Source organism: Streptomyces sp. NPDC043952, from assembly GCF_056435325.1.
In genome coordinates this window covers 5111-61564 of sequence record NZ_JBWKES010000025.1, presented here as the reverse complement: position 1 = coordinate 61564, position 56454 = coordinate 5111, and the positions used below count along the sequence as shown (strand labels likewise).

The following is a 56454-nucleotide window of genomic DNA, read 5'->3' as shown; positions in this document are numbered from 1 at the left end:
CGCCGCGACGGCCGAGCCGATCACGTCCACGTCGCTCGATCGGACGTAGGCGATCCGGTGGTCGAACTGGATCTGGTAGTAGGTCTCGTCGCCCTTGACCACCGGCTCGGGCGTGTCGACGAAGGCCGAACGCGGCACGAAGGAGCTGTCGATGGTGCCCTCGGTGACGTACCGCTGGCCCGCCCGGAAGTGGTAGGGGAGCGGCGCCTCGGGCTCCTCGTCCACGCCCTCCGGGTAGGCGTCCTCCTCGGGCAGGGCGCGGCCGAAGACGGGGATCTCGTCCAGGCCCTCCTTGGGCGTCACCATCTTGCCGGCCGCGCCGACCGCCGTCGCCTGCTTCCTCGGGTTCTTGAACCAGGCCTTGCGGCCCTGGTACCAGACCGCCGTCCAGTCGCCGCGGCGTTCGGCGACGGCGAAGGTCTGGCCGGCCGAGGCGCGCGCCCCGAGGTCGTCGACGTCCAGCGTGGAGACCCCGCCGTCCGGATGGCGGCCCGGATCCTGGATCAGCGGTGCCTTCTCGTCCGGGCGGGTGTACATGCGCACGGCGCTGGAGCCGTGCTTCGGGCACGGCGCGCCGGGCTTGAGGCAGCCCGTGAACTTGGGCGAGTGGGTGGCGTAGTCCGGCAGGATCGTCACCATGTCGCTGTTCGGCCCGGCGGTGGCCTTCAGGGGCGCGCCGAGCAGGTCGAAGTAGTGGCGCCAGTCCCAGAAGGGGCCCGGATCGTCGTGCATGTCGGGGATGGAGTCGCCGGTCGGCGAGGGCACGTTGTCGTGGCCGAAGATGTGCTGCCGGTCGAGCGGGATGTCGTACTTCTTGGCCAGATAGCGGACCAGGCGTGCCGAGGTCCTGTACATCTGTTCGGTGAACCAGGTGCCCGGCTGCCGCAGGAAGCCCTCGTGTTCGATGCCGATGGAGCGGGCGTTGACGTACTGGTTGCCGGAGTGCCAGGCCTCGTCCTTGGTCTGCACGTGCTGGGTGACGTGGCCGTCGCTGGAGCGGATCGAGTAGTGCCAGGACGCCTCGGTGGGGTCCTGCACCGTCTGGAACATGCTCGACAGCTTGGCCTCGGTGTCGTGGATGACGATGTACTCGATCTTCTGGTCGCGCGGCCGGTCGGCGAGGTCGTGGTTGCCGTAGTCGCCGTCGTCGTCGATCTCCTCGTAGGGCGCCGCGAGCCAGTCGCAGGACACCTCGGCCGGGCACTCCGTCCCCTTGGCGTGCCGGGCCTTCGCCGTGCGGACGGTGTGGGGGCGCACGGAGGGGCTCGCGGGCAGGGAGACCTCCTGGCCCTCGGCGGTGGTGCGGTGGGCGCCCTTGCGGATCACCGCGAAGACGTCGTTCGCGTACGTCGCCGCCGAGGTGACGTCAGGAGTGCCGGGGAAACGTTCCACCGCCTCCCACCAGTCCGCGGGATCGTCGCTCAGCGGCTTGCCCAGCTGCTGCTGAGTGGCCGCGAGCAGGGCGGCGCCGCCGCGCACATTGGCGGTGGCATCGGTGCGCAGGCGCCCGGCGGGGGCGTCGGTCAGCCGGGCGGCGCGCTGGAGGTCCGCCGGCTTCACGGACCGGCCGGCCGGCACACCGTCCGGCCGCGCGGCGGGCGCGCCTGCCGCCCCCGCGCTCGGCTGGAGCGCGCCACCGCCCTGGCCCGGAGAGGGCGACGCGGCCGGGAACTGGCTGGTGTCCACCAGATGCATCGGCCCGTAGCCGCCCGCGACGCTCGGGGAGCCCGGATGGGCGTCCCAGCGGGTCTGCACATACGACACGCTCATCAGCACACTGCGCGGCACATGGAAGTCGTGGGCGGCATCGGTGAAGGCGACCTGGAGGCGCTGCTCCGGCGCGTCGTCGTCGGTCATCGGGGTGAGCAGCAGCGGCGCCAGCAGGGCCGCCGATCCGATGGCACACGCGGTCAGGCGGCACACGCGACCATGGGGGACACGTGGGGAGGTGGGTCTTTTCATGGCACGGGTCTCCAAACATGTTCATCGCGCGCTTCGCAGCCAGGACAAAGGAGTTGCCCCTGACAACCACCCCTTGTACGTTTCCGTGCCCCGCGTGTCCCGTCGCGCCAACCGTCACCGGGGTGGACCAGCGGCCCGGCAGAGGCCACCCGGTCGGCGGCAGCGGCACCGCTCCGACGGCCCGTCAGCGCGGGCGCTCCGGCGGGCCGGTGACGGAGGGCATCCGGCTCAGTCCTCGACCGGGTCGACCTGCCAGTCGGGGTGGCCCGGCATGGGCGGGGTGTGCGTCCCGTAGAGCCAGGCGGTCAGAAAGGTTTTCAGGTCCTGTTTCGCGACCCGTGAGGCGAGGTCGACGAAGTCCCGTGTGCCCGCCGCGCGGCCCCGGTAGGTGCTCACCCAGGACTTCTCGATCCGCTCGAAGACCGCGGGGCCGACCTTCTCCCGCAGGGCGTACAGCACCAGGGCGGATCCGTCGTAGCGCATCACCTTGAACAGCGTGCCGGCGCCGGGTTCGGCGGGCGCGCCGTCGTCGTGGCGCCACTGGTCGTGCTGTGCGTAGGCGTCGCGCATCGCGTCGTCCAGGCTGACGCCGCCGTGCGATGCGGAGTACAGCCGTTCGTAGAACCGGGCGTGACCCTCGCTCAGCCACAGGTCGGACCAGCGCCGGATGGCGACGCTGTCCCCGGTCCAATGGTGTGTCAGCTCGTGCACGAGATTGCGTTCGGCGTCGACCCGGTCACCGAGCAGATCGTCCTTCGGTACGACGGACAGCGACTGGGTCTCCAGCGCCACCGGTAGCTCGGTGTCCCCGACCAGCACGCCGTAGCGGCGGAACGGATACGGCCCGAGCCGCTGTTCCAGCCAGGCCAGGTGCTCCGGGGTGAGCGAGCGGTACTCCTCGGTGTCGCCGACCAGATCGTCCGGGACCACGTCGCGGACCGGCAGCCCGCGCGGGCCGCTGCTGTTGACGACGCGGAACCTGCCGATCGCCAGCTGGACCAGCTGAGCCGCGATCGGCTGCTCGGAGTCGTAGGTCCGTTCGACGCGGCCACCGGGCCGTGCGGCCGTGCTGACGAGGCGTCCGTTGGCCACCGCGCCGATGTCCGCCGGGGTGGTGACGTGGAAGGTGATCGGTGCGCGCAGGCTCGGGTGGTCGTCCGCCGGGAAGATCATCTTGGCGCCGTCCGGCTGGGCGCAGACCACGGTGCCGTCGGGCGTGGGCACCCAGCCGTAGTCCCGGATCGCGTCGTCGCGGTGGCGCTGCTGGGTGGGGTCGGCGGTGTAGGCGACATGGACGGTGAAGGCGTGGCCGCGGGGGATCGGCCGGGCGGGGGTGACGACGAGTTCGTCGCCGTCGCGTACGGCCCCGGCCGGTGCGCCGTCGACCGTGACCCGGTGCAGCGTGTTGCCCGCGAAGTCGAGGTCGAAGCGGGACAGCGCCTGGGTGGCGGCGGCGCTGATGGTGGCGCCCGCCTCGAACGGCGTCAGGGGCGCCTGCCAGTCGAAGTCCAGGGTGTAACGGCGGACCGTGTACCCGCCGTTTCCGGCGAGCGGCATCAGCGGATCGCCGATGCCGGGAGCGCCGGGGGACGGGGGCGCGCCTCCACCCCGCCCCGAGGCGGCGGTACGCCCCGGTGCGGCGGCCGGGCCGGGCGAGGGTGAGCCGTGGTTCTCGCGCGGGAACAGGTCGATGCAGAGGGCGGCGCCGGTGAGGGTGAGGGCACTGGCGAGGACGAGGGCCGTGCGGCGGGGACGCCGCGTTCTCCGCCCCTCCCCGGCCTCCTCGCTCGGGGGCCCCGCCGGGCTGTCCGCGGGCATGATCTCCATGGACGCACTATGCCAGTGCGATCCGTTAATAGCACCAAATGTCTGTCAGGGTGACGATGCGCCAGACGTGCGCCGTGGTGCCGCTTCTCTCCTCGACGCCTCATTGCGGCCTCGCCCAAACACCCCGTAGAACACCGCCCATGAGACAACGGATAGTCATGTCCATGCTTGCGATCGCGGCCCTCCTGACCGGCGCCCTGTTCGCCGCCGGGACCGCGAGCGCGCGGGCGGCCGACGTCCCCGCCGAGTTCGGCACCGACTGGCACGACCCGGTGACCGCCGCCCCGCCGGTCGCCCGGCCGCACACCAAGTCCTGCCAGGTCACCCTGGCCGACGGGCAGTTCCGCGACTTCACCCCCTACCGGGGCGCGTACACCCCGCCCAAAGGCTGCGGCGGCCGCTGGAGCAAGGTCGTGCTCCGCCTGGACGGCACGGTGAAGGGCCGTCAGTACGACCGGCTCGGCTATCTGCACGTCGGCGGGGTCGAGATCCTGCGCACCTCCACCCCCGAACCCTCGCCGGACGGCATCGCCTGGCACGTCGAGAAGGACGTCACCCGCTACAGCGACACCTTCCGCAGCCCGCGGGACGTCGAGATGCTGATCGGCAACGTGGTCGACGACACCTACACCGGCGTCATCGACGTCCACGTCACCCTGACGTTCTACGCGGGCAGCCCCGCCGAACGGACCCCGGACCGCGTGCTCACCCTCGGCGACACGCCCGGCGGCACGACGCTCACCACACCGCGCAACAGCGAGCGGATCGTCGCCGAGGTCTACGCGACCGGATCCGGCGGCGGGTGCGAGGAGTTCTGGTACCTGACGGTGGCCGACCCGGCGTCGTACTCCTGCAAGGCCGATCACGGCCCCTACCGCGAGGTGCAGATCAAGGTCGACGGGCGCACGGCGGGCATCGCCGCGCCCTATCCGAACGTGTGGACCGGCGGCTGGTCCGATCCGTTCCTCTGGTACGTCATCCCGGCGCCGGGCGCCTTCGACGTGCGGCCCATCGAGTACGACCTCACACCCTTCGCCGGGCTGCTGGACGACGGCCGCCCGCACCGCGTCGAGGTCTCCGTCCTGGGCGTGCCTGCGGGCCAGGCCGGCTGGAGCACCCCGGTGAACGTGCTGGTCTGGCAGGACGCGCACCGCGACCACCTCACCGGCGCGGTCACCCAAGATATGGCGACCGATCTGGTCAACTCCTCGACCTACACACCGGGTTCAGAGAACCGGGTGGACACGAAGGCCGGGCACCGGCTCACCGTCAGCGGATACCTCGACACCTCCCACGGACGAGTGACCACCACCGTCACCCGGACCCTCGGCGACACGTCCGTCCACCGCTGGACCGACGGCGAGAACACCGACGGACTGGACGCGACCTGGACCGACGACCAGACCGTCACCACCGCCGGGGCCGGCCCCGCGCGGTCCGCGCACACGCTGCGGACGTACACCCTCGACGGCGTCACCACCATCGGCTCCGACAACCGGCTGCGCACGGTGCTGACACTCGGCGACCGCGCCTCGGTGACCGAGCTGCGCGGCGGCCGGCGCACCGCGTGGTCGCGGCTGGACGACACCTACCGCGGCGACGCCTCGTACACCCTCGACGCCCCGCGTGAGCAGCGGCACGCGGTCGGCACCTCGTCGGAGCACTACCGGTCCTACGGCTCGGACGGCTGCTACGACCGCACGCTGGCCACCGCCCAGGGGGCGCTGACACTGGACCGCAGGGGCTGCTAGCCCGGCAGGCGCCCGGTGCGACGGGGTCAGCAGGGCTTGCCGGCGTCCCCGTCGACCAGGGTGTCCAGCAGTACGCCGAGCACCTCGCGCTCCTTCTCCGTCAGCGGGGCGAGTATCTCCTCGGCCGCCGAGCGGCGCGCGCCGCGCAGTTCGCGCAGGGCCGCGCGCCCCTCGTCGGTCAGCTCGATCCGGGTCACGCGCCGGTTCGCCGGATCCGCCGCCCGGCGCACCTTGCCGCTCGCCTCAAGCCCGTCGACCAGCGTCGTCACCGCGCGCGGCACGACCTCAAGGCGCTCGGCGAGGTCGGCCATGCGCGGCGGCGAGGGGTAGTGCGCGAGGGTGCGCAGCAGCCGGGACTGGGCGGGGGTGATGCCCAGTTCGCGCCGTTCCAGATGGTGCTTCTGGATGCGGTGCACCCGGCGGGTGAGCCGCAGCAACTGCTCGGCGAGCAGTCCGTCGGGATCGGGGGTGGTCATGCGGGAACAATATCAGGATGCGGTTCATTGTGAGTATAGGTAACAATGAGCTACGATCCGTTCCGTCATCGCCGGCCGAACCCGGCCGGCGCCCGCTCACCTCCGTAGGAGCCCATGCATCCCGACCGTGAAACCTCCTGGACCCCGCCCGCCGATGCCAAGGACCGGCCCCGGCAGTGGCGGCGGATCCTCGCGCTGTTCCGCCCCTATCGCGGGCGGCTCGCGATCGTCGGCCTGCTGGTCGGCGCCTCCTCGCTGGTCTCGGTGGCCACACCGTTCCTGCTCAAGGAGATCCTCGACGTCGCCATCCCGCGCGGCCGTACCGGTCTGCTGAGCCTGCTCGCGCTCGGCATGATCCTCAGCGCGGTCCTCTCCAGCGTCTTCGGTGTGCTCCAGACGCTGATCTCGACCACCGTCGGCCAGCGCGTCATGCACGACCTGCGCACCGCCGTGTACGGCCGGCTCCAGCGCATGTCGCTCGCCTTCTTCACCCGCACCCGCACCGGCGAGGTGCAGTCCCGCATAGCCAATGACATCGGCGGCATGCAGGCGACGGTCACCTCGACCGCCACCTCCCTGGTCTCCAATGCCACCAGCGTGGTCGCCACCGTCGTCGCGATGGTCGCCCTCGACTGGCGGCTCACCATCGTCTCGCTGCTCCTGCTGCCGGCCTTCGTCTGGATCAGCCGCCGCGTCGGCAATGAGCGCAAGAGGATCACCACCGAGCGCCAGAAGCAGATGGCCGCGATGGCCGCCACGGTCACCGAGTCCCTCTCGGTCAGCGGCATCCTGCTCGGCCGCACCATGGGCCGCACCGACTCGCTGACCGGCTCCTTCGCCGGGGAGTCCGAGCGGCTGGTCGACCTGGAGGTCCGGTCGAACATGGCCGGTCGCTGGCGCATGGCCGTGATCACCATCGTCATGGCCGCCATGCCTGCCGTCATCTACTGGACGGCCGGTCTGGCCCTCCAGTTCGGCGGCCCGCGGGTCTCGCTCGGCACCATCGTCGCCTTCGTCTCGCTCCAGCAGGGCCTGTTCCGCCCGGCCGTGAGCCTGCTCGCCACCGGCGTCCAGATCCAGACCTCCCTCGCGCTTTTCCAGCGCATCTTCGAGTACCTTGACCTGCCCATCGACATCACCGAGCGCCCGCGCCCGGTCCACCTCGACCGCGTCAAGGGCGAAGTCCGCTTCGAAGACGTCGAGTTCCGCTACGACGGCAAGGGCGGCCCCGTCCTGGACGGCATCGACGTCACCGTCCCCGCCGGCGGCAGCCTCGCGGTCGTCGGCCCCACCGGCGCGGGCAAGTCCACGCTGGGCTATCTGGTGCCCCGGCTCTACGACGTCACCGGCGGCCGGGTCACCCTCGACGGGATCGACGTCCGCGACCTCGACTTCGACACCCTCGCCCGCGCGGTCGGCGTCGTCTCGCAGGAGACGTACCTCTTCCACGCCTCCGTCGCCGAGAACCTGCGCTTCGCCAAGCCGGACGCCACCGACGAGGAGTTGCACGCCGCGGCCCGTGCGGCGCAGATCCACGACCACATAGCGGCGCTGCCCGACGGCTACGACACGGTGGTGGGCGAGCGCGGCCACCGCTTCTCCGGCGGCGAGAAGCAGCGCCTCGCCATAGCCCGCACCATCCTGCGCGACCCGCCGGTCCTCATCCTGGACGAGGCGACCAGCGCCCTGGACACCCGGACCGAGGCCGCCGTGCAGGAGGCCATCGACGCCCTCTCGGCGAACCGTACGACGATCACCATCGCCCACCGGCTGTCCACCGTTCGCGGCGCCGACCAGATCGTGGTGCTGGACTCCGGGCGGGTCGCCGAGCGCGGCACGCACGAGGAACTGCTGGAGCGCGACGGGCGGTACGCGGCCCTGGTGCGCCGGGACGCACAGCTGGAGCCGGCCGGGTGAGACGGCGGCCCGAAGGCAGCGGTCCCGGACGGGTGGCCGGAGCGGCGGACCGGGACGGGCGACTGGGCCGACAAGCTGAATATATGTCGTGGTTGCGGTGATTCGCGTATTACGGTTCCCGCATGCTGACGCACATTCCGTCACGGAGCAGGATCCGACTGACACGCCGGGGCAGACTCGTCCTCGCCGCGGCCGGCGCCGTCATGGCCGGCACCGCCGTGGCGGTGCCGCTGCTGACGGCGGCCGATCACCACGAGGTGCCCAGGGCCGCCACACTCGTCGTACCGGAGGGCTGGCGCGCGAGCCAGGTCTACGACGCGATCGACAAGGCGCTGGCCCTGCCCTCGGGCAGCACCCGCACCTCGCTCGGCAAGGCCCGGCTGCCCCTGCCCAAGGACGCCGGGGGCAACCCGGAGGGCTATCTCTTCCCGGCCTCCTACCCCCTGCGCAAGGGCGCGACCCCCGAGTCCGTGCTGCGCTCCATGGTGGACACCGCCCACCAGAAGTTCGACGGCGCACCGGTCGCGGCCGGGGCCCAGCGCAACTCGATGAACGTCTACCAGGCCCTCACCATCGCCAGCATCATCCAGGCCCAGGCGGTGAAGAAGGAGGACATGGGCAAGGTCGCCCGTGTCATCCTCAACCGGCTGGAACGCGGGATGCCGCTGCAACTGGACTCCACCCTCAGCTACGCGCTGGGCCGCGCGCGCACCACCGAGGGCGACACCAGGAGCGACAGCCCCTACAACACCTACCAGCGCATGGGCCTGCCGCCGACGCCGATCGGCAATCCCGGCGAGGACGCGATGCGCGCCGCCCTCAATCCGACGCCGGGCGACTGGCTGTACTTCGTGACGGTCAAGCCCGGCGACACGCGCTTCACCGCCGACTACGACACACACCTGCGCAATGTGGCCGAGTACAACTCCCTTCAGCAGCAGGCCGGGCAGCAGCCGGGACAGAACCGGAGCCCGTCACCGGTCCGCTCCTCCGCCCCCTCCGCGACGCGGTCCGGCAAGACCGGCTGAGCGGAACGACCGGGCCAACGAGGCGCGGCGGCCTGACGGTTCAGGGGTTCGTCACGCGGCGGCCGGCCGTTCCTCGGCCAGCAGTCGCCTGATGTCCCGCACGGCCGCGCGGCCGGCCCGGTTGGCGCCGATGGTGCTGGCCGAGGGGCCGTAGCCGACGAGATGGATCCGGGGGTCGGCCACCGCGCGCGTCCCCTCCACCCGGATTCCGCCGCCCGGCGCGCGCAGCCGCAGCGGGGCGAGATGGCCGAGCGCCGCCCGGAAGCCGGTCGCCCAGAGGATCACATCGGCGTCCACCCGGCTGCCGTCCCGCCATCGCACGCCGTCGGGGGTGATCCGGTCGAACATCGGCCGCCGGTGCAGGACCCCCTCCGCAAGTCCCCGGCGGATCGCGTCGTTCAGCGGCAGCCCGGTGACCGAGACCACGCTGCGCGGCGGCAGGCCCTCGCGCACCCGTTCCGCCACCAGCGCGACGGCGGCCCGCCCCGCCTCCGCGTCGAACGGCCCCTCGCGGAAGACGGGCGGACGCCGGGTGACCCAGGTGGTCGCGGCGGCGTAGGGGGCGAGTTCCAGCAGGTGCTGGGTGCCGGAGGCGCCACCGCCCACGACCACCACCCGCCGCCCGGCGAACTCCTCGGGCCCCGCGTACCGCGCGGTGTGCAACTGCCGCCCGCGGAAGGTCTCCTGGCCCGGATAGCGGGGCCAGAACGGATGGTCCCAGGTGCCGGTCGCGTTGATCAGCGCACGGGCCGACCAGATGCCGTCGGAGGTCTCCACGAGCAGCCGCCCGCCGTCCCCCTCGCGCACCGCCCGCACCTCCACCGGGCGCCGTACCCGCAGGTCGAAGGCGCGCTCGTAGCGGGCGAAGTACGCGCCGATCACCTCCGCCGAGGGGCGCGCCGGGTCGGCGTCCGTCAGCTCCATACCGGGCAGCGCGTGCATGCCGTGCACCTTGCCGTACGTCAGCGAGGGCCAGCGGAACTGCCAGGCGCCGCCCGGAGCGGGGGAGTGGTCGAGGACCACGAAGTCGCGGTCCGGCTCGAATCCGGCGCGGCGCAAGTGATAGGCGCCGGACAGCCCGGCCTGCCCGGCGCCCACGACGACCACCTCGACCTCACGCAATTCGTTCACGTTTCTACCAACAGCGTGCCGGACACGGATCATCCCGCGCGGTGTCGACCCCTGCGCAGGACACGGTGTCGTACCCATGCGTCAGGATGGGAGGCATGCCAGATGCCTTCACCACCCGAATCCTGAACGTCTCCACGGGCTCCCGTGAGCGCGTGGCCGACCTGACCGGGGACTGCGCGGACTTCCTGCGGGAGGTGGCGGGCGGCCGCGACGGTCTGCTGAACATCTTCGTCCCGCACGCCACCGCCGGGATCGCCGTCATCGAGACCGGCGCGGGCAGTGACGACGACCTGCTCGCCGCGCTGCACACCCTGCTCCCGGCCGACGACCGCTGGCAGCACCGCCACGGCAGCCCCGGCCACGGCCGCGACCATGTGCTCCCGGCGCTGGTCCCGCCCCACGCGACCCTGCCGGTGATCGCCGGCAGGCTGGAGCTCGGCACCTGGCAGTCGGTGTGCCTGGTGGACACCAACCGGGACAACCCCGACCGGCAGGTGCGGCTGTCGTTCCTCGGGTAGGTCCCGGCGCCGCCGCGGAGCCGTCCTGGGGCGCTCGTTTCCGTCGTGGGGCGGACAAATGCTCCATCACGTACGGTGTGGTGGACGCAGCAAGCCGGGCTCGCCGCGACAGAAGTGGTTGCGCAGTACGCGGCAGTCCCGGTCCGTCCAGGCCGGGAGAGGAAGTATGAGCATACGCGTCCGGCAGCGGCCCAGGAGCCGCCGCACAGCCCTGCGCACCGGGGTTCCACTGGCCACGCTGGCACTTGCCGTCGCCGGCTGCGGCGCATCGGTCACGCCCGGCGCGGAGACGACCTCCCTCCGGTCCTCCGCCGCCACCCAAGGCACCCGGACTCCGGGCACACCGACCCCCGACTCCGCGAGCGCGACGCCGAGCCGCACCGGCACCGATGCCGCCACGGCCACCGCGCACACCACCCCGATGGCGACCGCCACCACCTGCACCGACCGGACCCTGTCCGGCATGACCACGGCTCAGCGGGTCGGGCAGCTTTTCATGGGGGGAATCTCCGCGGCCCACCCGGACCAGGCGCAGTTGCGCATCCTGCGCGACAACCACGTGGGATCCGTCATGCTGACCGGCCGCAGCACCGCCGGTACGGCGGCGACGCGGAAGATCGTCGATGGTTTCCGGGGTCAGGCGGACCGGGTCGGCGGCCGGCAGGTCGGCCTGCTGGTCGCGACCGACCAGGAGGGCGGCCGGGTACAGGTGCTCAACGGCCCCGGCTTCTCGGCCATGCCCAGCGGTGTGACGCAGGGCGGCAAGGCGCCCACGATGCTGCGCGCCGAGGCGACCATCTGGGCCCAGCAGCTCAAGCGCGCCGGGGTCAACCTGAACCTGGCACCGGTCGCCGACGTGGTCCCCGCCTCGCTGGGCACCCGCAACATCCCCATCGGCTCCTTCCAGCGCGAGTACGGCAACACCCCGGACGCCGTGACCTCCGGCACCGGTGCCTTCGCCGCCGGCTTCAAACAGGCGGGTGTGCTGACCACGCTCAAGCACTTCCCCGGACTGGGCCAGGTGATCGGCAACACCGACACCACCGCCAATGTCGTGGACTCGGTGACGACCAGCACCAGTGCCAGCCTCGGCCCGTTCAAGTCCGGGATCCAGGCCGGGTCGCCCTTCGTGATGGTCTCGTCGGCCACCTACACCAAGATCGACGCCAAGCACATCGCGGCCTTCTCGCCCACGGTCATCGGCCAACTGCTGCGCGGCCAGCTGGGCTTCAAGGGCGTGGTCATCTCGGACGACATCGGGAACGCGGTCGCCGTGCGGTCCTTCACTCCCGCTCAGCGGGCCCTCGACTTCACCACGGCGGGCGGGGACATGATCCTCACCGTGCGGCCGGACGTCATACCCGCGATGGCGCAGGCCATCCAGACCCGGATGGGGCAGGACGCCTCGTACCGTGCCAAGGTGGACGACAGCGTGCGCCGGATACTCGACGCCAAGCAGAACGCGGGCGTGCTCGACTGCGGTTGAGGCCCTGACTGCGGATCAGATCCGGAGCCGACCACTGACAGCGCCCTCCGGCGGACGGAGGGCGCTGGGGCAAGGCCGTGGAGAAACGGGCGGTCAGCTCTGGGCGGAGCCCTTGTCCGACTCCTTCTGCTGCTTCAGGTTCTTGATCCGCGCCGCTTCCTTGCGGACCTCGACCTGGGTGGCCTGCTCCTTGAGGAGCCACTCGGGCCGCTCCTGCTTGAGCGCGTCGATCTGCTCCGTGGTCAGCGCCTCGGTGACGCCGCCGCGCGCCAGACCGGCGATGGACACGCCGAGCTTGGCGGCGACCACCGGACGCGGGTGCGGACCGTTGAGACGCAGCTCGCGCAGCCACTCGGGCGGATTGGCCTGGAGCTCGTTCAGCTCGGCACGCGAGACCACACCCTCCTGGAAGGAGGCGGGGGTGGCGGGGAGGTACACACCCAGCTTCTTCGCCGCGGTCGCGGGCTTCATCGTCTGGGTGCTCTGCTGCGACTTCATGAGGACAAGGGTATCGGCCATGCGTGCGGGAGCCGACCACGAGCCGGGCGGCGGACCGGGGGGAATCACGGCCGGTGACCATGGGGGCCGCCGCGGCCGGTAACCTGGCCTGGTGACAGGCTCGGAGGAATCACCGTCGTTCCGGCTCGCGTACGTCCCCGGAGTGACGCCCGCCAAATGGGTGAAGGTCTGGCACGAACGCCTGCCCGACATCCCGCTCACCCTCACGCAGGTCCCCGCCGCCGAGGCGCCGGAGCTGCTGCGCGCGGGTGAGGCCGACGCGGGTCTCGTACGGCTGCCCGTCGACCGTGACTTCTTCAGCGCGATCCCGCTCTACACCGAGACCAGTGTGGTCGTCGTCCCCAAGGACCACGTGATCACCGCCGCCGACGAGGTCACCCTGGCCGACCTCGCCGACGAGGTGGTCTTCCACCCCCTGGACGACGTCTTCGACTGGGACCGGCCGCCCGGCGAGGCCGCGTTCGAGCGGCCCGCGACGACCCAGGACGCGATCGAGCTGGTCGCGGCGAACGTCGGCCTCCTCGTCGTCCCGCAGTCGCTCGCCCGCCTCTACCACCGCCGCGACCTCACCTACCGACCGGTCACCGACGCGCCCCAGTCCGGCGTCGCCCTGTCCTGGCCGGAAGACGCCACCACGGACCTGGTCGAGGAGTTCATCGGCATCGTCCGGGGCCGCACGGTCAACAGCACGCGGGGCCGCGGGGCGGCGGGACGCCCGGCGGACGGCGGTGCTGCGGAAGGCCGTACGGCCAAGTCGGGAGCCAAGGCGGCGGGCAAGCCCCAGGCCGACAAGAAGTCCCGAGGCGCGGGGCAGCCGGGCGCCCGGCAGAAGTCCGGTGCCGCCAAGTCGTCGGGCGGGCGCGGGCAGCGGGCCCGCACAGGCGGGGCCAAGCCGGCGGCGAAGCGCGGGAAGCCGCGTAAGCGCTCGTAGCCGCGGAAGCGGCACGGGAACCGTACAGGTCTGCGGGAAAACCGCACGGGGCTGCGGAGAGGCGTCACAGGGGTGCGGGTAAGCGGCACGGGGCTGCGGAGAGGCGTCACGGGGGTGCGGGAAAGCGGCACGGGGCTGCGGAAGTGTCGTCCGTAGGGGTGCCGCGAAGAGCGCGCTCGTAGGGCGTCGAAGGCGGTCGGCGGCCTTGGCCCCCGGCGCCGTTTCAAACCCCTGTCGCGCTGTCGAGCCCCTGTGTCCGCGAACGCGCCCCTCTGCCCCCGCCCCCCTCTCAAACAGCCCGATCGTGTTCCTCCGGCCGTGCCGCCCCGCGCGCCGCGCCCACCGGCTCCGTCTGCCGTACCCGCAGGTCGGCCACCGCGAGGACCAGGGCGAGGGCGATGATGCCCACGGCCGTCAGCAGGCCCAGCTGGAGCGCGGTCGCCGGGCTGCCGTGGTTGGCCAGATGGGCGAAGTACACGGCGCCCACGGCCGCGATCCCGGCGGCGGAGCCGATGCGCTGGGCGGTCACCAGCACCCCGCCCGCCGCCCCCGCCCGCTGCACGGGCACGGTCGCCAGGGTGAGCGTGGTGTTGGGGGAGATGGTGACGCCCGAGCCGAGGCCCGCGATCAGCAGGGGCACGGCCGCCGCCCAGGCCACGCCCTGCCCCGGCACCAGCTGCACCGTCGCGATCACCGCGAGCAGGCCCAGCGCCACCACCGCCAGACCGGCGACCACCAGCTTGCGCCCGTGCCGTACGACGAGCCGGCCGCTCACGCTCGCGCCGATCGCCGAACCGCAGGCGAACGGCAGGGAGGAGAACCCGGCCGCGAGCGCGGTGTAGCCGACGCCGTTCTGGAGGAACAGCGTGTAGACGAAGAAAAGCGTGGTGAAACCCGCGAAGTAGACCAGATTCAGCAGCACCCCGAGCGAGAAGGACCGCTGTGCGAACAGCCGCAGGTCCAGCAGCGGCGCCTGCCCCCACCAGCTCTGCCACCGCTCCCACGCCCAGAACCCCGCCAGCAGCAGCACGGCCACCGGCAGCAGCGCCCACTTCAGCCGGCCCGTCCACTGCTGCTCCTGCACCAGGGGCAGCATCAGTGCCAGCACGCCCGTACCGAGGAGCAGCACTCCGGTCAGGTCGATGTTCTCCCGCTTGCCGGTCGCGGGCGGGGTGCGGGGCAGCAGCCGCAGTGCCGCGCAGAAGGCGGCGACGCCGATCGGCAGGTTGACGTAGAACACCCAGCGCCAGCCGTCGTCGGTGCCGAACAGATGGATCAGCAGTCCGCCGGCGGGCGGGCCGATCGCCGTGGACAGCCCGACGACGCTGCCCAGCATGCCGAATGCCCGCGCCCGCTCGGTGCCGCGGAACATCTGCTGGATCAGCCCCGTGGTCTGCGGCGCCAGGATGCCCGCGGCCACGCCCTGCGACAGCCGGAAGAACACCAGCCAGCCGGCGTCGGAGGCCAGCCCGCACGCCGCCGAGGCCAGCGTGAACAGGGCGAGCCCGTACAGGAAGACCGTCCGCCGCCCGCGCAGGTCCCCGAGCCGGCCGGCGGGCACGAGGGCGAGCCCGAAGGTGAGCGCGTAGCCCGAGACGACCCAGGACAGGGCGGCCGTGTCGGCGCCGAGGCCGCGTTCCATCGAGGGGAGGGCGACGTTCACGATCGAGCTGTCGAGCAGCGTCATGAAGCCCGCCGTCAGACAGACCCAGAGCGCCTGCCAGCGGCGCCGGTCGTCGGCCGGCCGGGCCGTGTCCATGGTCATGGGGCCACGCTAAGCAGCGGCCGGGCCCTGAGCGCGGAAGAGAGGAACATCCGGCGCGTCGGTGTTTGTCCTGGTATAAGGCGGCATAGGGCGCATCCTGTGCGCGGTGGCTCAGCTGGAGCCCGTCCCCCGGAGCCACGCGTACGCCGAGCGCGCCGTGAACTCCTGCTGCCCGCCGCGCAGCAGCAGGCTCGCCGTACGGAAGCCCGGATCGTCGGCTTGTTCGGCGACATACGGTACGGCGATACAGCGCATCCCCGCCGCGTGGGCGGCCGCCGCACCCGCCGCGGCGTCCTCCAGGACCACGCAGTCGCGCGGCTCGGCGCCCAGCCGCCGGGCGGCCTCCAGGAACGTGTCCGGCGCCGGCTTGCCGCGCGGGACGTCGGCCGACGAGACCACCACGCAGACGAGGTTCCGCAGGCCGGTGCCGGTCAGGACCGCGTCCATGGCCTCCGGGGAGGAGCCCGAGGCCACCGCGGTCGGTACGCCGTCGGCGGCCAGCAGCTCCAGCAGCGCGCGCATCTCGGGATACACGCGCGTGTGGGCGCGGGCCAGCTCCAGATAGCGCCGGTCCGTCGCGGCCAGCAGTTCCGCGGCCGGGGCGCGCAGCCCGTAGCGCTCCCGCCAGAGCAGGACCGTGTCCCGAGTGCTGACACCGACGTAGCTTGCGTGGTCCGCCCAGCTGTAGTCCGAAACGCCGTACTCGGCCAGGGCCTGGCGGCTGGCCTCGTAGTAGTTCGGCTCGCTGTCCACCAGCGTTCCGTCGAGATCGAAGACGACCGCGAGGGCGCCGAGATCGCTCATGCGCTCCAGCATGCCGGGATCAGGCGCGGGCGGCGCGGCCCACCGACTCCACCAGGGGGCCCAGCCGGTAGGCGACGCGTTCGCGCAGCGCCACCTCGGTGCGGGTGCGCACCACGCCCGGCAGGCTGATCAGCTTCTGGATGACGTCCTCCAGATGGGCGTTGTGCCGGGCCGCCACGCGGGCGAGCAGATCCCCGCCGCCCGTGATCGAGAACGCCTCCACGATCTCCGGTACCGCCGCCAGCGCGTCCCCCACGTCGTCCAGATGGCCCTGGGTGACCTCGATGTGCACGAACGCCAGCACCGGGTGGTCCAGCGCGGCGGGGGAGAGGGTCGGGCCCGTACCGGTGATCACGCCGTCCCGCTCCATGCGGTCGAGGCGGGCCTGGAGCGTGCCGCGGGCGATGCCGAGGATGCGGGCGTACTCGCGCACGCTGGTGCGCGGCTGCTCCAGGAGCAGCCGCAGGATGCGGGTGTCGAGCTCGTCCACGGCCATGATGGACGACTGTACCAATGGCCCGGTACTTGTCCGGACCCCGACCCGCTCGACCTGCGCCGTTGGTGTCGCGCGAACTCCGGTACGGGGCCTTGTGGTGGACCATTGGCCCACTGGAACCGGCATCGCTTGAGCCACTGCCGCCGGGGATGCTCTTATAGACATGTCGATGGCGCTGCGGATCCCCGCGGCGCCTTTTGTTTTCCGGTCTTCCTTGGTCTTCCAAGGTGTCCATGGGGAGGACAGCAGTGCTGAAGAAGATGTTCGTGGCTCCGGACCCGGGTCGGGCGCGACTGCGCTGGGCGTCTCGGGCCGTCCTCGGCATCGGGCTCGCCGTGGTGGTCTGCCTGCTCGTCGGACACTCCGTCGTCGGCGCGGTCACCGGCGGTCTCGCCGCGCTGCTCGCGCTGTTCACCGTCGCCGACCCCACCGTGCGCGGGCAGGCGGTCACCACCGCGCTGCTGCCGGCCGTGGGCCTGCCGGTGCTCGGCGCCGCGGCCGTGCTGCACCCGTACCCGGTGGCGCGGGACCTCGCCTTCCTCGCCGTCGTCGGCGCCGGGGTCTACGCCCGCCGCTGGGGGCCGCGCGGGCACAGCCTCGGCGTGTTCGCCTTCATGATGTTCTTCGCCGCCCAGTTCCTGCACGCCACCCCCGACCGGCTGCCCGAGCTGTCCGCCGCCGTGCTGCTGTCGGTGCTCGGCGCGGCCGCGGTCCGCTTCGGGGTGTGGTGCTACGAGCGCCGGCTGCCCCCGGCCACCGCCCCCGCACCCCTGTCCGCGGGCGCCGGGCTGGCCCGCGTGACCACGCGCCAGGCGGTCCAGGCGATGGCGGGCGGGAGCTTCGCGCTGGTCGTGGGAGAGCTGGTGTCCGGCCAGCGGTGGTACTGGGCGGTCGGCGCCACGTGGTGGGTCTTCGTCAACACCACCTCGCGCGGCGAGACCCTGGTACGGGGCTTCCGCCGGGTCCTCGGCACGCTCATCGGCGTCGGCCTGGGCTTCCTCGTGGCCGTTCCCCTGCACGGCGCGCCGGTGCCGACGGCCGTGCTGCTCGCGGTCGCCGTCTTCGGGATCTTCTACTCCGCCGCCGTGTCCTACACCTGGATGATGCTCTGGGTGACGGTCCTCGCCGAGCTCCTGTACGGCCTGCTCGGCGTCCTCACGCCCGGACTGCTGGCGCTGCGGCTCGGGGAGACCGCGGTGGGGGCGCTCGGGGCGGCGCTCGCGGTGCTGTTCCTGCTGCCGGTGACCACACACGCCACGACGGACGCGTGGATCCAGCGGGCCCTGCGGTGCGTGCACGCCTGCACGGCGGAGGCGGCGGCGCGGCTCGGGGGCTCGCCGACGGCCGATCCCGCGCCGCGCGTGGCCGAGCTGGAGCAGTTGCTCGGCCGGGTACGGCTGTCCGTGGCGCCGCTGGTGCATCCGCTGAACCCCTCGGCCGCGCGCAAGCTGCGGGCCCGTCGGGTGCTGGCGCTGCTCGACGACTGCGCGCGCGAGATCCGCGGCCTGGTCGCCGTCGCGGCGGATCCGGAGGCGTCGCACGATGCGCGGCTCGCGGCGGCGTGCGGTCGGGTGGAGAGGGCGGTCGAGGCGCTGACGGGGGGCTCCGCGGAGCCGGCGGCGGCCGCGGCGGAGGCTCCGGCGTCGCCGGCGCTGGCCCATTTGCATGGCCTTGAGCACGCGCTGGCCGCGCTCGCGGAGCCGCTGCGGGGGGCGGCGGGGTCGAGGCTGGTGGGGGCGTGACGTCTTCGGGGGCGTGAGGTGTCTTTCGAGGGCGTGTGGTGCGGGGAGGTTGGTGGGAAGGGGGAGCTGGTGAGAGAGGGACGGCTGGTGGGAGACCTGCGGGTGCGGGTACGTCGTGGCTGGTCGCGCAGTTCCTCGTGCCCCTGAGGAACTGCCGTCCCGTTGGTCGAGAAGCTGATGTGTCTCGTCCTCGTGCCCCTGGGGAACTGCCGTTCCGTCGGTCGAGAAGCCGATGTGTCTCGGCCGGTCGTCTCCGGAGGATGCCGCACCGGAGTGAAGAACTCCCGCCCCACGCCGTCCCCTTGGTCTAGACCGAAGTGGGTCGGCTGCTACCGTCGGCGCGTGACGGGCTCGACCGAGAGGGGACAGCGGTGGCGCAGGGTGATGGCAGGTCGGGCGGACGGCGGGCGTTCATCGGCTCGTTCACGGCGGCGGGCGGACCGGGGCTGGTGACCGCGGAGGTCGAGGCACAGGGCGGCGCCCTCACCCTCGTCGCCGCCGTCAACGACGTACCGGACCCCTCCTACCTGGCCCTCTCCCCGGACGGCGGCACCCTCTACGCGGTCGGCGAGACCGCCGAGGGCGTCGTCGCCGCCTTCCGTGTCGACGGCGGCCGTCCGGAACTCGCCGGACCGCCCGTGCCCGTGGACGGCAGCGGCCCCACCCACCTGAGCCTGTACGCCGGGCACGTGCTCACCGCCAACTACGGCTGCGGCAGCGTCACCGCCGTACCGCTGCGCCCGGACGGCACCCTCGCCGCGAAACCCTCCGGCCGGCTCCAGCACACCGGCTCCGGGCCGCACGACCGCCGGCAGCGCGGCCCGCACGCCCACCAGGTACAGCCGGACCCGAGCGGCCGCTGGGCGGTGAGCGTCGACCTCGGCACCGACTCGGTGCGGGTCTGCACCCTGGAGGCCGGCGCCCCGGCCCTGCACCGCGAGTGCGCCCTGCGCCCCGGCTCCGGGCCCCGCCACCTGGCCTTCCACCCCGACGGCGAGCGCGCCTACGTCGTCAACGAACTCACCCCGACGGTGACCGTGTGCCGCTGGGACGCCTCGGCCGGCTCCCTGAAACCGCTCACCGAGGTCCCGCTGCTGCCGGGCGCCCCGGTCGGCGACGCCTACCCCTCGGGCATCGTGGTCGCCCCCGACGGCCGCTTCGTGTGGACCGCGACCCGCGGCGAGGACATCCTGTCGGTGCTCGCCGTCGAGGGCGACGGCCTCAGGCCGCTCGGCACCGTGCCCTGCGGCGGCCACTGGCCCCGCGCCCTGACCGAGCGCGACGGCTTCCTGTACGTGGCCAACGAGCGCTCCGGCGACGTCAGCTGGTTCGCCGTGGACGAGGCCACGGGCATGCCGCGCTACGACGGCTCGGTGCAGGTCGCCGCGGCCTCCTGCGTCGTCTTCGGCTGAGCGGCGCGCGAGACCTGATCCGGCCGCGACGCCTCGTCAGGCAAGCCGCAGGGCCCGCCCCCCGAGGGAAGCGGGCCCTGCTCGTACGATCCGGGTGCGGTCAGCGGACCGGGGCACCCTGCGCCTGCTGCGGCGCGATCCCCAGGGCCGTCGTGTACTTGGCGAGGGCCAGTTTGCCGATCGCCGGGTAGGCGCCCAGCGGCTCGGCCATCGAGCAGCCCGCCTCCTCGGCCGCAGCCGCCAGCAGCGTCGCGTCGATCTCCGGGCCGACCAGGTACGGCGCGAGCGCCAGCTGCTGCGAGCCGGCGGAACGCAGCTGCTCGGCGATCGAGGAGATGGAACCCTCCTGGTCCAGGGCCGCCGCCATCACCGGCACGGCCAGGCGCGCGGCCAGCAGCATGCCGGTGATCCCGGCCGCCTGCACGGCCTCCTCGCCGCCCACGGAGGCCAGGACGATGCCGTCGGCGGCCGTGGCCACGGTGAACAGCCGGGCGCGGTCGGCACGGGCCAGACCCGCCTCGGACAGCCGTACGTGCAGCGCCTCGGCGAGCAGCGGGTGCGGGCCGAGGACATCGGTCAGCTCGGCCGCGACCCGGCTGTCGTTCACCGACTGGCGGATCTGCCGCAGCAGCGCGCTGTCCGGACCGGCCAGCAGCGGTACCACCACGGCGACCGGGCCGTCGGGCTCCCGCAGGCCCTCGACACCGGCGGCGAGAGCCTGCTCGTAACGGGCCGTGCGCTCCTCGGCGGTGTGCGCCAGCACCCCCCGCAGGGAGGGGAACTCGGCGTCGTCACCGTCCAGGTAGCCGATCCGGGCGTCCAGGCCGGGCAGCTCGGAACGGGCGATGCTCACGACCTCCTCGGCGAGGCCACGCGTGGCAGCGCTGGGCACACCGGGCACCGCGAGGACGAGCGCGGGCGCGCCCTCGGGAGCCACCAGCGGTTCGGGCCGGCGGTGCCGTCCGGGCTGGCGGGGTCGCGGCATTCGTACTGGGAGGCCGGACTCGGGTCCAGTGGAGGAGCTCATGGCGCCGCATGTTACTGGTTTCCCGGATGGTCCTGTTCGGGGAGGGTACAGGTGAGCGGTATCCGTCCGGTTTTGTCTGCTCGCTTACGGGTGGCGGCTGTGACGTGCAGCATCGTCGGATCACCCGGCAGCGTGAGCCGCCCGGCCGCTACCTCGGCCGCGATCCGCACCGCGCCGTGCAACGGGTCGCCCTCGGGCGGCACCTGACGGGCGTGCGGCAGCCTGCGCGCCAACTCCTCGCGCAGCGGCACGAGCAGCGGATCGCCCATCCTGGACAGGCCACCGGTGAGCGCCACTTCGGGCGCCCCGTCCGCCGGGCACACGGCCGCGGCGGAGTCGGCCAGGTGCCGTGCCGCCGCCCGCAGGATGTCCGCCGCGACGGGGTCGTCCGCGGCACAATCGGCCACGCGGGGCGCGAACGAGGCGAGTACGGCGGCCCGGTCGGTCCGCGGATAGAGCCGGCCCGGCAGTTGGCGTACCGGCCCGAACTGCTCCCGCGCGCACTTCAGCAGCGCGCCCGAGCCGCCCTCGCGGCCGTCGTGGGCCCGCAGCGCCGCCTCCAGACCCGCCCGGCCGATCCACGCGCCGCCGCCGCAGTCGCCCAGCAGATGCCCCCAGCCGTCGGCCCGCCGCCAGCCGGCGAGATCGGTGCCGATCGCGATCAGCCCGGTGCCCGCGGCGAGCACCGCGCCCGGCCGGGAACCGAGGGCCCCGGCGTACGCGGTGACGGCGTCGGCGGCGAGCGCGACCCGTCGTACGCCCAGTTCGCGGGCGAGGGCGTCCGGCAGTTCGGCGCGCAGGGCGTCGCCCAGGGTGGCGAAACCGGCGGCGCCGACGACGGCCGTGCCCAGCTCGTCCACCCCCGCCTGTGCCGTCAATTCCCTGGCCAGCGGGGTGAGTTGGGACATCAGGTGGGCCGGGTCGATGCCCTGCGCGCCGGTGCGGACCGGTTCCCGGGTCTCCCGCTGTGCCGAGGGCGCCCGCCCCGGCACGCCGACGGCGACCCGGAGGCCGGAACCGCCCGAGTCCACGGCGAGATACCCGGCGGCGGTCATGGCAGGCGCCAGTCCACGGGCTGTCCGCCCTGCTGGATCAGCAGGTCGTTGGCCCGGCTGAAGGGGCGCGAGCCGAAGAACCCGCGGTCGGCCGACATCGGCGAGGGATGCGCGGACTCCACCGCCGGCAGGCTCCCCAGCAGCGGGCGCAGATTGCGCGCGTCACGGCCCCACAGGATGGACACCAGCGGCTTGCCGCGCGCCGCGAGCGCCCGGATCGCCTGCTCGGTGACCTCCTCCCAGCCCTTGCCGCGATGGGCGCCCGGACTGCGCGGTGCGGTGGTCAGCGCCCTGTTGAGCAGCAGGACGCCCTGCTCGGTCCAGGGGGTGAGGTCGCCGTTGGACGGCTGGGGCAGCCCCAGGTCGGTGGTCAGCTCGCGGTAGATGTTGATCAGACTCGGCGGCAGCGGCCGTACCTCGGGGGCGACCGAGAACGACAGGCCCACCGCGTGCCCCGGAGTCGGATAGGGGTCCTGACCGACGATCAGGACCCTTACCTCGTCGAAGGGTTGCTGGAAGGCGCGCAGGACGTTGCTTCCGGCCGGGAGGTACGTGCGTCCCGCGGCGATCTCCGCGCGCAGGAAGTCGCCCATCTCGGCGATCCGTCCGGCCACGGGTTCCAGGGCCTTCGCCCAGCCCGCTTCGACGATTTCATGCAAGGGTCGTGGTGCCACGGACGTCACCCTACTGCCGTACGGCCGCCGGTGATCAACCGGCGGCCCGAACCCGGCCGGACGCCCCGCGCCCCCGGCCCCCCGGAACCCTGTTTTCCCTGCACTCGTCGCCCCCCTTTTTTTTCCGTTCCGTCTGTCAGCTCACGACCGCGGCACGCACGCACAGCACGTCCGGCAGATGCGCGGCCACCTGCCGCCAGCTGTCGCCGGCGTCCGCCGAGGCGAACACCTCTCCGTTGCGATTGCCGAAGTACACGCCCGCCGGGTCCGCGTCGTCGGTGCACAGGGCGTCCCGCAGCACCGTGCCGTAGTGGTCCCCGGCCGGCAGGCCACGGGACAGGGGCTCCCAGGACTTGCCCGCGTCGGCGGTGCGGAAGACCCGGCAGCGGCGGTCGGCGGGCACCCGGTCGATGTCCGCGGTGATCGGGAAGACGTACGCCGTGTCACCGCGGCGCGGGTGGGCGGCGACCGCGAAGCCGAAGGTGGACGGCAGGTCCGCGCCGATGTCGCTCCAGTGCGCGCCCGCGTCGTCGCTGCGGTACACCCCCCAGTGGTTCTGGAGGTACAGCCGGTCCGGCACGGCCGCGTCACGGGCGACCTTGTGCACGCACTGGCCGAACTCCGGGTTCGGGTCCGGCAGGAACACCGCGGCCACCCCGGAGTTGGACGGCGCCCAGCTCGCCCCGCCGTCGGTGGTGCGGAACACCCCGGCGGTGGAGACGGCCACGGTCAGCGCCGCCTTGTCACGCGCGTCCGTGAGCACCGTGTGCAGCCCCTCACCGCCGCCGCCCGGCACCCAGCGGGAGCGGGTGGGGTGCTCCCACAGCGGTCGCACCAGCTCGAAGCTCTCGCCGCGGTCCACCGAGCGGTACAGCGCGGCCGGTTCCGTGCCCGCGTACACCACGTCGGGCTCGGCGGCGGCCGGGTGCAGCTGCCAGACGCGCTCCAGGGAAGCCCCGGTGTCCTTGGGGAACCGGACGGCCGGCCGGGGCGGCTCGGTCCAGGTGCGGCCCAGGTCGTCGGAGTGGAACACCGACGGGCCCCAGTGCGCGCTGTCGCCGCCCGCGAGCAGCCGCGGCCGCGGTCCGCGGACGTCGATCGCGACCGAGTACACCGCCTGCGCGTTGAAGTGCGGGTTCTCGTCGAACTCCCACGGGCCCTGTCCCCGCCGCCGTCCGATGAACAGGCCCTTGCGGGTGCCCACCGCCAGCAGTACCTCGGTCATGCCGATCACCTCCGGGGCGCCATTGCCCAGGGTTGCCGTCAGATATCGGCCAGTGTGCACCCCACCACTGACAGTCTCCCCTGGAGCGGTCATCGCCCCAGCTCAGCGGGGGTGTCGTCGGCTTTCGGCGGGGATCGGAGGGGTGTGTTCCCCGATGCGCCTGCGCGAGGCGGCCCTCTCGTGCGAACGTCGGGGACGGCTTGTCGTGAGCAACGGAACGATCCCTCCCCGCGGGGAGGGCGGTCCGGCCGGTCTTTGCGGTCGCGAGGAGGATGCCCTTGATGGCGTTCCGGGGTCCGAAGGTGTGGCTGTGGCGGTGGCGGCGCAATCCGCTCAGGCGGCGGGCGGACGTGGTGGAGGGCTGGGTGGTGCTCGGCGTCTGGCTGCTGACGTTGCTGGCCGGGGTGCTCGCCGGGCTCATGGCCGCCCGGTCGGTGGCGCAGGGGCTGGCCCGCGAGCGCGCCGACTGGCGTCCGGTCGTCGCCCATGTCGTCGCCGGGGTCCCGGAGGCGTCGGCCGGGCACCGGCACGTACGCGGCGGCGACCGGGGCTGGGCCGAGGTGCGCTGGAGGGTGGCCGACGGTTCCGTGCACACCGGCCGGGTGCGGGCGGTGCCCGGCGGCGGCGCCGGCACCAGGGTCACCGTGTGGACCGACGCGCGGGGCCATCTCGTCGGCAGCCCCGTCACACCCGGCCAGGCAGCCTTCCGGGCCGACCTCATCGGAGCCCTGGCGGGGCTCGGCGCCGCGCTCGTCCCCTTCACCGGCGGATCACTGCTGCGCGCCCGGCTTGAGCGCCGCCGGATGGCCGCCTGGGACACGGAATGGGCCCGGCTGGGGCCGCAGTGGGGACGCATGGTGTGAGTGGCCGTTCGGCGAAGGAGAGTTGCGGAACGCGGGAGCCAAAGGGGCGTCGGGGGAGGGAAGTTGGACAACGTGGACCTGTCCGGGCGAGAACGACTCGGGCACGGTGGCCGGCGAGAGGCGAGTCACGTTGGCGCACGGAGAGGACCGGGCGGGTCCGCCGGGTTCAGCCGCGGTCGGGCAGGGCGCGGTCCAGGATGGCGGTCAGGTCCGTTCCGGAGGGCAGCGTCCCGAAGGAGTGGCCCCAGTCGCCGGCCAGGCGGGTGGCGCAGAAGGCGTCCGCGACCGGGTGCGGGGCGTGGCGGACCAGGAGGGACGCCTGGAGGGCGAGGGCCATGCGCTCGACCAGGCGCCGGGCCCCGAGCTGATCCGCGCCCGGCAGCTCGGTCTTGAGGGCGGCCACGGCGGAGTCCAGGCGGGCGTCCGCGCCTTGGGCGAGGGCGAGTTCGCCGAACAGGGCGTCGGCGGCGCCCGGTTCACGGCCGAGGGCGCGCAGCACGTCCAGCGCGTTGACGTTGCCCGAGCCCTCCCAGATGGACAGCAGCGGGGCCTCCCGGTAGTGCCGGGGCATGCCGGAGTCCTCCACGTACCCGTTGCCGCCCAGGCACTCCAGGGCCTCGGCGGTGAACGCGGGCCCCCGCTTGGTGACCCAGTACTTGCCGACGGCCGTGGCGATCCGCCGCAAGGCGTACTCCCCGGCGTCCCCGCGCACCGCGCGGTCCGCGGCCCCGGCCAGCCGCAGCGTGAGGGTGGTCGCCGCCTCCGACTCCAGCGCGAGGTCCGCCAACACGTTCCGCATCAGCGGCTGTTCGAGCAGCCGGGCACCGAACGCGCTGCGGTGGCGGGCGTGATGGCCGGCCTCGACCAGCGTCTTGCGCATCAGCGTCGCGGTGGCCATCACACAGTCCAGACGCGTGCAGTTGACCATCTCGATGATCGTCTTCACACCCCGCCCCTCGGGCCCCACCAGCCAGGCGACGGTCCGGTCGAACTCCGGCTCGGAGGAGGCGTTGGAACGGTTGCCCAGCTTGTTCTTCAGACGCTGGATGCGGAAGGTGTTGCGAGTGCCGTCCGGCAGCACCCGCGGCACCAGGAAGCAGGACAGCCCGCCGGGGGCCTGGGCCAGGACGAGGAAGACGTCGGACATGGGCGCCGACGTGAACCACTTGTGCCCGCGCAGGGTGTAGACGCCCGGCTCGCCGGTGGGCGTGGCCGTCGTGGTGTTCGTCCGCACGTCCGAGCCGCCCTGCTTCTCGGTCATGCCCATCCCGGCGATCAGTCCGGGCTTCCCGGTCGGCACCCGCAGTCCGGGCTCGTACTCCCGGCTGGTGAGCAACGGCTCGTAGACCTTGGCCAGTTCGGGCTCCGCGCGCAGGGCGGGTACGGCGGCGTACGTCATCGACGCCGGGCAGCCGTGCCCCGCCTCGGTGTGCCCCCACACCAACCCGCCGGCGGTACGGGCCACATGGGCGCCGGGCCGCTCGTCCGCCCAGGCCGAACCGGCGAGGCCCGCCTCGACCGCCGCCCGCATCAGATGGTGCCAACTGGGGTGGAACTCCACCTCGTCGACGCGGTTGCCGTAGCGGTCATGGGTGCGCAGCACCGGCTCGTGCGCGTTCGCCTGCTCGGCCCACTCCTGCGCCCGGACGCTGCCGGCGCGGACGCCGAGCCGCCGGATCTCCTCCTCGGCCCAGCCGGCGCCCTCGCGCCGCAGGCCCTCCAGGAGGGCGGTGTCGTCGGAGGAGTCGTAGGGGGCGAGGGGCGGGGGCTGGTTGGTGACGTCGTGGGTCGCGACCGGCGTCTGCGTCTCTGTCAGCGTGGAAGCCATACGCGTCATGTTGCACTTTCCCTGCGGCTGTAGCAATAGTGCAACATGGCGGCGCACGTAGAGTACGTGCCCATGCGCGTGAACGTGTCGGCCGGCCCGGAGGCCGGCCTGCGGCCCCTGTCCGCCCGGTCGGTCGTCCTGAGCATGCTCCTGGCCGTGCACCCGCCCGAGCTGCCGGTGAAGGACCTCATACGACTGGTCGAACCCTTCGGCGTCGGCGGCTCCACCCTGCGGGCCGCGCTGAGCCGGATGGTGGCCGCGGGCGACCTGTGGCGCACCGACGCGGTCTACGGGCTCAGCGACCGGCTGCTGGCACGGCAGCGCCGGCAGGACGACGCGGTCCACCCCCGCACCCGCGCCTGGGGCGGCGACTGGGAGATGGTGGTCGTCACGGCGACGGGCCGCGGCGCCGCCGAACGCGCCGGGCTGCGCGCCCGGCTGACCGCCCTGCGCCTGGCCGAACTGCGCGAGGGCGTCTGGCTGCGCCCCGCCAACCTCGACCGGCCGCTGCCGGACGGACTGCGCCAGGTGGCGGCGACGTACACCGCGCGCCCGGACGAACCCGCGCACGACCTCGTCGCCCGCCTGTGGCCCCTGGACACCTGGGCGGCCACCGCCCGCGCCCTGCTCGCCCATGCCGCCGCCGCGCCCGGCCCCGCCGACCGCCTCACCGCCTTCGCCGCCATCGTCCGCCACCTCCTCGGCGACCCCGTCCTCCCGCCGGCCCTGCTCCCCCCGGCCTGGCCGGGCTCCGAACTGCGCACGGCGTACGCCGGGTACCAGCGGGAGGTGGCGGCGACCGCGGGGTGGCGGGAGGGCTGAGGGGCCGCTGACGGGGGGGCAGGCCCGTGGTGCCGTCGCCTGGACGGCCGTACGGCGGACACCCCCGACGGGTGACGCGCGCGGCGGCTGAGGACGCGGGGCGTCCGCCGCGGTGTGCCGGGGCGGGCCGCCCTCCTGAGCAGGTGGCGCACGCGACGCCCAGGGCGTTCCCTGGGAGACAGGAGGATGACCTGCATGGTCGCGGGCACTCGGTGGGGCAGTGGAGGACGATCTCACCCGAGGAGAGTCATGGCTGAGCAGAACGCGTCGTCGGCCCTCACGGCACCCCTGCGCGGCGCCGCCTCGGTGCTGCGCAAGGTGCCGGGTGCCACGACGGTGGGCCGCGTCGCCGAGGAAACCCTGGACAAGGTGGGCGCCGTCTCCCCGCGCGGGCGGCGCATCGCGGTGTACGCCGGAGCGGGGGTGCTCGGCGCGGCGGGCGTCGTGGAGTGGCCCGTGGCCCTGACCGGCGCGGCGGTGGCCTGGCTCACCCAGCCGCGGCCCGGCCACCACGGCAACGGGACGGCGAAGGACCCGGCGGCTCCGCACGATCTGGGCACCGCCGCGCTCCGGTCCGGCGCGGACCCGCACTCCCACGGACCGCAGGAGGAGCCCCACCGGCACCACGGCGAACGCGGACACGGGCATAAGCACGGACACAAGCACGGGCACGGGCCTGGACCGGTTCCCGTCGACGACGCCGAGGACACCACCCCGAAGACGGCGACCGGCCCCCTCGGGCCCACCGCCCGCCCCGACCGCACCACCCGCTGAGGAGGGCCCCTTGCCAGGTCTGTTCACCGTGCCGCGGGCCGCCCTCCGGCTGCTGCCCGCGGCACCACGCCTGCTCGCCCGCGCCACCGCGCCCGCGGTAGGGGTGGCCGCCGGCGCGGCCGCGGGAACGGCACGCGCCGGCGTGCGCGGCGCGGACGCCGCCATTCGGGTCGCCCGCGTCGCCCGCAACACCCTTCCCGGCTCCGGCGACCACTGGCGCGCCGGCAGCCGCGCCCACCTCGCCCTGCGCCCCGTCGCACCCGCACCCGCGACCGACGCGACCGGCACGCAGGCCCCGCCCCCGGAGCCCCCGGCGGGCGGCACCGCCGTACCCCCGGCCCCCGACTCCGCGACCGGCCCCACGGACACGACGACACCCCCCGCCCCCGAGGACCGCACGCCCGAACCCGAGACCCCCGAACACCTCATCTCCGAGCCGCCGACGACCGCCCCCGAGCCGCCGACCGGCACCCAGCCCCCACCCCGCACCGAACCCACCGAACCCCCCGGCCACCGCGAGCGCACCGCCCCCATCGCCCGCCGCATCGCCCAGACCCTCGCCGACCGGCCCGACGTCCTCTTCGCCTACTGGGACGAGGGCCTCGCCCGGCTCGTCGTGACCGCGAGCGAGGAGGAGGCCACCGACGAGGTGGTCGAGCACGCCGCGCGACTCGCCGCCAGGCACGGGTTCGAGCTGGCCGCCGGCGACGTGGAGGAGACCACCCACCCGGCCGACCCCGCCGGGGTGCGCACCGCCGTGGCCACGCTCGGGGCCGATGTGCTGGGCACCGCCGTCGCGGTCACCGGGTATGCGCTGCGGCTGCCGCCCTCGCCCCGGCTGCTGACCGCCGTGGTGACGCTGCTGCGGGAGAACCCGAGGTTCCGCGGCTGGCTGCGCGCCCGCCTCGGCCCCGACCGGATGGACCTGGTGCTGGCCTGCGCCAACGCCGCCGCGCACGGGGCCGGGCAGACCCCCTCGTCCCTGTTGCTCGACGGCACCCTGCGCGGCTGCCAGGTCGCCGAGACGGTGGCCCGCGCGGCCGCCTTCGACGCGGTGCACGACAAGCTGTGCGCCCCCGGCCGCATCAGCCTCGCCCCCGGCGGCGAGCCGCGGCCGCCGCTGCGCGAGTCGCCCGCCCAGGAGTACGCCTCCCACGCCTCCGCGGGCAGCCTGCTGGGCGCCGCGGCCACCCTGCTGGTCAAACACGACGGCACCGAGGCGGCCGAGGCGGTGCTCGCCGGTTCCCCCAAGGCGGCCCGCTACGGCCCCGCCGCCTTCCACGCCGTGCTCGGCGCCGCCCTGTCCCGCACCGGGGTGCTGGTGCGCGACCCGGAGCGGCTGCGCCGGCTCGACATGGCCGGGACTGTCGTCCTGCACGCCGGAGCGCTGCGCGGTCCGGACGGCGAGGCGGACCCGTGGGCCGAGCCCGTGCTGGACGCCGCCCGCCGGGCCGGGCTGCGGGTGGTGCTGGTGGACGATCCCGCCCTGGAGGACTTCACCGGCCTCGCCGATCAGGTCGTGGACGCCCGCCGGCCGCTGGACGACGTGGTCTACGAGGCGCGGGGCGAGACGGAAACCGTGCTCACCATCGCCCGCGTCCGCTCGGCCGGGGAGAGCGACGTGCTGGCCGCGCTGCGCGCCAGCGATGTCGCCGTCGCCCTCACCGACCGGGACGGCGCGGTGGTGTGGGGCGCGGATCTGCTGGCCCTGCACGGGCTGCCCGACGTGTGGCGGGTGCTGATCGCGATACCGGCCGCCCGCGCGGTCGGCGGCCGGTCCCAGACCCTCGCCCGGTCCGGCGCGGCGCTGTCCGGGCTGATGGTCGCCCTCGGCGAGGCCAAGGGCGGCCGGGGGCGGCTCGCCATGCTGCCGGGGCTGCGGCACGCGCCCGTCGACGCGGGCGCCGCCCTGGCTTTGCTGTCCGGGATGCGCGCCGCGCTCGGCGTGGCGGTGGCCCGCGCCCCGCACCCCCGGCCGCGGATGCACTGGCACGAACTGGACCCGGACCAGGCGAGGGACCGGCTGGAACACCAACCCGGCGACGGGGAAACGCCGTTGGGCGCGCTGGCCGACGGGCTGCGCAAGACGGCCCGCCAAATCTACCGGCATCCGCTCGTCGCCCCCGTGCGCTGGTCCTACCAGCTCGGCCAGGCCGTCCGCGGCGAACTCCACGACCCGCTCACCCCCGTCCTCGCGGTCGGCTCGGCCGCCTCCGCGATCCTCGGCTCGGCGGTGGACGCCCTGCTCGTCGTCGGCGCCCTCGATCTGAACGCCCTCGTCGGCGGGGTCCAACGGCTGCGTGCCGAACGGGCGTTGTCCGGTCTGGTCGCGGACCAGAAGCGCAAGGCGCGCCTGGTGCCGCAGGACGGGGAGGCACCGGCCGGCGGCACCCGCACGGTGGAGGCCGGCAAGCTCGCGCCCGGCGATGTGATCCAGCTCAAGGGCGACGACGTGGTGCCCGCCGACGCCCGGCTGCTGTGGCAGGAGGGCCTGGAGGTGGACGAGTCCGCGCTGACCGGCGAGTCCCTGCCGGTGGAGAAGGACACCGACCCCACCCCGCACGCCCCGGTCGCCGACCGCAGCTGCATGGTCTTCGAGGGCACGACCGTCGTGGCGGGCGAGGCCCGCGCCGTCGTGGTCGACACCGGCGAGCACACCGAGGCCGCCCGCGCCGTGCACCTGGCCGCGCGTACGCCCCCGGCGGCCGGCGTCCAGGCCCGGCTCCAGGAACTCACGCGCAAGGCGCTGCCGTTGACCCTGGCGGGCGGCGCCGCGGTGACCGGTCTCGCGCTGCTGCGCGGCACCCCGATCCGGGAGGCGGTCAGCGGCGGCGTGGCGGTCGCGGTGGCCGCCGTGCCCGAGGGGCTGCCGCTGGTGGCCACCGTCGCCCAGCTGGCCGCGGCCCGTCGGCTCAGCCGCGGCGGCGTCCTGGTGCGCACCCCGCGCACCCTGGAGGCGCTGGGCCGGATGGACACCATCTGCTTCGACAAGACCGGCACCCTCACCGAGAACCGGCTGCGCCTGGTGCGGGTCTCCGACGCCGAGGGCACCGTACGCGCCGTGGCCGACGCCCGGTCCGGGGACACCGTGCGGGTCGCCGCCCGCGCCTGCCCCCGCTTCAACGGCGGCTCCGAGCGCCCGGTGCACGCCACCGACGAGGCCGTCCTGGACGCGGCCGGCCCCGACCCCGAGTGGACCCAGCTCGCCGGGCTGCCCTTCGAGGCCGGGCGCGGTTACGCGGCCGCCGTCGGACGGGCCGGGGAGGGCGCGCGCCTCCTCGTGGTCAAGGGCGCCCCCGAGACCGTACTGCCCGCCTGTACCGGACTGCCCGAGACGGCCGCCAACGCCGCCCAGGAGCTGGCCGGTTCGGGACTGCGCGTCCTGGCGGTGGCCGAACGGCGCCTCGACGACGGGGAGGACGAGTCCGCCGTACTCGAACAGCCGCTCCAGGGGCTGGAGTTCGCCGGAGTGCTGGCGCTGTCCGACGTGCCGCGCGACACCTCCACGGCGCTGGTGAAGGGGCTGCTGGAGGCGGGCGTACGACCCGTCGTGCTCACCGGCGACCATCCGCAGACCGCGCGCGCCATCGCCGCCGAACTGGGCTGGCCGGCGGACACCGTGGTGGTCACCGGCGACGAACTGGCCGCCGCGGACCGGTCGGCGCGGGCCCGGATGCTGCGCGACGCGGGCGTGGTGGCCCGCGTGGCGCCCGAGCAGAAGCTCCAGGTGGTGGAGGCGCTGCGGGACGCGGGCCGGGTGGTCGGCATGGTCGGCGACGGCGCCAACGACGCGGCGGCCATCCGCGCCGCCGACATCGGGGTCGGCATCAGCGCCCGCGGCTCGGCCGCCGCCCGCAACGCCGCCGACATCGTGCTCACCGACGACGACCTCACGGTCCTGATCGACGCGGTCGGCGAGGGCCGCGCCCTGTGGCACAGCGTCGCCGACGCCATCGCCATCCTCATCGGCGGCAACGCGGGCGAGGTCGGCTTCGGCCTGATCGGCACCCTGGTGTCCGGGCGGGCGCCGCTGTCCACCCGGCAGATGCTCATGGTGAACCTGTTCACCGACCTGTTCCCGTCGATGGCGGTCGCCGTCACGGAGAAGGAGGGCGAGGCGGACCTCGCCCATGTGGAGGAGGCCGCCGGGGTGCTGGGCGATCCGCTGCTGCGGCAGATCAGGCACCGGGCGCTGACCACCTGCCTGGGCGCGCTCACCGCCTGGCTGATCGGCCGGTTCACGCCGGGTACCGCCCGCCGCTCCAGCACCATGGCGCTGTGCGGGGTGGTCGGCACTCAGCTGGTGCAGACCCTCCTCGACCGGCGCGACAGCCGGCTGGTGCAGGTCACCTCGGTGGGCTCGGCCGCGGTGCTCGTCGCCGTCGTGCAGACCCCGGTGCTCAGCCAGGCCTTCGGCTGCACCCCGCTCGGCCCGTTCGCCTGGGCCGGTGTGGTCGCCGCCATCGCCCTCGCCCTGGCGGGACAGCGCGCGCTGCCCCGCCTGGAGGAGACGGTCGTACGACTCCTGCCGGACTGAGGCTCACACCGAGCGCAGGTACTGCTCCGGCACCCGCACATCGCCGCCCAGCTCCCGTGCGGTGTGCCGGGCCCAGGAGGGGTTGCGCAGCAGTTCGCGGCCGAGCAGGACGGCGTCGGCCTCGCCGTTCGCCACGATCTTCTGGGCCTGCTCGGCCTCGGTGATCAGTCCGACCGCCGCGACCGGGAGGCCGGTCTCGGCCTTCACCCGCGCGGCGAACGGGACCTGGTAGCCGGGCCCGACCGGGATGCGCACGCCGGAGGCGTTGCCGCCGGTGGAGACGTCGAGGAGATCGACGCCGTGGGCGCGCAGATCGCGGGCGAGGCGGACCGTGTCGTCCGCGCTCCAGCCGCCCTCCTCCAGCCAGTCGGTGGCCGAGACGCGGAAGAACAGCGGCTTGTCCTCGGGCCACACCTCCCGTACGGCGTCCACGATTTCGAGCGCGAACCGGACCCGGTTCTCGTACGAGCCGCCGTAGGCGTCGGTGCGGTGGTTGGAGTGCGGGGAGAGGAACTCGTTGATCAAGTAGCCGTGGGCGCCGTGGAGTTCCACGATCTCGAAGCCCGCCGCCAGCGCCCGGCGCGCGGCCTGCGCGAACTGGCCGACGACCTCGTGGATCTGAGAGACCGTCAACTCGGTGGGGACCGGGTGCCCTTCGGCGAAGGGCAGCGGGCTCGGGGCGAGCGGCTGCCAGCCGTGCCGCTCCGGGCCGACCGGCTCACCGCCCTTCCAGGGCCGCTCGGTGGAGGCCTTGCGGCCGCTGTGTCCGAGCTGGACGGCCGGCACCGTGCCCTGGGCGGCGAGGAAGCGGGTGATCCGGCGGAAGGCCTCCACCTGGGTGTCGTTCCACAGGCCGAGGTCGTAGGGGGAGATCCGGCCCTCCGGGGAGACCGCGGTGGCCTCGACCACGATCAGACCGGTGCCGCCGGTCGCCCGCGCTCCGTAGTGCGCGACATGCCAGTCGTTCGGGGCGCCGGCGAGCGGCCCCTCCGGCTCGGCGGAGTACTGGCACATCGGCGGCATCCACACCCGGTTGGGAATGGTCACTTCACGCAGGGTGACGGGCTCGAACAGCACGCTCACGGGGACTCCATTCGTCACGGACCGCAGAACTGCTCGTACGATAGACCTCGTAGTACGAGAGGTGTCAAACTACGATGGCTCTCGTACAATGCGGGAGACGTGAACGTTCCGTGATCCAGTGACGAGGTGGGCCGCCGTGACCGAGACCGCCGCTCCCGGCCGGGTGCTGCCGCACCCCGACCGGGCGGAGATCCGACTGGAGGCCGTGCTGCACGCGCTGTCCGACCCGGTGCGACTGCGCATCGTGCGCGAACTGTCCACGGCCGCCGACGACTTGGCCTGCTCCCGCTTCGACCTGCCGGTGACCAAGTCCACCACCACGCACCACTTCCGGGTGCTGCGCGAGAGCGGCGTCATCCGCCAGTGCTACCGGGGCACGGCCAAGGTGAGCGGCCTGCGCCGGGACGACCTGGACGACCTCTTTCCGGGCCTGCTCGACGCCCTCCTCGCCGCCGCCCGGCGCCAGCACGCCCGTCTCGGTGAGGACGCCTGAGCGTGCCCGCGGGGGGCGACGCCTGAGCGCGCCCGCCGGGGGCTACGACGACCGGGCCACCGCCAGCAGGGTCTCCCAGTCGGCCAGCTTGACCACGCCCCGGCCGAGGCGCGCGCCCAGCTCGGCCTCCGCCCGCTCGATCGCCAGCCAGCCGTCCCAGACCACCGGCTCCATCCCGGCCGCCAGCAGCGCGGGGACCGCGTCCCCGGGCACCTCGGCGCGCGCCAGGTCGGGGGCGTCCGCGAGCAGGGAGGCCACCGTCTCCTTGGCGCAGGGCCGGTTGGTGCCGATCACCCCCGAAGGGCCCCGCTTGATCCACCCGGCGACGTACTCACCGGGTGAGGCCGCGCCGCCGCGCACCACCCGCCCCGCCGTGTGCGGGACGGTGCCGCTCGCCTCGTCGAACGGCAGCCCCTCCAGCGGCACCCCGCGATAGCCCACCGAGCGCAGCACCAGCTGCGCGGGCGCCTCCTCGTACCGCCCCGTCCCCGTGACCCCGCCCCGCCCGTCCGGGGCCGTGCGCTCGAAGCGGACCGCGCCCACCCGGCCGCCGTCCGCCAGCAGCTCAACAGGCCGCAGGAAGAACCGCAGCCGGATGTGCCGGCCGGCCTTCGAGGGGGGCCGCTCCGCCCAGCCGCGCAGCACATCGAGATTGCGCCGCTGCACCGCGGGCAGCGTCTCGGGATCGGCCGGATCGAGCGCCAAGTCGCCCGCTTCCACGACGACTTGGGTGCCGGGCAGGGTGCCCAGCTCCCGCAGCTCCTTGGTGGTGAAGCGGGCCTGCGCGGGACCGCGCCGCGCCACCATCCGCACCTCGCCGACCCCGCTCGCCGTCAGCGCCTCCAGCGCCCCCTGCGGCATGTCCGTCGGCCGCAGTTCGGCCGCGCCGCGCATCAGCATCCGGGTGACGTCCACCGCCACATTGCCCGCGCCGATCACCACCGCCGAGCGCACACCGCGCAGAAAGCCCGCGTCGGCCGCGTCCGGGTGCGCGCTGTACCAGGCCACGAACTCGGTCGCCGACCAGCTGCCCGGCAGCTCCTCGCCGGGGATGCCGAGGTGGCGGTCGGTGGCGGCGCCCACGCAGTACACCACCGCGTGATACAGCCCGCGGAGCACCTTCACCGGCACCCCGCCGGGCCCGCCCACCCGTACCCCGCCGAGGAACCGCACCCGCTCGTGCTCCAGCACCGTACGCAGGCTGGACTGAAGCGACTTGATCTTCTCGTGGTCCGGGGCGACGCCGTACCGGACCAGTCCGTACGGACACGGCAGCCGGTCCAGCACGTCCACGCGCACCTCGGGATCCTGCTGCACGAGGTGCTGGGCGGTGTAGCACCCGCTCGGTCCGGATCCGACGACGGCGACTCGCAGCACGGTGTACTCCTGACGGCGAGAGGAGAGTGCGCGGACGCCTCCAGGGTCCCACCGGCGGGCCCGCGAAGGCAGGGCCCGCCGGGTGACGCGGGCGCGTGTCCCACCGGATGGAGGGCGGGCGCGCCGATACGTTGCGCAGGTGCTCGAAGCATCCTTTCTTGATCTTTCCGAGCGGAACGCGGAGGACGGCGCGCTGTCCGTGTGGCCCGCGTGGGAGCTGCGCGAGCACGGCGCCACCCTGTCCTGGCTGTACGCCCGGCTGGACTTCCCCGACGGCGCCGGGGTGGACGCTCTCGCCGTCGTGCGCGACGGGGGCAGCGTCTGCGTCGAGGAGATCCGGGCCCGCCCCGCGCTCTCCCTGGACGACCTCACGGTGCTCGCGGACTGGCTGGAGGAGCCGCTGCTGGAGGCGTTCTGGGCGGGGGAGCGGGCCGCGGGCCGGGTGGTGGCACTGGCGGCCGACCACGACGACCCCGGCACCGCGCCCGCGAGCCGGCGCCGGGCCCGCCCGGTCTGGCCGCGCGGCGCCGAGGGCCGGCTGCTGCTCGCCCGTGAGTACCGCGCCGCGCAGGCGGCGGGCACCGACCCGGTGCTGGCCGTGATGCGGGCCACCGGTCACGGCCGCCGCCGTGCCCTCGGCCTGATCGCCCGCGCCCGTGACGCGGGCCTGCTGACTCCGCGGCATGCCCGCCGGTAGGGATGCCCCGGCCGTGCCGCGAGCCCGCTAAGAGTCTTCCGTGTGCTCCCCGGTGGCGAAGAACCGCGACAGATCGCCCCCCGAGGCCCCGCGCCCGGCGTCCCGCTCGGGCGGCAGCCCCAGCTCCCAGTCGAGCCCGTAGCGCCGGAACAGTTCGGCGCGCAGGGCCGGGAGCGGCATGGGCACGCCCGGAACCAGGGCCGCGTACACCGCGCCCATCAGCTGGGCCCGCAGCATCGGATAGTCGGCCCGCACGTCCGCGGAGCCGTAGCGGGCCACGGTGTCGCCGAGCAGTTCCGACAGCCGCCGCTGCTCCGGGCACTCCACGAAGCCCTCGGCCTGGAGCAGCCCCGCCATGTGCTGGCGCATCAGCACGGGATGGTCGCGGGTCAGCCCGAGGATCGCGTCGACGGCACGGGCCAGCCGCTCCCGGCCGTCCTCGCTGCGCGGCTCCCGCTCCAGCGCCTCCTCCAGCGTGCGGTGCATCAGCCGGTGCACGGCGGACTGCACGAGCTGGCGCTTGCCGGGGAAGTAGTACGACACCAGGCCGCGGGCGGAGCCGGCGCGGTCCGCGATGTCGCCGAGCGTCGTGGCCTCGAAGCCCCGCTCGGCCACCAGCTCCACGGCGGCCTGGAGCAGCCGCTCGCGGGAACGCCTTCGCAACTCTTCATTGACCGAGGCGCTGCGCGGGGACATGCTGGACTCCTGCGTTGACTGGCTGCCAGCCAACTATACTCAACGCATCCGGAACCGACGGTTCCGTTCCGGGCTGCCGTCCGCCGGGGTGACGCGGGGGATCACCTCGGCGGACGGTGCCGGCCCGGTCGGCACCGGGAGGGCGCATCAGACCAGGTCCAGAACCGGCAGCAGCGCGTCGGGGCGGCGGTCCACCGGCAGGTGGTCCACGAAGTGCACCCGGCAGCCGAGCGCCGCCGCACCCCCGTCCGCCTCCCTGCTGTCGCCGACCATGAGCGCTTCCCGCGGCGTGGTGCCGAGCGCCGCACAGGCGGCCCTGAACAGCCGCGGGTCCGGCTTCTGCACCCCGTGCTCGTACGACAGCGCATAGGCGTCCACGAACGCGTCCAGCCCGTGCGCGCGGAAGACCGGGCGCAGGTCCCAGCCGATGTTACTGACGACTGCCACGCCGATGCCGCGCTCGCGCAGGGCGCGCAGCACCTGGGGCGCGTCCGGGTAGGGGTCCAGGCGGCGGGGGACATGTGCCGTGCGTACAGCGCGTCGTGCAGATCAGGATCGGGCAGCGGCACCAGCCGGGACATCCCCGTGTACGCCGCCCGGTGCAGCTTCGCGCTCTCGTCCCGGCGCGCCCACAACCCGGCCGTCTCCGCCGGCACCCGCACCGGCGCCGCCCCGCCCGGCAGCGCGCCGGCCTCCTCCAACGCTCTTGCCGTCGCCCTGAGTTCGGGCTCCGGCAGATACCGACCCGTCTCGTCCAGCACCGCGCGCAGCCAGGACTCGGCGGACTCGATGCGGAACAGCGTCCCGGAAAAGTCGAACAGCACGGCAGCCATGCGATGGACCCTATCTTGGCGCGACCGCAAGGGAGTTGAGCCGAGGACGGCCCAGGAAGTCGAGCCGCGCCGCCCTCAGCCCAGTGCCCGCAGCCCCGGTACCAGGGTCAGCAGTACCGGCAGCGCCGGCACCAGCGCGGCGGTCGCCGTCAGGCGCAGCCGGTGCAGGGCGGGGAGGCGGCCGGGCGGGGTGAGCAGCCGGTCGACCCGCTGCGGCACATGCGCCTCGGGGGTCGGGCCGGGGCCGAACACGCCCCGCTCCTCGTTGAGTTCGACCAGGGCGAGCGCGGTCGTCAGCCGGCCGAAGCGCCGTGCGGCCGTGTCGTCTGCGGCCAGCTCCACCAGCCGGTGCATCTCGTCCCGGAACGCGGCGAACACCGGCACCTGGGGGAACCCGCCCGCGAGCGCGGCCGAGCAGTGCAGCAGCCAGTCGTGCCGCGCCTGCGCGTGCCCCCTCTCGTGGGCCAGCAGCGCGTCCAGCTGACGCTCCTTCAGACGCCGCAACGCGGCCGTGGTGACGACCAGTCGAGGCGTCGTACCGGCCAGCCACCAGGCGTCGGGGCGCCGGTCCTCCAGCACCACGAGCCGCCCCCCGCCCGGCTCCTCGCCCGGCAACAGCGGCGCCCGCACCAGGAGTTCGGCCCGCTGTGCCCGCCGCCGCGCGCGGGACCGTACGACCTCCCGCACCAGCATGGCCGCGCTCCACAGCCCCGCGCAGGCCAGCAGCACGGCGGTGGCGGCCGCCCATGGGCTGGCGGAGCCGAGGGCGTACGCGTCCACGACCGCGCGCGGCGCCCGCGCGAACACCTGCCCGCGCACCGGCGCCCAGGCCGCGGCGGCGCTCAGCGTCATGGACAGCGCGCAGCACAGCAGCACGGCCGCCACGACGCACTGCCACGCCCACAGGGCGACGACCGGTTCGCGGTCCGGCCAGTCGGCGCGCGCGAGCAGCCGCGGGCCGAGGACGGCGGTGAGGACGCCGAGCACCAACAGGGCCACCGGGACCATCATGGGCAGCACCTTATGAGCGCCGGGCCGCCCGGCGGTACGGTCCGTCACGCCGAAGTGACGCAGACAACGCGCACCGGCTCAGGAGACTACGGGCGACTCCCGACCGCGCTGGGCCTGCCCGGCGTTCACATCGTCAGCAGCATCGCCACCATTCCGATCGCCATCGACAGCCGGCACGCGCGGGCCAGTTCCGGGCGGTCGCCCCAGTGGGCGGGCGGCGGGGGGCCGCCGGCGGTGGCGGTGGCCGGGACCAGACGGGCGCCGGACAGCAGTGCGTAGCCCGTGAAGTACAGGAGCAGCGCGCCGGTCACCGCCGGGACCCCGGCGCCACCGTGCATGCCCTCCATGGACATGCCCTTCATGGAGTGGGCGGCGGGCGGGGCCAGGGCCATCGCGGCCGCCATGTAGACCATCGCCGCGGTGCCCACCAGGTGGTGCAGATGATGCCGGTCGCGGCGTGCGGCCCACAGGGCGCGCAGCGCGGCCAGGCCGAAGACGGCCGCGTACACCGGCCAGGCCCACCCCGGCGGGGAGAAGGCCGCCGCCGGCACGGCCATCGCGGCCATGCCGAAGCCCATCAGCGCCTCCCCGCCGGCCGACCGGCGCTGCTCCTCGACGGCGCTGCGCATCCGCAGCAGGCAGTAGGCCCCGGTCGCCGCGCAGAGCGCGACCAGCAACCAGGCGGCCGACACGGGTCCGTGCACGGGTACCTCCCCCGCTCGACGGTCGGTCGAGGGATGCGATGCCCAGCCGGGGCGGGGCGCATGCGGGCACACGGGGGAGCACGGGAGCGCGGGCCGGAGCGCGGCCGTATATCTTTTACAGATAAAACACATGCTAAATTTGATGAATGAGCAGCGCGACCCGTCCCCGTCTCCCCCTCGCCGGGATACTCCGCCTCGGCCGCCCCTCGGACATCTGGTTCAAGCCCGCCCTGAGCGTGGTCGTCGCGGTCGCCCCGCCCAACCTGATCCTGCTGGCGCTCGGCCGCCTCGACCTCGCCATGTACACGATGGCCGGCTCGCTGTGCGCCCTCTACGGCCACAACCGGCCCTACGCCGCACGGGCGCGGCTCCTCGTCTGGGTGGTGCTCGGCATGCTGGCCGGTGTCGCCGTCGCCCTGGTCACCGCCTCGCTCACCTCCGACGCCGTCCTCCTCGTGACCGTCGGCGCCGTGCTCGCGGCGGTCCAGAAGGCCGTGTGCGACGCCACCCGGATCGGCCCGCCCGCCAACGTGGTCTTCGCCTTCATCAGCTCGGCCTCCCTGTTCGCCCCGCAGACCCTCGGCCAGGTGCCGGGCCACCTCGGGCTCGTGCTCGCGGCCGGCGCCTGGTCCTGGCTGGTCGGCATGGCGCCCGGCCTCGTCCGCCCGCACGGCCCCGAGCGCCGGGCCACCGCGGGCGCCCTGGACGCCACCGCCGCCTACGCCGGCACCCGCGGCACTGGCGAGGGGCACGCCGCCGCCCGCGCCGCGAGCGCCGCCGCCCTCCACGCCGCCTGGCAGTCGCTGCTCGCCGTCGGCGACCGCACCGACCCCACCCGGCGCGCCCTGGAACGCCTCCTGGTCCGCGCCGAGGTCGCCCTCGCCGCCCCCGCCGACACCGACCCGGCACGGCTGCGCGCCTGGGCCCGGCAGCTGCGCGGCCCGCGCCGCACCCTGAGCCTCGACATCCCCGGCGAGCACGCGGACGAACTCCTCGGCCTGGACACCGAGCTGGCCCTGCCGCGCCCACCGCTGCGCCACCGCCTCGCGCCGCTCGCCCCCCTCGCCACCCGCACCGCCGTCGGCTGCGCCTTCGCCGGGTACGCCTCCCTCGCCCTCGGCGTCGGCCGCCCCTACTGGGCCCTGGTCACCGCGGCCTCCCTCTACCAGGCCAACGTCACCCTCACCTGGCGCCGGGGCGTGCAGCGCGTCGTCGGCAACATCCTCGGCGTCCTCGCCTTCGCCGCCCTCGCCCCGCTTGCGCACGTCAACGGCGTGGCCCTGGTGCTGTGCTGCGCCGCCCTCAACTTCGGCGCGGAGGCGCTGATGGCCCGCAACTACTGGCTCGGCAGCATCTGCGTCACCCCGATGGCCCTGCTCGTCACCGAGTTCGCGCGCGGCCAGGACGCCGCCGAGCTGATGACCGACCGGGTCGTGGACACCCTCATCGGAGCCCTCGTCGGCGTCGTCGCGGCCGTCGCCGTCACCAACCGGCGCGCGGGCGACCGCCTGGAACACGCGCTGACCGAGGCGGAACGCGCCCGCGAGCACGCCGCCCGGCTGCTCGCCGAGGCGCACCCTCAGCCGCGCGCCCTGGACGGCGCCCGCCGCGGGCTCGCCGCCGCCCTGGTGGAGCTGCGCGCCACCGCCGACGCCGCGGCCGGCGAGTGGTGGCAGCGTGCCCTGCCCGAGGACCGGGTGGTGCTCGCCGAACAGTCCGGACACCGTACGCTCGCGGCGACAGTACGACGCCAGGGGCTCGCCCCGCGCCGGCGCGACGCGGGTACGACGACGGAGGACATACGGCCATGACGGCGAGGAACGGCACACCGGCAGCCGGGGACGCGAGCGGCACGGCGGCGCGGCACGAGGCGTCCACGGCCGACACGGTCGCCGCGGTCGTACGGCAGTGGCGGGCCGTCCACCCCGAGCTGGACACCGGGCCGATGGAGGTCATCGGGCGGATCAACAGGTGCGCGGCGCTGCTCCAGCAGGCCGAGGACGCGCCGCTGCGCCGGGCCGGGCTCAACCGCGCCGAGTTCGACCTGCTCGGCGCGCTGCGGCGCACCGGGCACGAGCTGACGCCAGGGGAGCTGGCGCGGGAGACGTTCTCCTCCGGGGCCGCGGTCACGAAGCGGATCAAGCAGCTGACCGAGCGGGGGCTTGTCGAACGGCGCGGCGACACCCGTGACCGGCGGGTGGCCCATGTCCGCCTCACCGACGCGGGGCGGGACCTGGTCGACGGGGTGCTGCCCGATCAGCTCGCCTACGAGACCGCGGTCCTCTCGGTGCTGGCCCCGGCCGGCCGCGAGGACCTGGCCGGTCTGCTGGCGGAGTTGCTGGGCCGGCTGGAGGGCCGGATGGGGGCGTTGCGGGCCGGGGCCGCGGGGTAGGGGGCGCCGTAGGGAGAGCGCCGTGGGGGTGCGGGTCGTGGGCCGGGTGCGGGTGCGTCGTGGCTGGTCGCGCGGTTCCCCGCGCCCCTCAGGGAACCGCGGTCGCCGTCGGCTGGGAGGGGCTGAATCCGGCGTCTGCTGTGCACGGCCCTTCAGGGAACCGCGGTCTCCGTCAGGGTCGAGGCCGGTGAGCCCCCGCTAGATCCCGGCCCGGTGTCGCAGAGGATGGTCCGCCGGGACCTCCACCAGGACGATGCGCGTGCCGTCCGGGTCCGCGAGCCACATCTCGATCAGACCCCACGGCTCCCTCACCGGCGGCCGGGTGATCTCGACGCCCTTCGCGCGGAGTTCCCCGTGCGCCGCCGTCACGTCCTCGACCTGCATCCACAGCACGACGGACGGCGACGGGGGAGCCGTACCCCGGCCCGAGAGCTCCAGGAAGCCGCCGCCGAGGAAGTACACCGTCCCCCGCTCCGGCCCCGTGCCGAACTCGCGGTAGACGGGCAGGCCCAGCCGCTCGCCGTAGAAGGCGCGACTGCGCTCGGGGTCGGTGGGTCGCAGAAGTGTCCGGCTGCTCAGCACATGCACCATGCCCGCGCAGCCTAGTGGCACGGTTACCCTCGACCCAGCCCCAGCCACACCCGAGATCGGAGAACCGCCCCCATGCACAGCGCCGCCGCCCCCGGCCTCACCTTCCGAGACGCCACCGATGCCGACGTCGACGCGCTGGTCGTGCTGATCGAGTCGGCGTACCGCGGCGACGCCAGCCGGGCCGGGTGGACCACGGAGGCGGACATCCTCAAGGGGCAGCGCACCGACCCCGAGGGCGTCCTCGAAGTGATCAAGTCGCCGGACAGCCGACTGCTCACCGTCGAGCGCGACGGCCGTATCGTCGCCTGCTGCCAGCTCGAACACCGCGGTGAGCACGCCTATTTCGGCATGTTCGCGGTCAGCCCCACGCTCCAGGGGGCGGGCCTCGGCAAGACCGTCATCGCGGAGGCCGAGCGCCAGGCCCGCGCGGCGTGGGGCGTCACCGAGATGCACATGACCGTCATCTCCGTACGGGAGGACCTGATCGCCTGGTACGAGCGCCGCGGCTACCGCCGTACGGGAAAGATGTCCCCGTTCCCGTACGGCGACGAGCGCTTCGGTATCCCGCAGCGCGCCGACCTGGAGTTCGAGCTGCTGGTCAAGAAGCTCGGCTGAACGCGGCCGGGGAGCGCGCCGGCTACGCCGTGAACCGGCCGGTGCGCTTGATCTCCGGGAAGTCCGTGGTCGCCCCGTCGAGCCCGAGCGCGCGGACCAGCCGCAGATGGTCCTGCGTGTTGACGGTCCAGCCGATGATCCGCAACCCGGCCGCCCGCGCGTGCTCGACCGTCTCCAGGGTGAGCCTGCGGATGTCCAGGCACAGGGTCGGCGCGCCCACGGCGAGCGCGCGCTCGACCACCTCGGGGCCGTAGCGCCCGGCGATCAGCGCGGTGCGTACGCCGGGCACCAGCCGCGCGATCTCGGCGACCGCCTCGTCGTGGAACGAGGACACCTCCACCCGCCCCACCAGGTCGCGCTCCAGCATCACCCGCGCCAGCTCGCGCGCCGCCGCCACGTCCTTGATCTCGGCCTGGAGCGGCGTGTCCACCGCGTCCAGCACCTCCTCGAACACCGGCACCCGCTCCCCGCGCCCCGCGTCCAGCGCGCGCAGCTCGGAGAGGGTCTTCTCGGCGATCGGCCCGGAGCCGTCGGTCGTGCGGTCCACCTCGGCGTCGTGCATGACGACCAGGGCGCCGTCCTTGCTGAGGTGCAGATCCAGTTCGATCAGGTCGAGGCCGGCCCGCTGCGCGGCGACGAAGGAACGAAGGGTGTTCTCGGGCTCCACGCCCATGACCCCGCGGTGACCGATGGTAAGGAAGTTCAAGGTTCGACTCGCTTCCGTCGACGGCGGCTCGGCACGCGCGGCGACGGGCGGACGCCGTCGTCCGTGCGGGCAGATGGCAGCCTAACGGCCCCGACCCGTGATGAACCCGCATGCGCGCGGACGATCTGGGCGCGCCCCGGACGGTGACTGGCTGCTACCCCCGCGCGGCTTCACCCACGCGTGGGCGAGTCCCCGCGCGCTTGACAGGCCGGATATCACCCCTCCCTCGTCCCCGGCCGGACGGTCGAAAGTGAGCGCTGTCACGGTTTACGGCAGGAAAAATGTCGGTGACCATGTCTCTGGACAGCAAAATCTCCTGCGCCGCCTCTTGATGGGGGAATCGGGGTATGCATACGGTGTCCATACGCGAGGTTCTGCCGTGGAGGATGGAAAATGACGGAAATTCTTGTGCAGTCGGGTGCGGAGGGGCAGGTTTCTTCGCAGGCCAGGGTGGTTGAGCACCCCGCCTGGCCCGTGCTCAAGGATGCCGTGGAGCAGATCCGGCCATGGCAGTCGGCGGACGGCTCGATCGACTTCGACGCCGAGGGCGCGCCTGCCAAGGCCGACGCGGAGGCCGCCGTGCGCCGTGTCGCCGAGGCCGTCGAGCAGCTCTCGCCGCTGTTGCCGCATGACGCCGCCTACCACGAGGCCGTGGTCGAGGACCTGCGCCGCTGGGCCGAGGGCGGCTTCGGGGTGCCGGACTTCCTGGACTCCCTGCTGGCCTTCCACCCCGCGGCACGGCGCGTGGACGGACTCCAGCACCTGGTCGTCTTCCCGATGTACACGCAGAACGGCAACCTCGACCGCAACCTGGAGGCGGTCGTGCTGCGCATGGTCTGGCCCGAGTGGCTGGCCGAGCTGGAGCGCACCCGGTACGACAACCCGCTGTTCTGCGGCATCACCTTCGAGGACTTCACCTCGGGCTACGACACCAACTCGGCCGTCCTCTTCCCGGAGACCATCGCCGTCCGCGAGGCGCCGGAACGTTTCTCCTGGGGCGGCATCTTCTGCGACCGCGAGGCCGCGCGCTTCCGCCGCGTCACCGACGCAGCCGTCGGCATCCTGGGCCTGGAGCTGCCCGAGGACATCGCCGCGATGGTCCACGACCAGAAGCGCTGCGAAGAGGCGTTCGTGCTCTGGGACATGATCCACGACCGCACCCACAGCCACGGCGACCTGCCGTTCGACCCGTTCATGATCAAGCAGCGCCAGCCGTTCTGGATGTACGGCCTGGAGGAGCTGCGCTGCGACCTCACCGCCTTCAAGGAGGCCGTGAAACTGGCGGCCGACGGCGTCCCGCAGGCCCGTGACGTGCAGTACGCGGTGCTGTTCGACCGCATGTTCCGCTTCCCCGTCACCGGCGACCGGGTGCGCAACTACGACGGTCTCGGCGGCCAGCTGCTCTTCGCCTACCTGCACAAGCACGACGTGGTGCGCTGGACCGACAACAAGCTCTCCATCGACTGGGAGCGCGCCCCGCAGGTCACCAACCAGCTGTGCGCCGACATAGAGAAGCTGTACCGCGACGGCATCGACCGCCCCAAGCTCGTGCACTGGTTCGCCGGCTACCAGCTGGTGTCCGAGTACCTCGCCCCGCACCCCGGCTCCAAGTGGGCCAAGGGTCCCGACGCGCTGGACCTGACCCTGCCGCCGCGCAAGCTGGTCGACGACGTGCTTCCGGACGAGTTTCCGCTGAGCATGTTCTTCGAGGCCCTGTCCAAGAAGCTGAAGAATGTGATCGCCTCCACCAAGGGCATCACGGCGGACAGCGCCGAGCGGCTCGCCGCGTGACGGACGACGCGACGACCACACACATCACTGCCGAAGAGGGGAACATCATGGGGAACGGGTCGAACGGGGCGCTCAGCGGCGCGGTGATCGCGGTGGCCGGCGCGGGCGGACCCGCCGGCCGGGTGACGCTGCTGCGCCTGGCCGAGGCCGGCGCGACCGTCGTCGGAGCGGACAACGACCCGCAGCGGCTCTCGGAGGCCGTGGACGCGGCCCGCTATGCCTCCGGCGGCGCCACGGTCACGGGCGACACCGTGGACCTGCTCGACCTCCAGTCCACCCGTGAGTGGGCCGAGCACATCGAGAAGGACTTCGGGCGCGTCGACGGCCTGGTGCACCTGGTCGGCGGCTGGCGCGGCAGCGAGACCTTCACCAAGACCAGCCTCGACGACTGGGACTTCCTGGAGCTGCTGCTGGTGCGCACCGTGCAGCACACCTCGCTCGCCTTCCACGAGGCCCTCCAGCGCAGCGACCGCGGCCGCTACGTGCTGATCAGCGCGTCCGGCGCGTCCAGGCCCACCGCGGGCAACGCCGCCTACTCCGCGGCCAAGGCCGCCGCCGAGGCGTGGACGCTGGCCATGGCGGACTACTTCCGCAAGGCGGGCAAGGCGGAGGGCGCCGAGGGCCCGACGTCGGCGGCTACGATTTTGGTGGTCAAGGCGCTGGTGCACGACGCGATGCGCGCCGAACGCCCCAACGCGAAGTTCGCGGGCTTCACGGACGTCAAGGACCTGGCCGAGGCCATCGAGGGCGTCTGGAGCAAGTCCGCCGCCGAGTTGAACGGAAACCGTCTGTGGCTGACCGAGAAGCCGTGAACCCTCCCAAGACCGACGCGCGTCGCCATCACGACCCGGAGGTCCGCGGTTTCGCCAGTGACAACTACGCCGGGGCGCACCCGGAGGTGCTGGCCGCCCTGGCCCTGGCCAACGGCGGCCACCAGGTGGCCTACGGCGAGGACCAGTACACCGAGAACCTCCAGCGGATCATCCGCAGCCACTTCGGCGCCACCGCGGAGGCCTTCCCGGTCTTCAACGGCACCGGCGCGAACGTGGTCGCGCTCCAGGCGGTCACCGACCGCTGGGGCGCGGTGATCTGCGCCGAGAGCGCGCACATCAACGTGGACGAGGGCGGGGCGCCCGAGCGGATGGGCGGGCTCAAGCTGCTCACCGTGCCCACGCCGGACGGCAAGCTCACCCCCGAGCTGATCGACCGGCAGGCCTGGGGCTACGAGGACGAGCACCGGGCGATGCCCCAGGTCGTCTCGATCACCCAGTCCACGGAGCTGGGCACGCTCTACACGCCCGACGAGATCCGCGCGATCTGCGAGCACGCCCACGCGCACGGCATGACGGTGCACCTGGACGGCTCCCGGATAGCCAACGCGGCCGCCTCCCTGGACGTGCCGATGCGCACGTTCACCACCGCGGTCGGCGTCGACATCCTCTCGCTCGGCGGGACGAAGAACGGCGCCGTGTTCGGCGAGGCGGTCGTGGTCCTCAACCAGGACGCCGTGCGCAAGATGAAGCACCTGCGCAAGCTGTCCATGCAGCTCGCCTCCAAGATGCGCTTCGTCTCGGTGCAGTTGGAGGCCCTGCTGGCCAAGGACCTGTGGCTGCGCAACGCCCGGCACGCCAACGAGATGGCCCAGCGGCTCGCCGAGGGCGTGCGCGCGGTGCACGGCGTGGAGATCCTCTACCCGGTGCAGGCCAACGGCGTCTTCGCGCAGCTCCCGCACGACGTGAGCGAGCGGCTCCAGAAGCGCTTCCGCTTCTACTTCTGGGACGAGGCCGCGGGCACGGTGCGCTGGATGTGCTCCTTCGACACGACGGAGGAGGACGTCGACACCTTCGTGGCGGCGGTCAAGGAGGAGATGGCGCGCTGAACCAGGCGCCTCGAAGAGTGCATAGGTATGCGGTCACCTGAAAAGTCATTGACGGTCGGGTGATCGCATTCCTATGCTCTGCGGGCATGCAGCTGATCCAGGAAACCGCGGACCTCTCCGCCTACTTGGCCGCCGATGAGGTCATCGACCATCACCACCCGATGGTCCGGGAGACGGCCGCCCGGCTGGCCGCCGACGCGGCCGACTCGTATGCCTATGCGCGCCTCGCCTACGAGTTCGTGCGCGACACCATCCCGCACTCCGCCGACACCGGCGACCCGCGTGTCACCTGGCGCGCCTCCGACGTGCTCGCGCGCCGCACCGGCATCTGCCACGCCAAGGCACACGCGCTGACGGCCCTGCTGCGCGCCGAGGACATCCCGACGGCCCTGTGCTACCAGCGCCTGCGCGACGACGACGGCGACGGGCATGTGCTGCACGGCCTGGTCGCCGTCCGCTTCCGCGGGTCCTGGCACCGCCAGGACCCGCGCGGCAACAAACCCGGCGTCGACGCGCGGTTCTCGCTGACCGGCGAACGGCTCGCCTGGACCCCCGACCCCGCCGCGGGCGAGCTGGACCACCCGCTGCTGTACGCCGCCGCGCACCCGGCCGTCCTCGCCGCCCTGCGCACCGCTCCCGACCGCGAGGCCCTGGGCCGGGCACTGCCGTCCGTCCCGTGACACCCTCGTGAAGTGGCGGGCGCCCGCCGCGAGTTGCCGTACCGTGTGCCGCCGCACATCGGCGGCGGCACCGGCGCGTGCCTCAGTGGGCGTCGGCCGTCCGCAGCGCGTCCGCCGTCGGTGCCGTACCACCCAGGTGCGCCGGGAGCCACCAGGAGTCCTCGGGGCCCTTCGGGCGGCCCGGATAGGCGCGCTGGGCGGCGTCCAGCAACTCCTGCACGCGCTCGCGCAGCCGGCGGGTGATCGCCCCGGCGTACTGGTCGCGCGCCGCCTCCATGGCCTCGCCCACGCGGATGGTGACGGGCAGGTGGCTGCGCTTGAAGTCGCGCGGATGCCCCTTGGTCCACAGCCGCTGCGTGCCCCACACCGCCATCGGGACCAGCGGCACCCCGGCCTCCTGGGCGAGCCTGGCCGCACCCGACTTGAAGCCCTTGAGGGTGAACGACTGCGAGATGGTGGCCTCGGGGAAGACGCCGATGACCTCACCGGAACGCAGCGAGTCCAGCGCGTGCGCGTAGGCGGCCTCGCCCTGCCCGCGGTCCACCGGGATGTGCTTCATGCCGCGCATCAGCGGACCCGAGATCCGGTGCCGGAAGACGGACTCCTTCGCCATGAACCGCACCAGACGCTTCTGCGGCAGCGCGGCCAGGCCGTTGAAGATGAAGTCCAGGTAGCTGATGTGATTGCTCACCAGCACGGCGCCGCCGGAGCGCGGGATGTTCGAGGAGCCCTGGCAGTCGATCTTCAGATCCCAGACTTTGAACAGCGTCTTGGCGAATCCGATGACGGGACGGTAGACCAGCTCTGCCATGGGTGGGATGAACCCTTTCTGCTCTGCTCGGGAAAGGGGCTCCCGGCGGACAAGTTACGCGGCCGTAGGTTTACGGCGTCTCGCAGATCGTGCCCGAAGAACGTACGGGTAGCCAGTTCTGGTGCCCGGCCGCGGCGAGATCCTCGTCACGTCCGCACGGGATTCACCCGGACGCCGGGAATCTCGACGGCGCGCCGATTGTTTGAATCCGCACGCCCGCAGAAGCGGGCGCCCCTGGAGTGCCGCACCGGCGGCGGAGCGGGAGGGCACGGGTGAACGGGCGCGACGACGCCGGAACGGGCCGGCGCGAAGCCGGACGGAACGCGGCCGGGCTGGGCGAGACCGAACTCGGCGGCCCGCTCGGCGAACGGGCCACCCTCGTCCAGTTCTCCAGCGCCTTCTGCGCGCCCTGCCGCGCCACCCGGCGCGTCCTGGGCGAGGTCGCCGCGATGGTGCCCGGCGTCGCCCACGTCGAGATCGACGCCGAGGCCCGCCTCGACCTCGTACGCGCCCTCGGGGTCCGGAAGACCCCCACCGTCCTGGTCCTGGACGCGCACGGCAGAGAAGTCCGCCGCGCCGCCGGGCAGCCCCGCAAGGCCGATGTCATCGCGGCGCTGGGGGAGGCGGTGTGAGGGGTACTCAGCACCAGGTGAGAGAGATCCCAGTTCCCGGACCGCACTTGACTGTGCGCGCCACCTATCGTCAGCCTGACCGTATGCCGACCGAACTCCTTCTCCACGGGCGGGCCCACGTCGACCTCGCGCGCACCGCGAGCGCCTGCTGTCCGGGCCGCTGAGCAGCCACGGACCCGCTCGCCCTCCCGAACAGAAGGACAACTCCATGACGGCCCTGCCCCAACTCGGCACCCCCCAGCTCGCCTCTCCCGAGCTGCTGCGCTCCACCTTCCGCCGGCACGCCGCCGGTGTCGCGGTGATCACCGCGCGCGGTGCCGCCGGACCGGTCGGCTTCACCGCCACCTCCCTCACCTCGGTCTCCGCCGAGCCTCCGATGATCTCCTTCGGCATCGGCACCGGGGCCTCCAGCTGGCCCGCGATAGCCGAGGCCGGCCATATCGGCGTCCACATACTCGGCGAGCACCAGGGCGAACTGGCCGCCACCTTCGCGCGCAGCGGCGCCGACCGGTTCGGCGCGCCCACCGTCTGGCACGACGGCCCCGAGGGCGTGCCCGTGCTCGACGACGTGCTCGCCTGGCTGGTCTGCCGGGTCGTCGCCCGCGTCCCGGCGGGGGACCACCGGATCGTGCTCGCCGAGGTCGTCCTCGGCGATCCCACGGGCGGCGGCCGCCCCCTCCTCTACCACCAGGGCCGCTTCACCGCGCTGCGCGACTGAGTGCGGCGCGGATCACGTCCCGTTCCCCTGCACGGCCGTCGAGTTCCGATTACGCTGCGTTGCGAAGGTCACAGTTCAAAGCGCTTGCTTAGCGGGGACGAACTGAGTGTACTGACGAGTAATATTCCGGTCGGAGCGCGCTGACGCCCCGACCGGGATCGGCCGCTTCAGGCGCCTATGCTGCCTGCAAGAGGCAGCCAGGAAATCACGATGCAGTAGGAGAGCCGGCGTGAGCTTGAGGATCGTTGTCACTGTGAAGTACGTGCCCGACGCCACTGGCGACCGGCACTTCGCCGATGACCTGACCGTCGACCGCGACGACGTGGACGGTCTGCTCTCCGAGCTGGACGAGTACGCGGTCGAGCAGGCGCTCCAGATCGCCGAGGACGCGGACGACGCCGAGGTCACCGTGCTGACGGTGGGCCCCGAGGACGCCAAGGACGCGCTCCGCAAGGCCCTGTCGATGGGTGCCGACAAGGCCATCCACGTCGAGGACGACGATCTGCACGGCACCGACGCCATCGGCACCTCCCTGGTGCTGGCCAAGGCCATCGAGAAGGCCGGCTTCGACCTGGTCGTCTCCGGCATGGCCTCCACCGACGGCACCATGGGCGTCGTCCCGGCGCTGGTCGCCGAGCGCCTCGGCGTCCCGCAGGTCACCCTGCTCTCCGAGGTCTCGGTCGAGGACGGCACCGTCAAGGGCCGCCGCGACGGCGACGCCGCCTCCGAGCAGCTGGAGGCGCAGCTGCCGGCCCTGGTCTCCGTGACCGACCAGTCCGGCGAGGCCCGCTACCCGTCCTTCAAGGGCATCATGGCGGCCAAGAAGAAGCCGGTGGAGTCCTGGGACCTGTCGGACCTCGACATCGAGGCGGAAGAGGTCGGCCTGGAGGGCGCGTTCACCAAGGTCGAGACCGCGGCCGCGCGTCCGGCCCGCACGGCCGGCACCATCGTCAAGGACGAGGGCGAGGGCGGCAAGCAGCTCGCTGAGTTCCTCGCGGGCCAGAAGTTCATCTAAGGGTTCGCGCCCGCCGACCGCCCCTCAACTTCGTTACGCAGGAGAGCAATCCCATGGCTGAAGTCCTCGTCTACGTCGACCACGTGGACGGCGCCGTCCGCAAGCCGACCCTCGAGCTGCTGACCCTGGCCCGCCGCCTCGGCGAGCCCGTCGCCGTCGCGCTGGGCAACGGCGCCGCCGACACCGCCGCCACCCTCGCCGAGCACGGCGCGGTGAAGGTCCTCACCCACGACGCGTCCGAGTACGCCGACTACCTGGTCGTGCCGAAGGTGGACGCCCTCCAGGCCGCCTACGAGGCCGTCTCCCCGGCCGCCGTGCTGGTCCCGTCCTCCGCGGAGGGCAAGGAGATCGCCGCCCGCCTGGCGCTGCGCATCGGTTCCGGCATCATCACCGACGCCGTCGACCTGGAGGCCGGCGACGAGGGCCCGGTGGCCACCCAGTCGGTGTTCGCCGCGTCCTTCACCACCAAGTCCCGTGTCATCAAGGGCACCCCGGTCATCACGGTCAAGCCGAACTCGGCCGCCGTGGAGGCCGCCCCGGCCGCGGGCGCGGTCGAGGCCCTCGCCGTGACCTTCTCCGACAAGGCCACCGGCACCAAGGTCACCGCCCGCACCCCGCGCGAGTCCACGGGCCGCCCGGAGCTGACCGAGGCCGCGATCGTGGTCTCCGGCGGCCGCGGTGTCAACGGCGCCGAGAACTTCGCGATCATCGAGGCCCTGGCCGACCAGCTCGGCGCGGCCGTCGGCGCCTCGCGTGCCGCCGTGGACGCCGGCTGGTACCCGCACACCAACCAGGTCGGCCAGACCGGCAAGTCGGTCTCGCCGCAGCTGTACATCGCCAACGGCATCTCCGGCGCGATCCAGCACCGCGCCGGCATGCAGACCTCGAAGACCATCGTGGCCGTCAACAAGGACGCCGAGGCCCCGATCTTCGAGCTGGTCGACTACGGCGTCGTCGGCGACCTGTTCGACGTGGTGCCGCAGCTCACCGAGGAGATCAAGGCCCGCAAGGGCTGATCGCCGGAAGGCTGTCCGAGGCCCCCCTGACCCGCGCGGTCATGGGGGCCTCGGTGCATCCTGAAGGCGGCGCGGGGGTGTTGACCAGCCGGAAGGACGCCGGATAACTTCATTCTACGGATTGTTGATTCCGCACAGCGGAATTTCGGTGGATTCTTGGAGGGTGTGGGATGGGTCAGCAGGAGAAGGTGGCGACCAGCCTCGCGGGCGCCGTCGGCGAGGAGATCAGCACCTCGCTCGCACCGGTCGACGCGGAACTGGCCCGCCGCTACCCCGGAGACCCCGGCACCCGGCAGCCCGTCCACACCGTCTACGTCCCCGGTGACGCCTTCGCCGCCGGCACGGTCCGCTCCTGGGGCGACCAGGCCCTGGCCGCGCTGGACGAACACGCCCCCGACGCCGCCTCCTTCGCCGCCGTCCTCGGCCTCGCCGACGAGCTGGCCGGACCGGTGTACTCCCGCGTCCGCGCCAAGCTGGAGCGCGAGCCGATCGAAGACCTGCGGGTCGACTTCGAGGACGGCTACGGCCCCCGCCCCGACGCCGAGGAGGACGCGGCCGCGGCCCGCGCGGCCCGGCTGATCGCCGAGGCGTACGAGAAGGGCACCGCGGCGCCGTACATGGGCATCCGGGTGAAGTGCATGGAGGCTCCGGTGCGCGCGCGGGGCATCCGCACCCTCGACGTCTTCCTCACCGGCCTGATGGCGGCGGGCGGGCTGCCCGAGGGGCTGGTGCTGACCCTGCCGAAGGTCACCTACCCCGAGCAGGTCACCGCCTTCGTACGGCTCCTGGAAGCGTTCGAGAAGGCGCACGGCCTGGACGCGGGACGGCTCGGCTTCGAGATACAGATCGAGACCAGCCAGGCCATCCTGGCGACCGACGGCACCGCGACCGTCGCCCGTATGATCCAGGCCGCCGAGGGCCGCGCCACCGGGCTGCACTACGGCACCTTCGACTACAGCGCCTGCCTCGGCGTCTCCGCCGCCTACCAGGCGAGCGACCACCCGGCCGCCGACCACGCCAAGGCGGTCATGCAGGTCGCCGCCGCGGGCACCGGCGTCCGGGTCTCGGACGGCTCCACCAACGTCCTCCCGGTCGGCCCCACCGAACAGGTCCACGCCGCCTGGCGGCTGCACTACGGCCTCACCCGGCGCGCCCTCGCCCGCGCCTACTACCAGGGCTGGGACATGCACCCGGCGCACATCCCGACCCGCTACGCGGCCGTCTTCGCCTTCTACCGCGAGGGCTTCGAGCAGGCCGCCGCCCGTCTCGCCCGCTACGCCAACCGCGCCGGCGGCGACGTCATGGACGAGCCCGCCACCGCCAAGGCCCTCAGCGGCTATCTGCTGCGCGGCCTGGACTGCGGCGCCCTCGACCCCACCGAGGTGACCGAGCGCACGGGACTCGGCCGCACGGAGCTGGAGGGGTACGCGGGCCCCCGCCGCGGCGATCTCACCGCGTCCACGCAGTAGCCCGCGAGTTCCGGGCGACGTACGGTCTCGCCCCCGCCCTGTCACCAGCAGCGGGGCGCCCCGCCCTCACAACTCCGGTTCGCGGCGCACCCGTTCACCGCACTCCTCCGAGACGGCCCCCAAGAGTTCCCGTAACGCGGTGGGCGGCCGAGGAGTCCGGTGAGCGGCGGACGCCGGCCACGGCTGGGCGGCTCAGGCGGCCGGGGGCAGTTCGCCCGAGCCGCGGGGGATCAGGCGGGTGGGCAGTTCGATGCGTTCCGGTGCGACGAGCCCGCCGTCCAGTTGCCGGAACAGCCGCTCCGCCGCCGTACGGCCGAGGGCCGCCGCGTCCTGGGCGACGACCGTGACGCCCGGCCGCAGCAGATCGGCCAGCTCGAAGTCGTCGAACCCGACGAGGGCCACCTGCCGGGACTGCTCGGCCAGGACCCGGACCACGGTGACCGTCACCCGGTTGTTGCCCGCGAAGACCGCGGTGACGGGCTCGGGTCCGCACAGCATCTCCTGCGCCTCCCGGCGCACCCGCTCCGGGCTCGTCACCCCGAGCGCCATCCAGCGGTCCTCGACCGGTATCCCCGCGTCCTCCATCGCCGCCCGGTAGCCGCGCAGCCGCTCCGCCGCGGTGTGGATGCGGGGCATGTCCCCGATGAAGCCGATCCTGCGGTGGCCGTGCGCGATCAGATGGGCCACGCCGTCGCGGGCGCCGCCGAAGTTGTCGGACAGCACCACGTCGGCGTCGATCCGCCCCGCCGGACGGTCCACGAACACGGTCGCCACGCCCGCCCGGATCTCCGGCTCCAGATAGCGGTGGTCGTCCCCGGCCGGGATCACCACCAGGCCGTCCACCCGCCGCGCGCACAGCGCGAGCGCCAACTCCCGCTCCCGCTCCGGGTCCTCGGCGCTGGAGCCGTTGATCAGCAGGGCGCCGTGCGCGCGGGCGACCTCCTCCACCGCGCGGCTCAGCGGGCCGTAGAAGGGGTCGGCGAGATCCTCCAGGACGAGGCCGATGCTCGCCGTACGGCCCTTGCGCAGCACCCGCGCGCTGTCGTTGCGGCGGAAGCCCAGCGCGTCGATCGCCTCCCGCACCCGGCGCTCGGTGTCCGGGGTGACCCCCGGCTCGCCGTTGACCACGCGGGAGACCGTCTTCAGCCCCACCCCGGCCCGCGCCGCCACGTCCTTCATCGTCGGCCGGTTGCCGTACCGGTTCCCGGAATGGCGTTCCGCGCGGCGGGTGGTTTTGGGCACGATGCGCTGTCCTGTCCTGTCGTCCGTGGCCCCACGGGGTGTGCTGCGGGCGGCCCATGGGCTTGTATGAGGATGTGGCGTCGAGCATAGAGCCTGGACAACGTTGTCAGATGCGCGAGAGACTGACGACCGCTCTGCGTGGGACCGCGCCCCCAGCACCCGGCCGGCCCGCCCTGGCCCATGGATTTTGATCGTTCGACGGGGAGACCAGACTCTGATGCGCACCGACCTCGTGGCAGCCCTGGACATCGGCGGCACCAAGATCGCCGGCGGTCTGGTGGACGGCCGCGGACTGATCCTGGAGCGGGCCCAGCGCGCCACGCCCGCCCGGCAGGACGGCGAGACGGTCATGCGCGCCGTCGAGGAGGTGCTCGGCGAACTCGCCGCCTCGTCCCGGTGGGGGCAGGTCCGCTCGGTCGGCATCGGCAGCGCGGGTCCGGTGGACGCGTCCGCGGGCACCGTCAGCCCGGTGAACGTGCCGGGCTGGCGGGACTTCCCGCTGGTCGAGCGGGTGCGGTCGGCGACCGGGGGACTGCCCGTCGAGCTGATCGGCGACGGCGTGGCGATCACCGCCGCCGAGCACTGGCTGGGCGCCGCCCGCGGCCACGACAACGCGCTGTGCATGGTGGTCTCCACGGGCGTCGGCGGCGGCCTGGTCCTGAACGGCCGGCTGCATCCCGGCCCGACCGGCAACGCCGGGCACATCGGGCACATCAGCGTCGACCTCGACGGCGACCCCTGCCCGTGCGGCGCGCGCGGCTGCGTGGAGCGGATCGCCAGCGGCCCGAACCTCGCCCGCCGCGCCCTGGAAGGGGGGTGGCGGCCGGGCCCGGACGGCGACGCCTCGGCCGCCGCGGTGGCCGCCGCGGCACGGACGGGCGACCCGGTCGCCGTGGCCTCCTTCCGGCGGGCCGCACGGGCGCTCGCCGCCGGGATCGCGGCCACCGCGACCCTGGTCGAGATCGACATCGCGGTGATCGGCGGTGGGGTCGGCAAGGCCGGCGACGTCCTCTTCACACCCCTGCGCCAGGCGCTCGCGGACTACGCCACGCTGTCGTTCGTACGGCGGCTGTCGGTGGTGCCCGCGCAGATGGGCACGGACGCGGGGCTGGTGGGCGCCGCGGCGGCGGCGCTGATCAGGGGGCCGGGGCTGGTGCGGCTCTAGCGGGGTGCCGGTGCGGCTCCAGTCGGGTGCGGATGCGGGCGCCGGTGCCGGGACGGCGGCCGTGCCGATCGCGTGGGGGTGGCCGCCGGTGGGTCACCACAGGAGTTCGGAGTGGTCGCCGGTGGGCCGTCACAGGCGTGGGGAAGGGCTACGGCCCGTACGCCCGGCGCCGTTCGGACGCATGCCCTCCAGCGGTGGGCGCCCCGCCGTCGCCGGGGGGGGCACCGCCGGAAGGGAAAAGCCCTCTCAGGGCCAGCGGGGGACGTTG

49 protein-coding genes and 1 pseudogene (1 of these 50 running past the window's edge) are annotated in these 56454 nt (G+C 73.6%); 27 read left to right on the top strand and 23 right to left on the bottom strand.

Features of this window, described 5'->3' with window-relative positions; all coding sequences use genetic code 11:
* Positions 1–1962, bottom strand: the 5' portion of a protein-coding gene (locus AC069R_RS24935) for an N-acetylmuramoyl-L-alanine amidase (RefSeq protein WP_478769034.1). It extends 42 nt beyond the left edge of the window; 1962 of the gene's 2004 nt are visible here — the first part of the coding sequence; its start codon is at positions 1960–1962; its stop codon lies beyond the left edge, outside the window.
* A 228-nt stretch (positions 1963–2190) separates the two neighbouring features.
* Entirely contained in the window at positions 2191–3789 is a 1599-nt protein-coding gene (locus tag AC069R_RS24930; RefSeq protein WP_478769033.1) for a M1 family metallopeptidase, read from the bottom strand.
* A gap of 140 nt (positions 3790–3929) precedes the next feature.
* Between AC069R_RS24930 and AC069R_RS24925 the strand changes: the two genes are divergently transcribed.
* Complete coding sequence (locus tag AC069R_RS24925; RefSeq protein WP_478769032.1) at positions 3930–5540, top strand: peptide-N4-asparagine amidase; 1611 nt, start codon at positions 3930–3932, stop codon at positions 5538–5540.
* Positions 5541–5566: 26 nt separating this feature from the next.
* Here AC069R_RS24925 and AC069R_RS24920 read toward each other — a convergent pair whose 3' ends face one another.
* Positions 5567–6016, bottom strand: a complete 450-nt coding sequence (locus AC069R_RS24920) for a MarR family winged helix-turn-helix transcriptional regulator (RefSeq protein WP_397987536.1) — start codon at positions 6014–6016, stop codon at positions 5567–5569.
* A gap of 114 nt (positions 6017–6130) precedes the next feature.
* Between AC069R_RS24920 and AC069R_RS24915 the strand changes: the two genes are divergently transcribed.
* Both AC069R_RS24915 and mltG read left to right on the top strand, forming a co-directional pair.
* Positions 6131–7933, top strand: a complete 1803-nt coding sequence (locus AC069R_RS24915; protein WP_478769031.1) for an ABC transporter ATP-binding protein — start codon at positions 6131–6133, stop codon at positions 7931–7933.
* A gap of 122 nt (positions 7934–8055) precedes the next feature.
* Positions 8056–8961, top strand: coding sequence for an endolytic transglycosylase MltG (gene mltG / locus AC069R_RS24910; protein WP_478769030.1), 906 nt, complete (start codon positions 8056–8058; stop codon positions 8959–8961).
* 51 nt (positions 8962–9012) lie between these two features.
* Here mltG and AC069R_RS24905 read toward each other — a convergent pair whose 3' ends face one another.
* Entirely contained in the window at positions 9013–10092 is a 1080-nt protein-coding gene (locus AC069R_RS24905) for an NAD(P)-binding domain-containing protein (RefSeq protein ID WP_478769029.1), read from the bottom strand.
* Positions 10093–10187: 95 nt separating this feature from the next.
* Between AC069R_RS24905 and AC069R_RS24900 the strand changes: the two genes are divergently transcribed.
* On the top strand, positions 10188–10610 hold the full coding sequence (locus AC069R_RS24900) for a YjbQ family protein (protein ID WP_397987540.1): 423 nt from the start codon (positions 10188–10190) through the stop codon (positions 10608–10610).
* A 166-nt stretch (positions 10611–10776) separates the two neighbouring features.
* The gene (locus tag AC069R_RS24895; protein WP_478769028.1) at positions 10777–12096 is read left to right on the top strand and encodes a glycoside hydrolase family 3 N-terminal domain-containing protein; all 1320 of its coding nucleotides are present in this window, start codon (positions 10777–10779) and stop codon (positions 12094–12096) included.
* A gap of 93 nt (positions 12097–12189) precedes the next feature.
* On the opposite strand, the gene AC069R_RS24890 is transcribed toward AC069R_RS24895, so the two are convergent.
* Positions 12190–12594, bottom strand: coding sequence for a DUF5997 family protein (locus tag AC069R_RS24890; RefSeq protein WP_478769027.1), 405 nt, complete (start codon positions 12592–12594; stop codon positions 12190–12192).
* Between the two features lie 112 nt (positions 12595–12706).
* On the opposite strand from AC069R_RS24890, the gene AC069R_RS24885 reads away from it, so the two are divergent.
* Positions 12707–13546 (top strand): LysR family substrate-binding domain-containing protein, encoded by an 840-nt coding sequence (locus AC069R_RS24885; protein WP_478769026.1) that lies wholly within the window; start codon positions 12707–12709, stop codon positions 13544–13546.
* Positions 13547–13835: 289 nt separating this feature from the next.
* On the opposite strand, the gene AC069R_RS24880 is transcribed toward AC069R_RS24885, so the two are convergent.
* The 3 genes from AC069R_RS24880 to AC069R_RS24870 form a co-directional block, all read right to left on the bottom strand.
* A complete protein-coding gene (locus tag AC069R_RS24880) occupies positions 13836–15311 on the bottom strand; it encodes an MFS transporter (RefSeq protein WP_478769025.1) in 1476 nt (491 codons plus the stop codon).
* A 111-nt stretch (positions 15312–15422) separates the two neighbouring features.
* The gene (locus AC069R_RS24875) at positions 15423–16115 is read right to left on the bottom strand and encodes an HAD family hydrolase (RefSeq protein WP_478769024.1); all 693 of its coding nucleotides are present in this window, start codon (positions 16113–16115) and stop codon (positions 15423–15425) included.
* Between the two features lie 19 nt (positions 16116–16134).
* Positions 16135–16611, bottom strand: coding sequence for an Lrp/AsnC family transcriptional regulator (locus tag AC069R_RS24870; RefSeq protein ID WP_397987546.1), 477 nt, complete (start codon positions 16609–16611; stop codon positions 16135–16137).
* A 248-nt stretch (positions 16612–16859) separates the two neighbouring features.
* Here AC069R_RS24870 and AC069R_RS24865 point away from each other — a divergent pair, with 248 nt between their 5' ends.
* Both AC069R_RS24865 and AC069R_RS24860 read left to right on the top strand, forming a co-directional pair.
* A complete protein-coding gene (locus AC069R_RS24865; protein WP_478769054.1) occupies positions 16860–18353 on the top strand; it encodes an FUSC family protein in 1494 nt (497 codons plus the stop codon).
* A 371-nt stretch (positions 18354–18724) separates the two neighbouring features.
* Positions 18725–19765, top strand: coding sequence for a lactonase family protein (locus tag AC069R_RS24860; RefSeq protein ID WP_478769023.1), 1041 nt, complete (start codon positions 18725–18727; stop codon positions 19763–19765).
* 100 nt (positions 19766–19865) lie between these two features.
* On the opposite strand, the gene AC069R_RS24855 is transcribed toward AC069R_RS24860, so the two are convergent.
* The 4 genes from AC069R_RS24855 to AC069R_RS24840 all read right to left on the bottom strand — a co-directional run bounded on the left by AC069R_RS24855 (position 19866) and on the right by AC069R_RS24840 (position 23746).
* A complete protein-coding gene (locus AC069R_RS24855; protein WP_478769022.1) occupies positions 19866–20792 on the bottom strand; it encodes a sirohydrochlorin chelatase in 927 nt (308 codons plus the stop codon).
* Positions 20793–20803: 11 nt separating this feature from the next.
* Entirely contained in the window at positions 20804–21847 is a 1044-nt protein-coding gene (locus tag AC069R_RS24850) for an N-acetylglucosamine kinase (RefSeq protein WP_478769021.1), read from the bottom strand.
* Positions 21844–22521: a uracil-DNA glycosylase gene (locus AC069R_RS24845; RefSeq protein ID WP_478769020.1), complete on the bottom strand. Its 678-nt coding sequence runs from the start codon at positions 22519–22521 to the stop codon at positions 21844–21846. The genes AC069R_RS24850 and AC069R_RS24845 overlap by 4 nt, the downstream gene beginning before the upstream one ends.
* A 136-nt stretch (positions 22522–22657) precedes the next feature.
* Positions 22658–23746, bottom strand: coding sequence for a WD40/YVTN/BNR-like repeat-containing protein (locus AC069R_RS24840; protein ID WP_478769019.1), 1089 nt, complete (start codon positions 23744–23746; stop codon positions 22658–22660).
* Between the two features lie 281 nt (positions 23747–24027).
* Here AC069R_RS24840 and AC069R_RS24835 point away from each other — a divergent pair, with 281 nt between their 5' ends.
* The gene (locus AC069R_RS24835; protein ID WP_478769018.1) at positions 24028–24609 is read left to right on the top strand and encodes an Rv1733c family protein; all 582 of its coding nucleotides are present in this window, start codon (positions 24028–24030) and stop codon (positions 24607–24609) included.
* 166 nt (positions 24610–24775) lie between these two features.
* Here AC069R_RS24835 and AC069R_RS24830 read toward each other — a convergent pair whose 3' ends face one another.
* Positions 24776–26437 carry an acyl-CoA dehydrogenase family protein gene (locus AC069R_RS24830; protein WP_478769017.1) on the bottom strand — a complete coding sequence of 554 codons (1662 nt, stop codon included), beginning with the start codon at positions 26435–26437 and terminating at the stop codon, positions 24776–24778.
* 72 nt (positions 26438–26509) lie between these two features.
* On the opposite strand from AC069R_RS24830, the gene AC069R_RS24825 reads away from it, so the two are divergent.
* The 3 genes from AC069R_RS24825 to AC069R_RS24815 all read left to right on the top strand — a co-directional run bounded on the left by AC069R_RS24825 (position 26510) and on the right by AC069R_RS24815 (position 32570).
* Entirely contained in the window at positions 26510–27259 is a 750-nt protein-coding gene (locus AC069R_RS24825; RefSeq protein WP_478769016.1) for a PaaX family transcriptional regulator C-terminal domain-containing protein, read from the top strand.
* A gap of 249 nt (positions 27260–27508) precedes the next feature.
* Positions 27509–28033 (top strand): hypothetical protein, encoded by a 525-nt coding sequence (locus AC069R_RS24820; protein WP_478769015.1) that lies wholly within the window; start codon positions 27509–27511, stop codon positions 28031–28033.
* 10 nt (positions 28034–28043) lie between these two features.
* Positions 28044–32570 carry an HAD-IC family P-type ATPase gene (locus AC069R_RS24815; protein WP_478769014.1) on the top strand — a complete coding sequence of 1509 codons (4527 nt, stop codon included), beginning with the start codon at positions 28044–28046 and terminating at the stop codon, positions 32568–32570.
* Positions 32571–32573: 3 nt separating this feature from the next.
* Here the strand turns inward: AC069R_RS24815 and AC069R_RS24810 are convergent, their stop codons facing one another.
* A complete protein-coding gene (locus AC069R_RS24810; RefSeq protein ID WP_478769013.1) occupies positions 32574–33653 on the bottom strand; it encodes an NADH:flavin oxidoreductase/NADH oxidase in 1080 nt (359 codons plus the stop codon).
* Positions 33654–33789: 136 nt separating this feature from the next.
* Between AC069R_RS24810 and AC069R_RS24805 the strand changes: the two genes are divergently transcribed.
* Positions 33790–34146, top strand: a complete 357-nt coding sequence (locus AC069R_RS24805; RefSeq protein ID WP_478769012.1) for an ArsR/SmtB family transcription factor — start codon at positions 33790–33792, stop codon at positions 34144–34146.
* A gap of 42 nt (positions 34147–34188) precedes the next feature.
* On the opposite strand, the gene AC069R_RS24800 is transcribed toward AC069R_RS24805, so the two are convergent.
* On the bottom strand, positions 34189–35523 hold the full coding sequence (locus AC069R_RS24800) for an FAD-dependent oxidoreductase (protein ID WP_478769011.1): 1335 nt from the start codon (positions 35521–35523) through the stop codon (positions 34189–34191).
* 193 nt (positions 35524–35716) lie between these two features.
* Between AC069R_RS24800 and AC069R_RS24795 the strand changes: the two genes are divergently transcribed.
* Positions 35717–36220 carry a DUF6214 family protein gene (locus tag AC069R_RS24795; protein ID WP_478769053.1) on the top strand — a complete coding sequence of 168 codons (504 nt, stop codon included), beginning with the start codon at positions 35717–35719 and terminating at the stop codon, positions 36218–36220.
* Between the two features lie 27 nt (positions 36221–36247).
* Here the strand turns inward: AC069R_RS24795 and AC069R_RS24790 are convergent, their stop codons facing one another.
* The 4 genes and pseudogenes from AC069R_RS24790 to AC069R_RS24775 all read right to left on the bottom strand — a co-directional run bounded on the left by AC069R_RS24790 (position 36248) and on the right by AC069R_RS24775 (position 39464).
* A complete protein-coding gene (locus AC069R_RS24790; RefSeq protein ID WP_478769010.1) occupies positions 36248–36916 on the bottom strand; it encodes a TetR/AcrR family transcriptional regulator in 669 nt (222 codons plus the stop codon).
* Between the two features lie 147 nt (positions 36917–37063).
* Positions 37064–37749 (bottom strand): annotated as a pseudogene (locus AC069R_RS24785) (HAD family hydrolase).
* Positions 37750–37824: 75 nt separating this feature from the next.
* Positions 37825–38760 (bottom strand): M56 family metallopeptidase, encoded by a 936-nt coding sequence (locus AC069R_RS24780; RefSeq protein WP_478769009.1) that lies wholly within the window; start codon positions 38758–38760, stop codon positions 37825–37827.
* Between the two features lie 125 nt (positions 38761–38885).
* The gene (locus AC069R_RS24775; protein WP_478769008.1) at positions 38886–39464 is read right to left on the bottom strand and encodes a DUF5134 domain-containing protein; all 579 of its coding nucleotides are present in this window, start codon (positions 39462–39464) and stop codon (positions 38886–38888) included.
* Positions 39465–39610: 146 nt separating this feature from the next.
* On the opposite strand from AC069R_RS24775, the gene AC069R_RS24770 reads away from it, so the two are divergent.
* Positions 39611–41275, top strand: a complete 1665-nt coding sequence (locus AC069R_RS24770) for an FUSC family protein (protein ID WP_478769007.1) — start codon at positions 39611–39613, stop codon at positions 41273–41275.
* Positions 41272–41856, top strand: coding sequence for a MarR family winged helix-turn-helix transcriptional regulator (locus AC069R_RS24765; protein ID WP_478769006.1), 585 nt, complete (start codon positions 41272–41274; stop codon positions 41854–41856). The genes AC069R_RS24770 and AC069R_RS24765 overlap by 4 nt, the downstream gene beginning before the upstream one ends.
* Positions 41857–42054: 198 nt before the next feature.
* Here the strand turns inward: AC069R_RS24765 and AC069R_RS24760 are convergent, their stop codons facing one another.
* Positions 42055–42447, bottom strand: a complete 393-nt coding sequence (locus AC069R_RS24760) for a VOC family protein (protein WP_478769005.1) — start codon at positions 42445–42447, stop codon at positions 42055–42057.
* A gap of 72 nt (positions 42448–42519) precedes the next feature.
* Between AC069R_RS24760 and AC069R_RS24755 the strand changes: the two genes are divergently transcribed.
* On the top strand, positions 42520–43062 hold the full coding sequence (locus tag AC069R_RS24755) for a GNAT family N-acetyltransferase (RefSeq protein ID WP_478769004.1): 543 nt from the start codon (positions 42520–42522) through the stop codon (positions 43060–43062).
* Positions 43063–43084: 22 nt separating this feature from the next.
* On the opposite strand, the gene AC069R_RS24750 is transcribed toward AC069R_RS24755, so the two are convergent.
* The gene (locus AC069R_RS24750; protein WP_397987567.1) at positions 43085–43768 is read right to left on the bottom strand and encodes a glycerophosphodiester phosphodiesterase; all 684 of its coding nucleotides are present in this window, start codon (positions 43766–43768) and stop codon (positions 43085–43087) included.
* 393 nt (positions 43769–44161) lie between these two features.
* On the opposite strand from AC069R_RS24750, the gene AC069R_RS24745 reads away from it, so the two are divergent.
* The 4 genes from AC069R_RS24745 to AC069R_RS24730 all read left to right on the top strand — a co-directional run bounded on the left by AC069R_RS24745 (position 44162) and on the right by AC069R_RS24730 (position 48118).
* Positions 44162–45559: a DUF6421 family protein gene (locus AC069R_RS24745; RefSeq protein ID WP_478769003.1), complete on the top strand. Its 1398-nt coding sequence runs from the start codon at positions 44162–44164 to the stop codon at positions 45557–45559.
* 47 nt (positions 45560–45606) lie between these two features.
* Positions 45607–46371, top strand: a complete 765-nt coding sequence (locus tag AC069R_RS24740; protein ID WP_478769002.1) for an SDR family NAD(P)-dependent oxidoreductase — start codon at positions 45607–45609, stop codon at positions 46369–46371.
* The gene (locus AC069R_RS24735; RefSeq protein ID WP_478769001.1) at positions 46368–47438 is read left to right on the top strand and encodes a threonine aldolase family protein; all 1071 of its coding nucleotides are present in this window, start codon (positions 46368–46370) and stop codon (positions 47436–47438) included. The genes AC069R_RS24740 and AC069R_RS24735 overlap by 4 nt, the downstream gene beginning before the upstream one ends.
* Positions 47439–47524: 86 nt before the next feature.
* The gene (locus tag AC069R_RS24730; RefSeq protein ID WP_478769000.1) at positions 47525–48118 is read left to right on the top strand and encodes a transglutaminase-like domain-containing protein; all 594 of its coding nucleotides are present in this window, start codon (positions 47525–47527) and stop codon (positions 48116–48118) included.
* Between the two features lie 82 nt (positions 48119–48200).
* On the opposite strand, the gene AC069R_RS24725 is transcribed toward AC069R_RS24730, so the two are convergent.
* Complete coding sequence (locus AC069R_RS24725; RefSeq protein ID WP_478768999.1) at positions 48201–48929, bottom strand: lysophospholipid acyltransferase family protein; 729 nt, start codon at positions 48927–48929, stop codon at positions 48201–48203.
* A 206-nt stretch (positions 48930–49135) separates the two neighbouring features.
* Here AC069R_RS24725 and AC069R_RS24720 point away from each other — a divergent pair, with 206 nt between their 5' ends.
* From AC069R_RS24720 to AC069R_RS24700, 5 genes are all read left to right on the top strand, one after another.
* A complete protein-coding gene (locus tag AC069R_RS24720) occupies positions 49136–49561 on the top strand; it encodes a TlpA family protein disulfide reductase (protein ID WP_478769052.1) in 426 nt (141 codons plus the stop codon).
* 208 nt (positions 49562–49769) lie between these two features.
* Positions 49770–50279, top strand: a complete 510-nt coding sequence (locus AC069R_RS24715) for a flavin reductase family protein (RefSeq protein ID WP_478768998.1) — start codon at positions 49770–49772, stop codon at positions 50277–50279.
* 229 nt (positions 50280–50508) lie between these two features.
* Positions 50509–51294 (top strand): electron transfer flavoprotein subunit beta/FixA family protein, encoded by a 786-nt coding sequence (locus tag AC069R_RS24710; protein WP_471060581.1) that lies wholly within the window; start codon positions 50509–50511, stop codon positions 51292–51294.
* A gap of 53 nt (positions 51295–51347) precedes the next feature.
* Complete coding sequence (locus AC069R_RS24705) at positions 51348–52310, top strand: electron transfer flavoprotein subunit alpha/FixB family protein (protein ID WP_478768997.1); 963 nt, start codon at positions 51348–51350, stop codon at positions 52308–52310.
* 170 nt (positions 52311–52480) lie between these two features.
* Positions 52481–53779 (top strand): DUF6986 family protein, encoded by a 1299-nt coding sequence (locus tag AC069R_RS24700; RefSeq protein ID WP_478768996.1) that lies wholly within the window; start codon positions 52481–52483, stop codon positions 53777–53779.
* A 192-nt stretch (positions 53780–53971) separates the two neighbouring features.
* On the opposite strand, the gene AC069R_RS24695 is transcribed toward AC069R_RS24700, so the two are convergent.
* Positions 53972–55021 (bottom strand): LacI family DNA-binding transcriptional regulator, encoded by a 1050-nt coding sequence (locus AC069R_RS24695; RefSeq protein WP_478768995.1) that lies wholly within the window; start codon positions 55019–55021, stop codon positions 53972–53974.
* A gap of 217 nt (positions 55022–55238) precedes the next feature.
* Here AC069R_RS24695 and AC069R_RS24690 point away from each other — a divergent pair, with 217 nt between their 5' ends.
* Complete coding sequence (locus AC069R_RS24690) at positions 55239–56186, top strand: ROK family protein (RefSeq protein ID WP_478768994.1); 948 nt, start codon at positions 55239–55241, stop codon at positions 56184–56186.
* Positions 56187–56454: the final 268 nt, after the last annotated feature.

Coding starts and splice junctions, on each gene's coding strand:
- AC069R_RS24930 (WP_478769033.1), bottom strand. CDS start 3,789: ATGGAGATCATGCCCGCGGACAGCCCGGCGGGGCCCCCGAGCGAGGAG.
- AC069R_RS24925 (WP_478769032.1), top strand. CDS start 3,930: ATGAGACAACGGATAGTCATGTCCATGCTTGCGATCGCGGCCCTCCTG.
- AC069R_RS24920 (WP_397987536.1), bottom strand. CDS start 6,016: ATGACCACCCCCGATCCCGACGGACTGCTCGCCGAGCAGTTGCTGCGG.
- AC069R_RS24915 (WP_478769031.1), top strand. CDS start 6,131: ATGCATCCCGACCGTGAAACCTCCTGGACCCCGCCCGCCGATGCCAAG.
- mltG (WP_478769030.1), top strand. CDS start 8,056: ATGCTGACGCACATTCCGTCACGGAGCAGGATCCGACTGACACGCCGG.
- AC069R_RS24900 (WP_397987540.1), top strand. CDS start 10,188: ATGCCAGATGCCTTCACCACCCGAATCCTGAACGTCTCCACGGGCTCC.
- AC069R_RS24895 (WP_478769028.1), top strand. CDS start 10,777: ATGAGCATACGCGTCCGGCAGCGGCCCAGGAGCCGCCGCACAGCCCTG.
- AC069R_RS24890 (WP_478769027.1), bottom strand. CDS start 12,594: ATGAAGTCGCAGCAGAGCACCCAGACGATGAAGCCCGCGACCGCGGCG.
- AC069R_RS24880 (WP_478769025.1), bottom strand. CDS start 15,311: ATGACCATGGACACGGCCCGGCCGGCCGACGACCGGCGCCGCTGGCAG.
- AC069R_RS24875 (WP_478769024.1), bottom strand. CDS start 16,115: ATGAGCGATCTCGGCGCCCTCGCGGTCGTCTTCGATCTCGACGGAACG.
- AC069R_RS24870 (WP_397987546.1), bottom strand. CDS start 16,611: ATGGCCGTGGACGAGCTCGACACCCGCATCCTGCGGCTGCTCCTGGAG.
- AC069R_RS24855 (WP_478769022.1), bottom strand. CDS start 20,792: ATGAGCTCCTCCACTGGACCCGAGTCCGGCCTCCCAGTACGAATGCCG.
- AC069R_RS24850 (WP_478769021.1), bottom strand. CDS start 21,847: ATGACCGCCGCCGGGTATCTCGCCGTGGACTCGGGCGGTTCCGGCCTC.
- AC069R_RS24840 (WP_478769019.1), bottom strand. CDS start 23,746: ATGACCGAGGTACTGCTGGCGGTGGGCACCCGCAAGGGCCTGTTCATC.
- AC069R_RS24835 (WP_478769018.1), top strand. CDS start 24,028: ATGGCGTTCCGGGGTCCGAAGGTGTGGCTGTGGCGGTGGCGGCGCAAT.
- AC069R_RS24830 (WP_478769017.1), bottom strand. CDS start 26,437: ATGGCTTCCACGCTGACAGAGACGCAGACGCCGGTCGCGACCCACGAC.
- AC069R_RS24825 (WP_478769016.1), top strand. CDS start 26,510: ATGCGCGTGAACGTGTCGGCCGGCCCGGAGGCCGGCCTGCGGCCCCTG.
- AC069R_RS24820 (WP_478769015.1), top strand. CDS start 27,509: ATGGCTGAGCAGAACGCGTCGTCGGCCCTCACGGCACCCCTGCGCGGC.
- AC069R_RS24790 (WP_478769010.1), bottom strand. CDS start 36,916: ATGTCCCCGCGCAGCGCCTCGGTCAATGAAGAGTTGCGAAGGCGTTCC.
- AC069R_RS24780 (WP_478769009.1), bottom strand. CDS start 38,760: ATGATGGTCCCGGTGGCCCTGTTGGTGCTCGGCGTCCTCACCGCCGTC.
- AC069R_RS24770 (WP_478769007.1), top strand. CDS start 39,611: ATGAGCAGCGCGACCCGTCCCCGTCTCCCCCTCGCCGGGATACTCCGC.
- AC069R_RS24765 (WP_478769006.1), top strand. CDS start 41,272: ATGACGGCGAGGAACGGCACACCGGCAGCCGGGGACGCGAGCGGCACG.
- AC069R_RS24760 (WP_478769005.1), bottom strand. CDS start 42,447: ATGGTGCATGTGCTGAGCAGCCGGACACTTCTGCGACCCACCGACCCC.
- AC069R_RS24755 (WP_478769004.1), top strand. CDS start 42,520: ATGCACAGCGCCGCCGCCCCCGGCCTCACCTTCCGAGACGCCACCGAT.
- AC069R_RS24745 (WP_478769003.1), top strand. CDS start 44,162: ATGACGGAAATTCTTGTGCAGTCGGGTGCGGAGGGGCAGGTTTCTTCG.
- AC069R_RS24740 (WP_478769002.1), top strand. CDS start 45,607: ATGGGGAACGGGTCGAACGGGGCGCTCAGCGGCGCGGTGATCGCGGTG.
- AC069R_RS24730 (WP_478769000.1), top strand. CDS start 47,525: ATGCAGCTGATCCAGGAAACCGCGGACCTCTCCGCCTACTTGGCCGCC.
- AC069R_RS24725 (WP_478768999.1), bottom strand. CDS start 48,929: ATGGCAGAGCTGGTCTACCGTCCCGTCATCGGATTCGCCAAGACGCTG.
- AC069R_RS24715 (WP_478768998.1), top strand. CDS start 49,770: ATGACGGCCCTGCCCCAACTCGGCACCCCCCAGCTCGCCTCTCCCGAG.
- AC069R_RS24705 (WP_478768997.1), top strand. CDS start 51,348: ATGGCTGAAGTCCTCGTCTACGTCGACCACGTGGACGGCGCCGTCCGC.
- AC069R_RS24700 (WP_478768996.1), top strand. CDS start 52,481: ATGGGTCAGCAGGAGAAGGTGGCGACCAGCCTCGCGGGCGCCGTCGGC.
- AC069R_RS24690 (WP_478768994.1), top strand. CDS start 55,239: ATGCGCACCGACCTCGTGGCAGCCCTGGACATCGGCGGCACCAAGATC.